Origin of the sequence: Herbaspirillum sp. LeCh32-8 (assembly GCF_017814915.1) — a bacterium.
Taxonomy (GTDB): domain Bacteria; phylum Pseudomonadota; class Gammaproteobacteria; order Burkholderiales; family Burkholderiaceae_D; genus Herbaspirillum.
In genome coordinates this window covers 1-56,739 of the sequence record NZ_JAGIPZ010000006.1, presented here as the reverse complement: position 1 = coordinate 56,739, position 56,739 = coordinate 1, and the positions used below count along the sequence as shown (strand labels likewise).

The window sequence follows — 56,739 nt, the reverse complement described above, 5'->3', positions numbered from 1 at the left end:
CCAGCGAGCGCACCAGGCCTTGCTGGTCTTCCGGAACGATGCGCGTCAGCGCGGCCGAGACCTGGTCGCTGGCGAACTTGTCGATCTTCTTGCGCAGCGCCTGGCCGGCGTCGGTCAGGTGCAGACCCCAGCCGCGCGCGTCGCCCTCCACCGCGGCGCGCCGCAACAGGCCCAGCGCCTCCAGCTTGGCCGCCTGTCGGCTGGTGTTGGACTTGTCCAGGCACAGGATCTCGCCCAGGTCGCGCGCCTGGATGCCCGGCGCCTGGCCGATCTCGATGATGGCGTGCACCGCCGACGGCGCCAGCTCGCTGCCGGCCAGGGTGCTGCGCATGAAACCCAGTTCACGCACCAGCTTGCGAGAGAGTTCGCGCAGCTGGCGGATGGTTTGCTCGCGCGGAGGGGAGGTGAGGTCGGCGTAGTCCATCAGGGTTCCTGGTTGGTTGTGGAGTGCAACTAATCTACCTTGATATGATTGCGATGCGCAACTTGTTTCGCTGATGTGTCTGGTGGAGACATCGTTGCCGGGCCATGGCCCGTCGCACCGGCTCTGCCGGAAACCTTCATGCCGATTGCGGCCTGTCCGGGCAGGCCTGCACTTTGATCTGTCCACGCAGGCAAGAAAAAGCCCGGCGATAAACCGGGCTCTGCATGAGGCGACGGGGTGATTACAGATAGACCACTTCGATCGTGCCGCTGCCGTCCAGCGGCACGTCCGAGGTCAGAACCAGGTTGTTGGGTTTGTCGATGATCGCGGTCACCGCCAGGGTGCCGCTGACGGTTTTCGCGGCCACAGGAGTGGTGGTGCCGGTGGTGCCCCAGCTCAGCCAAGCGCTTGAAGCAAAAACGCTGCGGGTGCCTTTGCTCCATGTCGCACCTTGATTCAATGTAAAGAGCGTGTCGACAGAGGCGCCATCAGCAGTGAATGAGCCTTGCTTCAAGGCTACCGAATAGGCGCCGATCTTCTTGCCGCTGGCTGCGCCCAATCCCATCATGGCGGTTTCGTCGGTGAAGCCCAGAGAAGGGCTAAGGCCGGTCACCTTGGAGGAGGCACGGTTGTCAGTGAACTTCAGTGCAACCTTGGCCGATGCGTCGCAAGAGACCGAAAACGGCACTTCCTTGGTATCAAGCTTGGTCACCGAGGTCTTGTTCAGGGAAGCGACCGCGATAGTGCCGTAATCCACAGTCCCGCCGCCGGCAATGGTCGCGGCGCAGGCGGGCGGCTTGATGACGCCGGTGACTTTCAGTTCGGTGGTGCTGGCGGCGACAGCGGCGCCGGAGATCAGGCTTGCAGCCAGAGCGGTGAAGGCGATGACGTTTTTCATGATGTTCTCTCCCAGAGTGTTGAATGATTCATGTGCATCGCGCCGTGTGCTTGCCTGGTTTGCTTGATGCAGTGACGTCAGTTTGTCTATTTCTCACTGAAGTTCATATGAGATAAATCTCAAAAATAATCGAGTTTCACCGTTGCCACATTGCCTCAACGCGGCCCCCGGCACCGCCCGCAACGCTGGGCCGGCCGGCCCGGCTGGAGTAAAATGGCGGCTTTCGCGCAGCCCGTCGGGTTTTTCCGTCCGCCAGCGCCCCGTCCCTTGTGCAGGCATGCGCAGCAGGAGGGTGGCATGTCCGGGCCGCGCCCGTACCTGCTTACGAAAGTCCCCGCACATGCTGCGCATCAACGAACTTTTCCTTCCGCTGGATCACACGGAAGACGACCTCAACGCCGCCATCCTGGAACGCCTGGGCATCAGCGCCGATGAGCTGATCTCGTTCACCCTGTTCCGCCGCAGCTACGATGCGCGCAAGAAAAGCGGCATCATCCTCACCTACACCATCGACGTCGAGCTGAAAGATGAGGCCCGCGTACTGGAACGCAACAAGAAGAAAACCAACGTCGGCCCCACGCCCGACACCGGCTACCACATGGTCGGCCGCGCGCCGGCCAACCTGAAACAGCGGCCGGTGGTGATCGGGTTCGGCCCCTGCGGCCTGTTTGCCGCGCTGCTGCTGGCGGAGATGGGCTTCAACCCGATCATCCTGGAGCGCGGCAAGACCGTGCGCGAGCGTACCAAGGACACCTGGGGCCTGTGGCGCCAGCGTGAGCTCAAGCCCGAGTCCAACGTGCAGTTCGGCGAAGGCGGCGCCGGCACCTTCTCAGACGGCAAGCTCTACAGCCAGGTGAAGGATCCCAAGCATTACGGCCGCAAGGTGCTGACCGAATTCGTCGCCGCCGACGCCCCTCCGGAAATCATGTACGTCAGCAAGCCGCACATCGGCACCTTCCGCCTGGTCAAGATGATCCAGCTGATGCGCGACAAGATCGAACAGTTGGGCGGCGAGTTCCGCTTCGAGCAGCGCGTCGAGGATGTGCTGATCGAGGACGGCAAGATCCGCGGCCTGACCCTGGCCGGCGGCGAACAGATCGAGGCCGACCACGTGGTGCTGGCCATCGGCCACAGCGCGCGCGATACCTTCGAGATGCTGTACGAGCGCGGCGTCTACATCGAGGCCAAGCCGTTCTCGATCGGCTTTCGCGCCGAACACCCGCAGTCGCTGATCGACAAGTGCCGCTTCGGCCCCAGCGCCGGTCACCCGATCCTGGGCGCGGCCGATTACAAGCTGGTGCATCACGCCTCCAACGGCCGTTCGGTCTACAGCTTCTGCATGTGCCCGGGCGGCACCGTGGTGGCGGCCACTTCCGAGCCCGGCCGCGTGGTCACCAACGGCATGAGCCAGTACTCGCGCAACGAGCGCAATGCCAACAGCGGCATCGTGGTGGGCATCTCGCCGGCCGACTATCCCGGCCATCCGCTGGCCGGCATCGCCTTCCAGCGCGAGTGGGAAAGCCGCGCCTATGAGCTGGGCGGTCACAACTACGACGCCCCGGCGCAGCTGGTGGGCGACTTCATCGCCAACCGTCCGTCGAGCGCGCAGGGCAGCGTGGAGCCGTCCTACAAGCCGGGCGTGAAGTGGGGCGACCTGAACCCGTCGCTGCCCAAGTACGCCATCGACGCCATCCGCGAGGCCCTGCCGGCCTTCGACAAGCAGATCCGCGGCTATTCCATGCACGACGCCGTGCTGACCGGCATCGAGACCCGCACCTCCTCGCCGATCCGCATCAAGCGCGACGACCAGACGCTGCAGAGCCTGAACACCAAAGGCCTGTACCCGGCCGGCGAAGGCGCGGGCTATGCCGGCGGCATCATGTCGGCCGCCATCGACGGCATCCGCGTGGCCGAGGCGCTGGCGCTGGACATCATCGCCGAGGCTGGTCGCGGCTGAGGCAATGCCGACAGCGGCACGCCTCGCCTCGATACTGCATCGATGGCTCCTTCAGCGCCGAGTGAGCGAGTCAGCGAGTCAATGCATCAATGAATCAATGAACAAAGCAAAAGGCCGCCCCGGTTTCCCGGAGCGGCCTTTTTCGTTTGCCTTGCTCTGACTGCGCTGCGAATTACTTCTTGGCGCGGGTCGATGCGGTGGCCTTTTCAGCGGCGGCGGTGAACTGCTTGGTCGCGTTGGCCAGGTTGGCTTCCAGGGTCTCGACGGCTTGCTTGGAGTTCTTCGACAGTTGCTCGTAGGCGGCGTTGGCGTTGGACAGCGTGGCCTTCAGCAGCGACACGGCCTGCTCCGAACCCGGGGGCGCGTTCTTGCTGATTTCGTCGATCAGGGCCGACAGCTTGCGGCTGGTGTCGGCGATCTGGGCTTCAGCGGCCTTGGTGAACTCGGCCTGGGTCGAGGACACGATGCCGGCCAAGTGGCGACCGTAGGCGGTGGCCTTGTCGGCGCCCGGCTGGGCTTGCGCTGCGGCCAGGGCCAGCAGTTCCTGCGGATCCTTGGCGGAGGCCAGCTGCTTGGCGGCCAGGGCGGCTTCTTCCAGCGAGGCCTTGGTGGCCGACAGGTTCAGCTCGACGATCTTTTCCACGCCTTCGAAGGCCTTGGCGGTCAGGTTGTTGATCAGGTCCAGCTGCGCTTGCAGGTTGGATTTGGTGGCGGCGGAAAACTGGTCTTGGTACGAGAACATCGCTATCTCCTAGAGAACATTTCAAGTGTAAAAAGCAGCCGGATCAATCGGCTTTCCAGAGCGGCTTTCCACAAAAATCGACCAATCAACACGATTTGTGCGCCGCAACAATTCCTATTTTATGCCCTTATTTGGTGAGGTCAAGTAAATTTTGTGCGCCGCACAAAATTATTTTCAATGGCGTAGAAAATATACGACGCCGCATCCAGCGCGGCTTTGCGCCCGATCAAGACGAACGTTCGGTCGCTTTGGACGTTTGCGTATAGGTTTCGCCGGTCGGCAGCTCATGCACCACGATGCCCGCGTCCGAATCCTCGAACGGGCAGCCGTGGCTGACCTCGATGCCGCGCAAGCCGTCCTGGTAACCCTGCTCCCAGCGCCACTGCACCGAACCCCGGGCGAAGTTGGCATCCTTGGAGGCCATGTTCCAGTCGCGCCCGGCGTAGGCCAGGCGAACGATGTGGATGGTGGTGTCAGCGCCCAGCTCGGTCATCATCTTGCGGTCGGCGGCGTTCAGCATGGCCGGCGGCAGGCGCTTGTAGAGCGCGTGGGCGGCGCGGCGCAGCTGGTATTGCTTGAGATAGGCGTCGATGTGGCGCTGCGAGCGCGAGGCGAAGGTGACGTCCTTCTCGCGCGTCTGAACCTCCTCCAGCGTGCGCGGCTCGGGGCCGTCGGCGTGCCACAGGTCGACCATCATGCACAGGGTGTTCAGGCGCGGTTCGTCGCCCAGCACTGCCTCCAGCGGCGTGTTGGAGTACAGGCCGCCGTCCCAGTACAGCTCGCCGTCGATGCGCACCGGGGCAAAGCCGGGCGGCAGCGCGCCGCTGGCCATCACGTGCTCGGCGCCGATGGGGCGGGTGTTGGAGTCGAACTTGACCAGCGTGCCGCAGGTGACCTTGACCGCCGACACCGTCATGCGGATGCCGGAGCCGCCGTTGAGGTAGTCGAAGTCGACCAGGCGCCCCAGCGTGGCCTGCAGCTCGGCGGTGCTGTAGAAGCTGGCTTCCTCGGGCGGCACCGGCAGGCCCATGGCGAAGGGATTGAACGGGCGCGGGCGGAAGAAGCCGGGGGCGCCGCGCACGAAGGTATCGAGCGTGGTCATGCGGGTGGCCAGGGGGCGCAGGTTGTCCGGCACCTGGCGCAGGTCGAACAGGTCGGGATGGGCCACCGTGTCCCAGAACTCGCGCAAGCGCGCGATGCGGGTCTCGCGCGGGTTGCCGGCGATCAACGCGGCGTTGATCGCGCCGATCGAGGTGCCGACCACCCAGTCAGGCGTCAGGCCGTTTTCATGCAGCGCCTGGTAGACCCCGGCCTGGTAGGCGCCCAAGGCGCCGCCGCCTTGCAGCACCAGCGCCACCCGCGGCTTGCCGGGCTCGCTGTGGCGGCGGCCGGCGTCCAGGGGGCGGGCGGGTTTGGCCGACCGGCTTGTCTTGGCCGGCTCGGCCGCTGCAGCCGTCTTGCGGCGAGCGGCGGGAGGCGTTTGCTCCGGGTCCTTGCGCATCTTCCTTCCTTTCATGGTGGCCCTGAAGAGATCGGGGCCGGGCCAAAACGTTCAGCAAGAGCTTGTCGCCGGAGCGTCCCGGCTCAGCCGCGGCCGGGCCAAGACTCGACCAGCTGGCGCGCCTGGGTATCCAGATGCTCCAGCGCCAGCTCGTGCCGGCGCTCGTAAATCATCATCGCGTACAGCCCGGCCAGCACGTTCACCTCGGGTGACAGCGAGCACTCCTCGCCGGTGGCCGGGCGCTGCTGGCGCCAGTAATTGATGATTTCTTCGAGTTGCGTGAGGGACAGCATGGGCATGACAGCGAAAGCGAGGCCGGAAGGCCGTAGGATAAAACCGAGAGGATAGCCCGAAAACGCGAAAAAAACCTCCGCACTGCGACACAAGGCCCTTGCGGCATCACATCAGGCGCGCCGGCCGCCCGCTCAAAAACACAGGTAGATCCGGTTCGCCAGATCGACGATGAAGCCCGGCTGCAGGTAGGCCCAGAAGATGCCCGTGAGCATGGCCGCGCCCACCGCCGCCAGCACAGCGCGGCGCCGACGGCCGCGGGCAGGTGAGGGCGCCGTGCGCATGGCCTCAGCGCGCCGCCAGCGGGCGCGCAATGGCTTGCTCGCGCACCGGCAGGTTGATCAGGGTGGCGAAGATGCCCAGTCCCAGCGTGATGGCCCACACCGTGTCGTAGCTGCCCTGGCGGGTGAACAGCCAGCCGCCCAGCCACACGCCCAGGAAGCTGCCCACCTGGTGCGAGAAGAACACGAAGCCCGACAGCATCGACAAGTGCTTCACGCCGAAGATGCCGGCCACGATGCCGTTGGTGAGCGGCACGGTAGACAGCCACAGCAGGCCCATGGCCGCCGCGAACAGGTACACCGACAACGGCGACAGCGGCGCCGCCAGGAACAGCGCGATGGCCACGCTGCGCAGCGAATAGATGCCCGCCAGCAGGTAACGCTTGGGCAACAGGCCGCCCAGCTTGCCGGCGTAATAAGAGCCGAAGATGTTGAACAGGCCGATCAGCGCCAGCGCGATCACCGCGACGTTGGGATCCATGATGCCCTTGTCCTTCAGGTAAGACGGCAAGTGCGCGCCGATGAACACCACCTGGAAGCCGCACACGAAATAGCCCGCCACCAGCAGCTGGAACGGCCGGTAGGCAAAGGCCTCGCGGATCGCCTCGCCGATGCTCTGCCCGTGGGCGGCAGCTTCGCGCGCCGGCTCCTTCAGGCGCAGCGCCATGGGCAGCATCATCACCAGCACCAGCGCCGCCAGCCAGAAGAAGGCCTGTTGCCAGCCGGCTACCGAGATCAGCTGTTGCTCCACCGGCATCATCATGAATTGGCCGAAAGAACCCGCCGCCGAAGAAATGCCGAAGGCCCACGAGCGCTTCTCCGGGGGCGCGCTGCGGCCGACGATGCCGCTTACCGCGCCGAAGGCGGTGCAGGCCAGCGCCGCGCCGATCAGGATGCCCGAGCCCAGCACGAACGCCAGCGGCTGGTGCACCAGCGCCATCCACAACAGGCCGGCCGCGTACAGGAAGGCGCCCAGGAAGATCACGCGCGCCGTGCCGAAGCGGTCGCAAGCCATGCCGGCGAACGGGCCGATGGCGCCCCACATCAGGTTCTGCATGGCAATGGCCAGCGAGAAGGTCTCGCGCGTCCAGCCGTGTGCCTGCGAGATCGGCTGCAGCCAGAAGCCCAGGCCGTGTCGTACGCCCATGGCCAGCGTCAGCACGACGCCGCTGGCGATCAGCACGGTCTTGAAGTCAGGAGTGCGGTCGGTGTGGAACATGTGTCTCTTCCCGGAAAGTCTTGTCGTTATGGAGCGCCGGTCAGCCCAGGCGCTGTCGCTTATGCGTTTTTGTTCTATTGTCCGGCGAGTTTACTGCAAAGCCGGCGCACGTACCGGCGGCCGTGCGGATCGGGCTGCGTCGGGGTGACGGAGAACGGAGCCGCCGGATCGGATCTCCCCACGTACGCTGCCGCTGTCGCGCGGCCACCCTCGGCCGCATAAGCTTGCGCGAAAAACGCAGCATGAGAAATCCAAGCAAGCACATGCGCAATGCTTCGTTCTGAAATGCGCCTCGCTTTGCTCTAATGATCCTCCTCCCCCGGCGTTCGCCCCACCATGGGCGCGGGCGCCGTTCATTTCAGGAAGGATCATCGTTTCATGTCCGCGGTCATCGACGCCCAGCGCACTCCCGTGCGCCGCATTTCTCCACGTTCCGCCCAGCGCATCGCCAGTGACGAACAGGCGCTGCAGGTCGCGCACGCGCTCGCGCAGGAATTTACCCAGGGCGCCGCCGAACGCGACCGTGAGCGTCGCCTGCCGTTCGAGGAGATCGAGCGTTTTTCGCACAGCGGCCTGTGGGCCATCTCGGTGCCGCGCGCCTACGGCGGCATCGGCGCCTCGTGGAATACCGTGGCCGAGGTGTTCAAGATCATCTCGGCCGCCGACCCATCCATCGGCCAGATTCCGCAGAACCATTTTGGCAACCTCAACGTCATCGCCAATGCCGGCAGCGAAGCGCAAAAGCGTTTCTTCTTCGAGGAGGCCCTGAGCGGCGCACGCTTCGGCAACGCCGGTCCCGAGCGCAACAGCAAGAACGTGCTCGACGTGCGCACGCGCGCCTTGCTCGACCGCGAAGCCGGCGACGGCAGCTACCTGCTCACCGGCACGCGTTTCTATTCCACCGGCGCGATCTACGCGCACTGGATCCCCACCCGCGCCGTCGACGATGACGGCCAGCCGCTGTTTATCTACAACCGCCACGACGCCGCGGGTTTGCGCGTCGTCGACGACTGGTCCAGCTTCGGCCAGCGCACCACCGCCAGCGGCAGCGTGGTGTTCGACGGGGTGCACGTGCCGGCGGCCCAGGTGCTGCACGTGAAGGACTTCCTGCGCCAGGCCAACAATATCGGCCCGGTGTCGCAGCTGATCCAGGCCGCCATCGACGCCGGCATCGCCCGCGCCGCCGTGCGCGACACCATCGAGTTCGTCACCACCCGCGCGCGCCCCTATGCCGACAGCGGCCTGGAGCGCGCCAGCGACGACCCCTACATCCTGCGCGACGTCGGCAATCTCAAGCTGCGCCTGCACGCCGCCGACGCCTTGCTGGAGCGCGCCGCCGGCGTGCTCGACGCGCTGCCCGAGAAGATCACGTTCGAGCAGATGGCCGAAGCCTCGGTGGCCGTGGCCGAAGCCAAGGTGCTGTCCACCGAGCTGTCGCTGCTGGCCTCCGAAAAACTGTTCGAGCTCTCCGGTTCGGCCTCCACCTTGGCCGTGCACAACCTCGACCGCCACTGGCGCAACGCACGCGTGCACACGCTGCACGACCCGGTGCGCTGGAAGTACTACGCCGTCGGCAACTACGCGCTGAACGGCACGCCGCCGCCGCGCCATTCGTGGAGCTGAGCGCTTCCCTCATTCATCGCATGTCAGATCGGACACCATGACCCAGACCGCAGCCGCCACAGCATCCCCCGGCGCCACCGCGCTCGACTCCTTGCCGCCTTCCAGCGCATCCGCGCCGCGCATCGTCGCCCGTATCCGCGACGACGCCGAAGCCATCGCCGTGGCGCGCAAGCTGGCCGAAGATTTCGAGAAAGAATCCGCGTTGCGCGACCGCGAGCGCAAGCTCCCCTGGGACGAGCTGGAGCGCTACGTGCGCTCGGGTCTGTGGGGCATCACCGTACCCAGGCAATACGGCGGCGCCGGCGTCTCCTACGGCACGCTGGCCGAGGTGATCGCCACCATCTCGTCGGCCGACGGCTCCATCGGGCAGATTCCGCAAAACCATTTCTACGCGGTCGAGCTGATCCTGGTGAACGGCAACGAATCACAGAAACGCTTTTTCTTCGAGCGCGTGCTGCAGGGCGACCGCTTCGGCAACGCGCTGGCCGAGCTGGGCACCAAGACATCGCACGATCGCAAGACCAGCCTGGCGCGCGACCCCAACGGCCCCGGCTACCGCATCAACGGTCGCAAGTTCTACGCCACCGGCGCGCTCTACGCCGACTGGGTGCCGACCTCGGTGATCGACGAGCACGGTGTGCAGCAGCTGGCTATCGTGCCGCGCCACGCGCCGGGGCTGACCATTATCGACGACTGGTCCGGCTTCGGCCAACGCACCACCGGCAGCGGCAGCGCCGTGTTCGAGAATGTGCACGTGCCGGCGGATGCCGTGATCGGCTTCGCCTCCGCCTTCTCGCGTCCGACCCAGATCGGCCCGATGGCGCAGATCCAGCACGCCGCCATCGACCTGGGCATCGCGCGCGCCGCCTATCGCGACCTGATCGCGTTCGTGAAGACCCGCTCGCGCCCCTGGGTCGACAGCGGCGTCGAACGCGCCGGTGACGATCCCTTGACCATCCGCGAAGTGGGCGACCTGACCATCCAGCTGCACGCCGCCGAAGCGCTGGTGCAGCGCGCCGGTCGCAAGGTCGACGCGGCGGCGGCTGACCTGAATGAAGATAGCGTGGCCGAGGCCTCGATCGCGGTGGCCGAGGCGCGCGTGCTGACCACCGAGGTGTCGCTGGCGGCCGGCAGCAAGCTGTTCGAGCTGGCCGGTTCACAGTCCACGCTGGCCGAGCACAACCTCGACCGCCACTGGCGCAACGCCCGTACCCACACGCTGCACGACCCGGTGCGCTGGAAGTACCACGCCATCGGCAACTTCTACCTGAACGGCAAGAAGCCGCCGCGCCACGGCGCGCTGTAACGCGCTCACATCACTGAGCAATACCCGGCCACCATCGCCTCGGCCACGCTGCGCCTCGCCAAGAGAGGCAGCGTGGAGGCGTGCATCGATCCCAAGGAAAACAAGAAGACATGCCTGCTCATACCGTCCGCATTGCTCATGTCACGCATGCCGCTCGTACCAGGATCCTGCTGGCTGCTTTCACGCTGGTTTCGGGCGCCGCGCAGCTCGCGCATGCCGCGTCCGCAGCACCGGCCGCGCCGAAGTCTGGCGGCACGCTGCTGGCCATCGTCCAGCCCGAACCGGTGACGCTGACCGGCGCGGTCAACACCGCCCAGCCGACCTCGCTGATTTCCACCAATGTCTACGATGGCTTGCTCAGCTATGACAGCGCCCTGAAGCCGCACGGCGAACTGGCCGAGCGCTGGGAGGTGTCCAAGGACGGCCTGGCGATCACCTTCCATTTGCGCCGTGGCGTCAAATGGCATGACGGCAAGCCGTTCACCTCGGCCGACGTCAAGTGGTCGGTGGAGAACGTGTGGAAGACCCTGCACCCGCGCAACAAGGCCATTCTGGTCAACCTGACGCAGGTCGACACGCCGGACGAGCTGACCGCCGTGTTCCGCTTCACCAAGCCTTCGCTGGCGCTGCTGTCCACCGTCAATTCCTGGGGCGCGCCGGTGCTGCCCAAGCACATCTATGAAGGCGCCGACATCCTCAACAATCCGAACAACAACAAGCCGATCGGCACCGGCGCCTTCGTCTTCAAGGAATGGAGCCGCGGCAGCCACATCACGCTGGAACGTAATCCGGAGTATTGGGACAAGGGCAAGCCCTACCTCGACAAGATCATCTTCAAGGTGGTGCCGGACGCCGGGGCCCGCGCCGCGCAGCTGGAGAACGGTGAAGGCCAGTACGCCGTGTTCAGCCCGGTGCCGCCCAAGGAAGCGCAGCGCCTGGCCGCCTCCGGCAAGGCCAAGGTGGAGACCGCCGGTTACCAGTGGTCCTCGCCGGTGATGTACCTGGACTTCAACCTCGACAACAAATACCTGAAGGATGCGCGCGTGCGCCGCGCCATCGCCTACGCCACCAACCTCGACGGCCTGAACAAGGTGGTCTGGTACGGCTACGGCAAGCCGGCGGTGTCCATCGTGCCCAGCACGCTCACGCAGTTCTTCGACGGCGGCGTGCCGCGCTACGGCTATGACACCAGGAAGGCCGAGGCGCTGCTGGACGAGGCCGGCTTCAAGCGTGGCGCCGACGGCGTGCGCTTCACGCTCAGCAATGACTACCTGCCGTACGGCGACGACTACCGCCGCACCGCCGAATACCTGAAGCAATCGTGGAAGCGCATCGGCATCGAGCTCAACATCCGCAGCCAGGACACCGCCGCCTTCACCAAGCGCGTCTACGGCGACCGCGATTTCGATACCTCGATCTCCTACAACGCCTCCTTCCCCGATCCGCAGATCGGTTTGACGCGCATGTACTGGTCCGGCTGGATCGGCAAGAACGTGCCCTGGACCAACGCTTCCGGCTACAACAACAAGGAAGTCGACGAGATCATCGAGCAGGCCCAGGGTGCCGCCACCCAGGCTGAACGCGTGACGCTGTTCAAGCGCTTCCAGCAGATCACCCAGACCGACCTGCCCACGCTGCCGCTGCTGGAGCTGCACTTCTTCACCGTTCATTCGCCGCGCCTGCACGGCATTGACGTGCGCGGCGACCAGTCGCAAGGCTCGCTGAAGAACGCCTGGCTGGAATGAGCAACCACCACAACAAAGGGGAAACCATGTTCAAGCACATCAAGTCGCGCGCGTTGCTGGCCGCCGGCGCCTTCATCCTGAGCGCGGCGGCGACGCTGGCGCACGCCGCCACACCGGGCGGCACGCTGACCGCCATCCTGCAGCCCGAGCCGGTGATCCTCACCTCGGCACTCAACACCGCGTCGCCGACCGGTTTTTTCAGCGCCAACGTGTTCGACGGCCTGGTGGAGTACGACAACGACTTCAAGCTGCGCCCGGCGCTGGCCGAACGCTGGGAAGTCTCCAAGGACAGCAAGACGCTGACCTTCCACCTGCGCCATGGTGTGAAGTGGCACGACGGCAAGCCGTTCACCTCGGCCGACGTGAAGTGGACGCTGGAGAACGTGTGGAAGAAGATTCACCCGCGCAACCAGATCCTGCTCGGCAAGGTGACCTCCACCGACACCCCGGATGATTACACCGTGGTGATCCACTTCAGCGAGCCCTCGCTGGCGGTGCTGAGTTCGCTCAACAGCAACGGTGCGCAAGTGCTGCCCAAGCACCTCTACGAGGGCACCGACATCCTCAACAACCCGTACAACAACAAGCCGGTCGGCACCGGCCCGTTCGTGTTCAAGGAATGGAGTCGCGGCAACTACATCACGCTGGAACGCAATCCGGACTATTGGGACAAGGGCAAGCCTTACCTCGACAAGATCGTCTTCAAGATCATCCCGGACGCAGGCGCCCGCGCTGCCGCGCTGGAAAAGGGAGAAGTGCAGTACGCACCGTTCTCGCCGGTGCCGTTGAAGGACGCAGAGCGCCTGGCCAAGCTGCCCACGCTGAAGCTGGAGACGCGCGGCTACGACTGGATTTCGCCCTGGCTGCTGGTCGACATCAACCTCGACAAGCCGTACTTCAAAGATGTGCGTGTGCGCCAGGCGCTGGCCTACGCGATCGACCGCAATGCCTTCAACAAGGTGGTGTGGTACGGCTTCGGCAAGCCCGCCACCAGCCCGGTGGTGTCGACGCTAAAACAGTTCTACACCGCCGATACGCCGCAATACGGCTTCGATCCGAAGAAGGCTGAAGCGCTGCTGGATGAAGCCGGTCTCAAGCGCGGCGCTGACGGCACGCGCCTGCGCATCAACCTCGACTACCTGCCGTATGGCGACGACTTCAAGCGCAGCGGAGAATTCATCCGCAATTCCTTGAAGCGTGTGGGCATCGAGGTCAGCGTGCGTGCGCAAGACACCCCGACCTTCACCAAGCGAGTGTACGGCGACCGCGACTTCGATCTGTCGGTGATCTGGCTGGCCGGTTTTGCCGATCCGCTGGTGGGGGTGACGCGAGCCTACTGGAGCGACTCGGTCGGCAAGAACATCCCGTGGACCAACGGCGCCGGCTACCGGAATGCCGAGGCCGACAAGCTGATCGAGCAGGCCCAGGGCGCCCCGGTGCAAGCCGATCGCGTTGCGCTGTTCAAGAAATTCCAGCAGCGCGTGCAAACCGATCTGCCGTCGCTGCCGCTGCTGGAGCTGCATTTCTTCACCTTGCATGCCTCCAACCTGAAAGACACCGTGGCCGGCGTTGACCAGATCTATAGCTCCCTGAAGAACGCCTGGTTCGACAACGGCGCCAAGGTAGCTGCCAACAACGGCGCCGCACCGCGCTGAGAGAGGTTAGGTCATGAGCGCGCCCTATCTCGCCCCGGCTGACGCCGCGCTGCCTGCACCTGCTGCACCATCGGCCGGCGTGGCGCTGCTGCGCGCCACGCTGCGCCGCCTGCTGCAGCTGGTGGCGGTGATGCTGGGCGTGGCCGTGATCAACTTCTTCCTGCTGCGCCTGGCACCCGGCGACGCGGCGCAGGTGCTGGCCGGCGAAGCCGGCGCGGCCACGCCGGAATACATGGCCGCGTTGCGCGCGCAGTTCGGGCTGGACCAACCGCTGATCGTGCAGTTCGGCAAGTACCTGCTGCACCTGGCGCAGTTTGACCTCGGCTATTCCTTCCGCCAGGGTATGCCAGTGGCGCAACTGATCGCGCAGCGCGTGCCCGCCACGCTGCTGCTGATGGGCGGGGCCATCGTGTTCGCTGCGGTGGCCGGCGTGGTGCTTGGAACGCTTGCCGCCTACCGCGCCGGCAAGCTGGCCGACGCGCTGATCTCGGCGCTGGCCTTGCTGTTCTTCGCCACGCCGCTGTTCTGGATCGGCCTGATGCTGGTGGTGGTGTTCTCGGTCTGGCTGGACTGGTTGCCGGTGGGCGGCATGTTCACCGTCGAGGCCGGCTACACCGGCCTGGCCTACGTGCTGGATGTGGCGCGCCACCTGGTGCTGCCGGCCGTCACGCTGGGCCTGTTCTACATGGCGGTGTACACGCGCCTGATGCGCGCGGCCATGATCGAGGTGCGACGTCAGGACTTCGTGCGCACCGCCGTGGCCAAGGGCGCGCGCGCGCCGCGCGTACTGTTCGCGCACGTGCTGCGCAACGCTTTGCTGCCGCTGGTGACCATGCTGGGCGTGCAGGCCAGCTCGGTGGTCGGCGGCGCGGTGCTGGTGGAGACCGTGTTCTCCTGGCCCGGCCTCGGGCGGCTGGCCTTCGAGGCCTTGTTCCAGCGCGATTTCAACCTGCTGCTCGGCATCCTGCTGTGCAGCTCGGCGGTGGTGGTCCTGGTCAACTGGATCGTCGACGCTGTCTACGTGCGGCTCGATCCGCGCATCCGGCTGCGATGAGGAGGAGAGCATGAGCACCGTGCTGAACGATATTTCCACCGCCGTCCTGCCCGAACCCGCCAAGGCGCCCGGCTGGTTCGGCCGCCTGCTGCGCTCGCCCTCGGCGCTCACCGGCGGCGTGTTGCTGCTGGTGGTGGCGACAATGGCCGCCTCGGCCGGCTGGCTGTTCCCGGGCGACCCGCTGGACATGGTGGCCGAGCCTTTCCTGCGTCCCTTCGCCGATGCCCAACATCTGCTGGGCAGCGACATGCTGGGGCGCGACATCCTGGCCGGCATCTTCCACGGTGCGCGCGCCTCGCTGCTGATCGCGCTGGTGTCGACCGCGGTGGCCTTGCTATTGGGGGTATCCGGCGGCTTGCTGGCAGGCTACTACGGCGGCCGCGCGGATGCGGCGCTCATGCGCGTGACCGAGTTCTTCCAGACCATTCCGTCCTTCCTGTTCGCGCTGGCCATCGTCGCTGTCGCGCAGCCCTCGCTCACCACCATCGCGCTGGCCATCGGCGTCACCGCCTGGCCCAGCCTGGCGCGACTGGTACGCGCCGAGGTACTCAAGCTGCGTCACGGCGAGATGGTGCAGGCCAGCGTGGCGCTGGGCGCATCCGATGCGCGCATCATCCTGCGCGACATCCTGCCCAACGCCGCCACGCCGATCCTGGTGTCGACCTCGCTGATGGTGGCCACCGCCATCCTGACCGAATCCAGCCTGGCCTTCCTCGGCCTGGGCGACCCCAACGCCGCCAGTTGGGGAAACATGGTCGGCGCCGGCCGCGAAGTGCTGCGCACCGACTGGTTCATCACCACCATTCCCGGCATCGCCATCGTCATCACGGTGCTGGCCCTCAATCTTTTAGGCGACGGGCTGGCTGACGTGCTCGACCCGCGCGACAGAAAATAGGAGAAAACCATGGCACGCGTATCCACGCTCTTGTCCGGGCAACTGCAGCCGGGCCCGGCCCGCGCCATCTTCGAGAAGGTGGAGAACGAATACGGTCACTTCGGCAACATGCTGGGTGTACTGGCGCACAAACCGGCCTCGATCGAGCACATCTACGGCCTGCTGCTGGGCTTCGCCGGCGAAGGCAACATCTCGAAGCTGCACCTGGAGATCGTGCTGGTTACCGCCTCCAGGGCCAATGAATGCAGCTACTGCGTCTCGCACCACGCACCCAAGCTGCGCGCCGAGCACGTGCCGGCCGAGACGGTGGAGCGCATCCTCGACGCCGATGTGCCCGGCCTGGGCCCGGTGGAAAAACTGGTGCGCGACTACGCCCTGGCCGTTACCCGCCAGCGCGTGGGCGACAGCCTGGTGGAGCGCCTGCGTGAACACTTCAACGAATCGCAGATCGTCGAGCTGACCTTGCGCGCCGCGCTGTGCGCCTTTTTCGCGCGCTTCAACGAGGCGCTGGACGTGCAGCTGGAGCCGCAATACACGGCGCAGGCCGCTTAAGCGGAGGACCTCATGAGCAAGAAGCAGATCCGCCTCAACGCGTTCAACATGAACTGCGTCAACCACATCAACCACGGCCTGTGGACGCATCCGCGCGACCGCTCGCAGGACTACACCGACATCGGTTACTGGACGCATCTGGCCAAGCTGCTGGAGCGCGGCAAGTTCGACGGCCTGTTCCTGGCCGACATCGTCGGCGTCTACGATGTCTACCAAGGCTCAAGCGACATCACGCTGCGCGAGTCGATCCAGCTGCCGGTCAACGATCCGCTGCTGCTGATCTCCGCCATGGCGGCCGTCACGGAGCACCTGGGCTTCGGCATCACCGCCAACCTGACCTATGAAGCGCCGTTCCTGTTTGCACGCCGCATGTCGACGCTGGACCATCTCACCAAAGGTCGCGTCGGCTGGAACATCGTCACCGGCTACCTCGACAGCGCCGCGCGCGCCATGGGCCTGACCGAGCAGTTGGAGCACGACCTGCGTTATGACCGTGCGGATGAATTCATGGAAGTCGTCTACAAGTTGTGGGAAGGCAGCTGGGAAGACGGCGCCGTGGTGCGCGACCGCGCCAACCGCGTCTATGCCGATCCGGCCAGGGTGCACAAGATCAGGCACAGCGGCGACTACTACCGCGTGGAAGGCATCCACCTGTCCGAACCCTCGCGCCAGCGCACGCCGGTGCTGTACCAGGCCGGCTCGTCAGGCCGCGGCCAGGCCTTTGGCGCGCGCCATGCCGAGTGCGTGTTCATCTCCAGCCAGACGCGCGAGGCCGCGAAGAAACTGGTGCAGGGCATCCGCGAAGGCGCCGCGCGTGAAGGGCGCAATCCGGAGGACGTCAAGATCTTCATGGGCCTGACCGCCGTCACCGGCCGCACCGAGCAGGAAGCGCGCGAGCGCTACCGTGAATACGCCGGCTATGCCAGTCCGGAAGCCGGCCTGGCGCATTTCTCGGCCGGCACCGGCATCGATTTTTCGCAGTACGAGCTGGACGAGCCGATCCGCGCGGCCAAGACCAACTCCATCGAATCGCTGGTCAAGACCGTCACGAATCCGGAGTTGAACTGGACCAAGCGCAAGCTCTTGCAGCAGCTCGAACTGGGCGGCCGCTACGCTACCGTGGTCGGTTCCGGCGAACAGGTCGCCGCCGAGCTGGAAGCCTGGGTGGAAGACACCGGCATCGACGGCTTCAACCTGACCCGCACGGTGACGCCGGAGAGCTTCGAAGACTTTGTCGACCAGGTGATCCCAGTGCTGCAGGAGCGCGGCGTCTACAAGCGCGATTACGCCCAGGGCACGCTGCGCGAAAAACTGTTCGGTGAAGGCGCGACGCTGCCGCAACGCCACGTCGGTGCCGGCTATCGTGCCGGGCAGCGAGCCGACGTCGCCGCCTGATCCACCGTCACCTGATCCACAGCGCCAACCGGGAGACCGTCATGCAGCCTTTGCTACAGATCCGCAACCTCAGGGTGTCGTTCGCCGGCCACCAGGCCGTACGCGGCCTCGACCTGGACATCGCCCCCGGCCAGACCGTGGCGCTGGTGGGTGAGTCCGGTTGCGGCAAGTCGACCACCGCCTTGTCGCTGCTGCGCCTGCTGGGACCGTCGGCGCAGGTATCGGGCGAGCTATTGTTCGAGGGGCGCGACCTGCTGACCTTGCCCGAGCACGCACTGACGGCGCTGCGCGGCAATGCTATCTCGATGATCTTCCAGGAGCCGATGACCTCGCTCAATCCGGTGCTGTCGATCGGTGACCAGGTGATCGAGGCGATTCGCCTGCACCAGGACTTGCGCGCCGCGGCCGCGCGCACGCGCGCCATCGAGTTGCTGGAGCTGGTACGCATCCCGGAGCCGCAGCGCCGTATCGACGACTATCCGCACCAGCTCTCCGGCGGCCAGCGTCAGCGTGTGATGATCGCCATGGCGGTGGCCAACCGGCCGCGCCTGTTGATCGCCGACGAGCCGACCACTGCGCTGGACGTCACCATCCAGGCGCAGATCCTGGAACTGCTGGATCAACTGCGCCGCGAGCTCGGCATGGCCGTATTGCTGATCACGCACGACCTCGGCGTGGTCGAGCAATGGGCAGACCGGGTGGCGGTGATGTATGGCGGCAGCAAGGTGGAGGAGGCCGGCAACGCCGCGCTGTTCGCCCGGCCGCAGCATGCCTACACGCGTGGCCTGCTGGGCGCGTCGCTGCGCCTGGAGCAGGACCAGCACTACCGCCGGCAGCGCCTGCCCGAGATCCGCAGCGAGCTTGATGCGCAAGGCCGGCAGAGTTTCACCCTCAGCGGTCGTGAACACGTGTTGCCGTTCGCCTCCGCCCCTGCGGCGAGCGAACGCAAGGCGCCTGCGCTGCTGTCGGTGCAAGACCTGCGGGTCGACTACGTCACCCCGCGCGGTGTAGTGCACGCGGTGCGTGGCGTGTCTTTCGACATCGCCGCCGGCGAGACAGTGGGCCTGGTAGGTGAATCCGGCTGCGGCAAGTCCACGCTCTCGCGCAGCATCGTGCGCCTGGAAGACAGCAGCGCCGGCCGCATCGTGCTCAATGGCGTCGATATCGCCCGACTTGAGCGCGCTGCTTTGCGGCCGCATCGGCGTCGTGTGCAGATGGTGTTCCAGGACCCCTATGCTTCGCTCAATGCGCGCCATACCGTGGCCGAGATTCTTGATGCCGCGCTGGTGATCCACGAGGTGAAAGATCGCCGTGAGCGCCGCCGCCGCATCGAGGAAATCGTCGACCTGGTCGGCTTGCCGAAGACGGCGCTGACACGTTATGCGCACCAGTTCTCGGGCGGTCAGCGCCAGCGCATCGGCATTGCACGAGCGCTGGTGCTGAAACCGGCGCTGGTGATCTGCGACGAGCCGGTATCGGCGCTGGATGTGTCGGTACAAGCGCAGATCCTCAACCTGCTGGTGGACTTGAAGCGCGAGTTCGGCCTGTCCTATCTCTTCATTTCGCACGATCTTTCAGTGGTGCGCTATATCGCCGACCGCGTGCTGGTGATGAACGGCGGGCGCATCGTGGAAGAGGGCGACCACCACGCCATCTGGCGCAACCCGCAGCATCCCTATACGCGTGAACTGATCGCGGCGGTACCGGGCGCCCCGGCATCGCACGTGCGCACAGAGCGTGAAGAAGAGCGGCTGATCGCCTGAGCGCAGCGTAATCGCGCAGCACATATCGAAGCGGGAAAAGATTCGTTCCACCTCTGCCGCACGGTCGATACATTGGCCTTTTTGTCTGCAGAGGAACACCAATGAAACAAGCAGTATGGAAGTGGTTGCGCGTGGCCGCATGGGTGGCGACGACCGGGGCATTGCCTGCGCCGGCATCGGCTGCGGCCGATCAGGTGATCAAGGTCGGCGTCACCAGCGGGCCGCATGCGCAGATATTCGAGGCCGCCAAGCGCGTGTTCGAACGCGACAATCCCGGCTACAAGGTCAAGATCATCGAGTTCAACGACTACATCCAGCCCAATGCCGCTCTCGATGCCGGCGAACTGGACGCCAACAGCTATCAGCATCGACCTTTCCTCAATGCGCAGATCAAGGCGCGCGGCTACAAGCTGTATGCCGAGGGCAAGACCATGATCGGCCCGATGGCGATCTATTCCAAAAAATACCGCAAGCTGGAAGACATCCCCGCCGGCGCCAAGATCGGCATCCCCAACGATCCGGCCAACGAGAGCCGCGTGCTGCTGCTGTTGCAAAAGCATGGCCAGCTCAAGCTGCGCACCGGGATCGATCCGCTGACAGGCACCAACGCCACGCCGATCGATATCACCGAGAACCCGAAGAAGTGGAAGTTCATCGAGATCGATGCCGCCCAGCTGCCGCGCACGCTCGATGATCTCGACGCTTCAGCCGTCAACGCCGACTTCGCCGCCAAGGCTGGCCTCAATCCGGCGCGCGACAGCCTGGTGGTGGAGGACGGCGATAGCCCCTACGCCTGCCTGATTGCCGTGCGCGAGAAGGACAAGAGCCAGCCCTGGCTGGGCAAGCTGGTGCAGGCCTACCAGTCCGACGAAGTGAAGAAATTCATCCAGACCGAGTTCAAGGGCGGCATCCTGGCTGCCTGGTAGCCTTCTCTGGTCTTTCTGCGCTTGCGGCCGGCGTCAGCCGCCCATCATCTTCTGTTCCTGCGCGGCGATCCAGCTGCGGTCCAGCGTACCGGCGGCGATCGCACGCAGGGCGTCGGCCTCCTTGTCGCGCTGTCGGGCGGCGCCAGCCAACACTTGCGCCAGCTCGGCCGGTGCGATTGCCAGCAGGCCGTCTTGATCCCCCACCATCAGGTCGCCCGGGTGCACCACCATCCCGCCCACCGTTACCGGGACATTCACCTCGCCCGGCCCGTTCTTGTAGGGACCGCGATGGGTGACGCCGCGCGCATAGACAGGAAAGTCACGCGCGCCGATCTCGGCGACGTCACGAATGGCGCCGTCCACCACCAGCCCGGCGATACCGATGCGCTGCGCGTAACTTGACATGAGATCTCCCAGCAAGGCTTGCGAGAGCTCGCCCCCGCCGTCGATCACCAGCACATCGCCGGGGCGGCAGAAATCGAAGGCGCGATGGATCGCCAGGTTGTCGCCGCCGCGGGTGCGTACCGTGACCGCGGTGCCGGCCATGGCGGCGCCGCCGAGATGGTAAGGCCGCAGGCCGACGGCGCCGCTTAGCCGCGCCATGTTGTCGCTCAGCAGTGAGACCGCCAGGCTACGCGCCTGATCCACCAGCGCGGCATCGATGCTGGGCGAGGAAGGATTGCGCCGCCATCCGGGTGTGTTCATGCGGGGACTCCCAGGGTCGAGGTTTGCTTGTCGTATTGCCGAGTCAGGCGGCTATACACCGTACGTGCGTTGCCTTCGAAAATCATTGCGCGCTCGGCGTCGTCCAGCCAAGGGATGGCGTCGATGTAGCGGCGCGTATCGTCGTAGTGGAAGCCGGTCTGCGGGTCGATGCCGCGCACCGCGCCGATGGTCTCGGAGGCGAACAGGATGTTCTTCGTCGGGATCACCTTGGCCAGTAGCTCGGCGCCCGGCTGGTGGTAGACGCAGGTGTCGAAGAAGACGTTTTGCAGCACGTGTTGCTCCAGCAGCGGACGCTGCATGTCTTGCGCCAGCCCCCGGTAGCGGCCCCAGTGATAAGGCGCCGCGCCGCCGCCGTGCGGGATGATGAACTTCAGCGTGGGGAAGTCGGCGAACAGGTCGCCTTCGATCAGTTGCATGAACACCGTGGTGTCGCCGTTGAGATAATGCGCGCCGGTGGCGTGGAAGTTCGGGTTGCAGGACGAGCTGACGTGAATCATGGCCGGCACGTCCAGCTCCACCAGCGCCTCGTACAAGGGGTACCAGGAGCGGTCGGTCATCGGCGCGCCGCTCCAGTGGCCGCCGGACGGGTCGGGGTTGAGATTGCAGCCGATGAAGCCCAGCTCCTGCACGCATCGACGCAGTTCGGCCACGCAGCCGGCGGGGTCGGCGCCGGGGGCTTGCGGCAGCTGGCACACACCGATGAAATTGCGCGGGAACAAGGTGCAGACGCGATGCACCAGGTCATTGCAGGCGGCCGACCAGATCGCGTTGGCGTTGGCGTCGGCATCGTGATGGGCCATGCTGGCCGCGCGCGGTGAGAAGATGGTGAGATCGGTGCCGCGTTCTCGCTGGATACGCAGCTGGCCGGTTTCGATCGAATCGCGGATCTGGTCGTCGCTGATGCGCGGCAGTGGCGGCACGCCGGTGCCGTCGCGCAGCGCCGCCAGTTGGGCAGTGCGCCAGGCCTGGTGTTGAGCAGGCGAGGTAGTGTAGTGGCCGTGGCAGTCGATGATCATGTCGTAGGCAGGTTGGTTGGAAGGAAGGCGAAGCAGTGATATCGGCCCGCATCAGGGACGTACTTCATACGCTGCGGCGCGCCGGTTCATGGCCGGCCTTCTCGTGCTGGTCGGCATGCGGCGTCACCCGCATGCGCAGCGCGATCACGGTAGCGATCACCAGGAAGCCGGCGATGGTCAGCAGCGCCAGCTTGAAGCTGCCGGTGGAGCTGCGCACCAGGCCGATGCTCCAGGGGCCGACCAGACCGCCGAACTGGGCGATGGTGTTGATCAGCGCGATGGTGGCCGCACCCGCCGCGCCCGTACGAAACGAGGCAGCCAGGCTCCAGAACAGCGGATTGCCGGCATAGATGAACAGGCCCGTCACGCACAGCAGCAGATAGGCCAGCGTGGGCGAGGACGCGAAGGCGCTGCCGGCAATAGCGATGGCGCTCATGCCGTAGACGAAAGCCAGATGCTTCTTGCGATCGCCACTGCGGTCCGAGCTGCGGCTGATGACGAAGGTGCCCAGCACGCCGGCCAGCGGCGGCACGGCAGAGAGGAAGCCGACTTCCATATTGGACAATCCGCCAAAGTTCTTGACGATTTGCGGCAGCCACAGGAACAGGCCGTAGATGCCCACCAGCGCACAGCCGAACAGGCAGGCCAGGCTCCACACGCGGGCGTCGCCGGCCACTTTCAGGAAGGACACGTGGTGCGCATCGCCCAGCGAACGGCGTTCGGCTTCCAGCGTCTGCTCCAGCCAGCGTTTCTCCTTTTCGTCCAGCCAGTCGGCATCCGCCGGGCGCTCGCTCATGGCGCGCCAGGTGTACAGGCCCAACAGGATGGTGGGCACGCCTTCGACGATGAACATCCACTGCCAGCCGGCCAGGCCCAGCAGGCCGTCGGCATAGGTCATCAGTGCGGTGGACGCCGGCGCGCCGATGATGGCGGCGAATGAGCCGGCGATGATGTAGCCGCCCACTGCGCGCGCCCGGTAGCGTTCCGGGAACCATTTGGTCAGGTACACCGCCACGCCGGGCAGGAAGCCGGCCTCCATCACCCCCAGCAGGAAACGCACTGCGTACAGGCTCGTGGCGTTGAAGACGAACGCGTTGAGGGTGGCCATCGCACCCCAGGTGATCAGGATGCGCGCCAGCCAGCGGCGCGCGCCGACCTTGTTCAGCATCAGGTTGCTGGGCACCTCCAGCAGCATGTAGCCGACGAAGAAGATGCTGCCGGCAAAGCCGAATACCGCAGGCGTCAATCCCAGATCGCGGTTCATCTCCAGCGCGGCGAAGCCGACGTTGATGCGATCGAGATAGTTGAAGAACATCATTGCGAAAAGCAGCGGCAGCAGCCGCCTGAATACCTTGCGCATGGTCGATTGCTCGACGGTGTCGGTCATGGTTGTCTCCACGGGTCGTTGTTTGGCGCCGGCGCGATGGCCGGGTCTGGTCGCTTCTTGTGGTTTTTAATTCTATGAAGCGGCGACGTGTGGCGTCCAAGACCGATTGTTTATGCTTTTATAAGCGTTTGCTTATAGTGTGCTGCCATACGGGCCGGTGCAGCGTGGCGCCGGTATGCCTCAGACCGGCGCCAGAAATTGCAGGAAAGCACGCAGATGCGGCGAGTCGTCGTCGCTGCGATACATGGCGCTCAGGGTACTGGTCTGGGTCGAGCCCGGTCCCGACAGCGGCAGGTATCGGATGTCGTTGCGCCCCAGGCGCGCCACCGATTCCCCCACGAACGCTACCCCCAGGCCAGCGGCTACCAGCGCCAGCGCGGTCTGGATTTCGTGGCATTCGTACTCCACATGCGGCGTGACGCCCGCGTCCAGATAAAGCGACAGCACAAAGCGTGGAAACTGCGCTGTGGGATGCTTGGAGTATGCGATCAGAGGCGTCTCGGCCAGGTCGGCGATGCGTACTTTCTTCTTCGCCGCGGCCGGGTGCTCCGGCGCCAGCGCCACCATCATCCGCTCGTGCAGCACGTCCACCTGGGTACAGCCTGTGACCTGCCTGGCCTGGCGACCGATGCCGATATGGATGCTGGCGTCGCGCAGGGCGTCCGCCTGCGGCTCGGTCAACATTTCGTAGAGCTTGAGCTCGACCTTGGGATAGGCCGCGTGGAAAGCCTTGAGCGCCGGCGGCAATACGCTGTACATGGCCGAACGCGTGAAGCCGATGGCCAGCCAGCCGTGTGTGCCCGAGCCGATGGCGCGCGCGCCGACCGAGGCTTGTTCGTAGGCCTTGAGGATCTGACGCGCTTCGATGGAAAAATAATGTCCAGCCTCGGTCAGCCGCAGCGGGCGCGACTTGCGGTCCACCAGCTGGGCGCCCAGGCGTTCTTCCAGCGTACGGATCTGCTGGCTCAGCGCCGGTTGTGCGATATGCAGGCGCGCGGCTGCGCGGCTGAAGTTGAGTTCTTCGCAGAGGACCACGAAGCATTGAAGGGCGCGCAGGTTCATCGGGACGGGGCAGGGACTGCCTGGCTGATGTCGACAGGCGCGACTTTAGCGCAGATCGCGTCGGCGCGGTGCCGGTACGATCGTTGCCGGCTCAGCGCGCCGCGTTGTGCTCCGCGGTTTGCATGCCCGCGCCGGCGTATTCGACGCAGCGTCGCGCCAGCGTATCGGTCGGATCAACCAGCGTGATGGTCTTGCCGCTCGCATGCATCACTTGCGCAAACGGCAGCAGCAACGGCAGCTCGGTGCAGCCCAGGATCACCAGCTCGGCGCCTTGCCGCACCAGGTCGTCCAGTCCGATGCGTATATCGTCCTGGCAGCGGCCTTCGGTGAAGCCCGCTTTGACGCCCTCGCGGCCGTAGATCGCCTCCATCACATGCTCCTGCGCGGCGGGCGAAGGCGCCAGCTGCTGCAGGCCTTGCTCTTCCAGCGCCTTCTGGTAGACGCCGCTGCCCAACGTGCCGGAGGTCGCCAGCAGGCCGACTTGCGTGAGCTGCGGGAAGCGCTCGCGGATGCTGTGCACCGTCACCGTCAGCATATTCACGATCGGGATCGACAGGCTCGGCTGGATGCGCTCGACGTAGGCGTGGGCGGTGTTGCAGGGAATCGCGATCAGGTCGGCGCCGCCGTCTTCGAGCTTGCGGCAGGTGGCGTACAGCGCGATGGTCGGGTCGGGGCCGTGGCCGATCAGGTTCTCGGTACGGTCGGGAATCTGCGGGTTTTGTTCTACGTGCACCTTGATGTGTTCCTGGTCGCGCGCAGCGGGCGTGTTGCGCACAATCTTCTGCATGAAGTCCACCGTCGCCGCCGGCCCCACGCCGCCCACTACGCCCACCTTGAAGGGCTTGGTTCGCGCCTCGCGCCGGCCGGCGGCAACGCTGCGCGCATAGACCTGGTTGCTGTCCACCAGCGGCGCCGGCAGCGCGCCGAGGGCATGCGCCACCAGCGCCACCTCGGTCAGGCCGGGCAGGATCACCTGCGCGCCTTGCGCCGCCAGGTCGTGTGCGGCCTCGGTCAGCAGCTGCAGCGGGCGACCGGTGAGGTTGCCGCGCTTGATGCCGTGTTCGCCGTAGACCGCCTCGGCCACCGGATTGACGCCGTCGGCGGCGTGCGGATACAGCACGTCGAAGGACGGCGCCGGGAAGTAGCGTTCGAACAGGCCGGCCGCGCGCGTGTAGTCCGAGCTCAGCACACCGATGCGGGTGGCTTGCGGATACGCCTGGCGCACGTGCGCCGCCAGCGCCGCCATCATGTCGACGATGGGCAGGGTGGTGTTGGCGCGCAGCTCGTCGAGGAAAGTGTGGCTGAGAAAGCAGGGCAGCACCACCGCGCCGGCGCCGCGCTTTTCGAAGTCGCGGATCATGTCGAACACATACAGCTTGCGCTCGGTGGTGGCGGTGCTGGCCAGGCCGCTGCCGCGGAAAGGATGCTGCTCGAAGATGACGTCGGCCTGCTCGAGGTCGCCGTCGGCCGCCATGGCCTGCATCAGCTTGAAGAAGACATCGGCCGAGGCCAGCGGGCCGAGTCCGCCGATGATGCCGTAGGAGCGGCGGGAGAGGTGTGCGGTGCTGGCCATGGTGGTTCCTTGCGTGGTGCGGACGGGAGGTAGGGATGGCCCCAGTATGCGCCCGCCCGCGTGCGGCGTTGATGCCGGGCATGCATGAAAGAAGGCCGGCGGCGCGTCTTGAGGGCGTCGGCTCATGCAGATAAGACATAAGCCCGCAGGGATGGCCCGGCGGTCGCGGCGACGTCTGCGGTTAAAATTCAGGGCTAGAGCAACCGGCGCCGCCGCGCGCCGCCAACCCGAGCAAAGACAACAACAATGAGCTACACCCCAAGCCGCGCCATGGGCTACGGCTGCCTGATCCTTTCCATGTCCATGGTCGGCGCCTACGTCGCGCTGACCAAGCCGCTGGCGGCGGCGCTGCCGGTGTTCCTGCTGGCGTGGATGCGCTTCGGCATCGGCGCGGTGGCCATGGCGCGCTGGCTGAAGAAGCCGGCAGATGAAAAACCCTTGTCAGCGCAGTCGCGCTGGCTGGTGTTCCTGGAGTCCTTCCTCGGCAACTTCCTGTTCACAATCTGCATGATCACCGGCGTCTCGATGACCAGCGCGGTGTCGGCCGGCGTGATCATGTCCGCCATTCCCGCCGTGGTGGCGCTGATGAGCTGGATCTTCCTGAAGGAAAAGATCACCCTGCGCGTATGGGGCGCGGTGGCCTGCGGCGCGATCGGCATCGGCATGCTGTCGTTGGCAAAGAACACCCACGGCGACGCCGGTGGCGCACACGCCGCCAACGCCTGGCTGGGCAACCTGCTGGTGTTCGGCGCGGTGCTGTGCGAGGGCTCCTACGCGGTGATCGGCAAGAAGCTGACCGCCGTGCTCACGCCCAAGCGCATCAGCGCCGTCATCAACCTGTGGGGCCTGCTGCTGATGACGCCTGTGGGGTTTTACACCGCGTTGCGCTTCGACTTCGGCGCCGTGCCCGCCAACATCTGGCTGCTGCTGGTGTTCTACGCGCTGGCCGCCAGCGTGTGGACCGTGTGGCTGTGGATGACCGGCCTGAAGGTAGTGCCGGCCGGCCGCGCCGGCGTATTCACCGTGATGCTGCCGGTGTCGGCGGCGCTGGTCGGCGTGGTCGCGCTGGGCGAGAGCCTCACGCTGCTGCAGGCCGGCGCCTTCGCCGTGGCCATGGCCGGCATGTTGCTGGCCACCTTGCCGGGCCGCGCCGCCAAGAGCGCGTCAACCGAATTGCCGCTGAACTGAGCGAGAGAAAAGATGAACAAACCGAACCGCCCGCAGGGCAAACCGCAAGCCAACGCCAACCAGAAGCCGGGCCAGAAGCCGGCGGCGAAATCCGCGGCCAAGCCGTCCCCCAAGTCGCAAGGCCCGGCGCGCGACAAGCCCAAGACCCACGTCGCCACCGACGCTTCGCGTCGCCGCCAGCACAATGCCCACGCCGCCACGCAAGTGATGGACGAGGGCGAGGAAGAAATCCTGCAGCTGCTGGCGCTGTCGGCCGCCGTGGCCACGGGCGCGCCCGACGCCGCCGGCCGCCGGGTCGGGCAGGACGAGCTGGAGCGCATGGTGCGCAACTTCCTGCGCCAGCGCGAGGACGAGATCCTGCACGAGGCGCTGGAGCAATTGCGCGACGACGACCGACGCGCGCATGCCCTGCTGCTGGAGATCGTGGAAGAGGCCGCCGACGTGGTGGTCCTGCGCCGCGGCGAGAAGGAAATGGAGATCAACGCCTTCCTCATCCCCTTCCTGGCACGCACCACCGGCGGCCTGCGCGAGGCGCAGGCGCTGGCCGACGGCGAGGCCTTCGACGCCCTGCGCAGCAGCATGCAGGAGGCCGGCCTGGAGAGCGCCAAGGCGCGCGTGGTGCTGGTGCACCATCTCTACCATCCGGACGAGATCGACGCGCTCACCTATGGCGACGTCGAGGCCATGAATCGCGACGCCTTCGCCTCGCTGACCGACAAAAAGGTAATGAGCGTGCCGGCCATCGAGCGCAGCATGCGCGGCTGGCCGCAGAGCGCGTTCGCCGCGGAAGACGAGGCGCTGGAATTGCGTTTCCTGCTGGGCTTTGCGTTGAAGGAGCTGAACGATCCCTTCTACGCCATCCCCAAGGACGAGGCGCAGGCCGACGCCTACTTCGCCCGGCGCGGCGCCGCCTTCCGCGCCTGGACCGAGCGTTACACGCCGCTGATGCAGCAGTGCCTGACCGGCAAGTCCGGTGACGAGGCGCAGTGCGAACTGCACTTCATGTACCAGGACCTGTTCCACGGCGGCAAGCGCACCGGCAACGCCGAGTACCGCACGCTGCAGATGATGTCGGAGCTGGAACAGGGGCTGGCGCAGGCCGATGCCGCCGCCGCTACGGCCGTCTTTGCCGTGACCGATGAGGACGGCGAGAGCGTGCTGCAGGTGTTGCTGCGCCTGGACGCCCGCGTGCTGGCGCAATCGGCGCTGGTCTTCGACGGCGATCCGCAGGAGCGCCTGTTCGACGCCGCCGACGCCGTGGCCTCGCTGGGCGTGACGCAGTTCAGGCTGGCCGACGCCATCGCCGAGGACGGCGCCGCCACGCGCGAGCGCGACTTCCCGCAAGCCTGAGCCTCAGGCTTGTTCGCCGCCTAGTCCAGCAGCGCCTGCAGGCTCACACCTTGCGGCTGGCAGCGGAAATACAGCTCGACCTGCATCGGACGCCAGCCGCGCACCAGCTGGCGCAGGTCGGCTTTCATCTTTTGCTTGTCGCAGAAGTCGTTGGCTTTTTCCTTGGCCGCGGCAGTCAGGGCCGGGATCGACATGGTGTAGCTCACGCCGGTGGCGGAGACCATGAACAGGTCGCGTTCCTCGGATTTGACTTCGCTGAAGTTGGCGCAGCCGGCCAGCGTTGCGGCGCTGATGCAGGCGGCCAGCAGGCCGCCGGTGCGGATGCGGCGGGTGATGTGGTGGTGTTGGCGCATGAGACCCCCTCGTGCTTTGCTCATGAAGCTGCATTTGCGGTTCTTGCGGCGGTGTTGCCGCGGGGAACGAAATGCAGGAGTCACAGCGTAAGCTTCCGTTACGGTGGGGTGGGGGCTTCTTACCTGGATTTACTTGGGGAGTGTGGCTGTAAAAATGGTGGGGGAAGTTGCAAGGATTATTGGTTTGCTGTTTGTCTGTTTGATTGCTTGGTGCCAGCCGCGCTGGCTAACACCTCCGTCATCCCGGCGAAGGCCGGGATCCAGTGTCGTTCGTCGCGCGTCTTCGACGCTGGCATCCATCACTCAAGCAGCATCAAGCGTCGCATTGGTTGCAAAGCAGGCTCGTCAACAAGTGAATCCGTCGTCCCTGCGAAAGCAGGGACCCAGCGTCGTTTGTTGTGCTTCCTCGGTTGTTGTTCAGGTTGGGTAGTCTGGTCTTGCTGCGTGCAGATGCACCGGCTTTGTGTTTTTCTTTCTCCGGTCGGGAGGGAGCGCCGGGGGTGGCCCGGCAGCCGCTCACTTTTCTTGCTCCGCCAAGAAAAGTAAGCAAAAGAAGGCGGCCCCTAAGTGCCAGCCCCTGCGGGGTTCCCGGCGGAGCGCGCTGAAAAATGGGCAAGGCAAAGTCGCTGCGCTCCGGTTGCCTTGCTGATCCATTTTTCACCACGCTCCGCCGGCTGGCCCACAAGGGGAAATACCATCCGCCTCGCCTGCGGCATCGGGATTGGGGCTCGCCTGCGGCGTCGCGTGGCCTGTACCTCGCCTTTGGCCTCGTTGGCTTGCTGCTCGCCTGCGGCTTCGATGTGGCGGCTCGCTAACTGATGTAATCCGTCGTCCCTGCGAAAGCAGGGACCCAGCGTCGTTCGTTGCGCCCCTCAGCCGTTTGCATCCATCACCCAAGCGACATCCATTTTCAGCATCAGCAGCAATGAGAGGCTCGCCATCCATATAACCCGTCATCCCGGCGAAGGCCGGGATCCAGCGTCGTTCGTCGCGCCTCTCAGCCGCTCAATCAAGCTCAAACTTCACCCCCTGCGCCAACGGCAACGCGCCGCTGTAGTTGACGGTGTTGGTGGCGCGTCGCATGTAGTTCTTCCACGCGTCCGATCCGGATTCGCGGCCGCCGCCGGTTTCCTTTTCGCCGCCGAATGCGCCGCCGATTTCTGCGCCGCTGGTGCCGATGTTGACGTTGGCGAGGCCGCAGTCGCTGCCGCGAGCGGACATGAACCACTCGGTTTCACGCACGTCGTTGGAGAACACGGCGGATGAGAGTCCTTGCGGCACCGCGTTGTTCATGGCGATGGCGTCGGCGAAGTCGTCGTATTCGACCACGTACAGGATGGGGGCAAAGGTCTCGTGGTGCATCACGGCGCTTTGCGCGGGCATGCGCACCAGCGCCGGCCTGACGTACCAGCAGTGCGTCTGCGCGTCACCCACGCCGACAGCGACGCGCTCGCCGCCGGTCACGACGCCGCCTTGTTCGCATGCCTGGCGCAGCGCGTCTTGCATCGCCTCGTGACTGCGGCCGTCGATCAGTGGGCCCACCAGTACGCCGTCGCGGCGTGGGTCGCCGATGGTGAGGCTGGCGTAGACCTGTTCCAGGCGCGCCAGCAACGGTGCGGCGATGCTGCGGTGGAGGAACAGCCGGCGCAGCGTGGTGCAGCGCTGGCCGGCGGTGCCCACTGCCGAGAACACGATGGCGCGCAGCGCCAGTTCGAGGTCGGCGCTGGGGGTGACGATCATGGCGTTGTTGCCGCCCAGTTCCAGCAGGCTGCGGCCCAGCCGTTGGGCCACCTGCACCGCGACCTTGCGACCCATGGCGACGCTGCCGGTGGCGCTGACCAAGGGCACCTGCGGCGAGGCGGACAGCGCCTCGCCCAACTCGCCGCCGCCGATCAGCAGGGCGCACAGGCCCGTCGGCAGCGCGTTCGGATGTTTAAGGCTGAAGCGGCGGGCGGCCTCGTCGAACAAGCGCATCACGGCCACTGCAGTCAACGGTGTTTTCTCAGACGGCTTCCACACCACGCTGTTGCCGCAGACCAGCGCCAGCGCCGCGTTCCAGGCCCACACCGCGACCGGGAAGTTGAACGCGGTGATCACGCCGCACACGCCCAGCGGGTGCCAGGTTTCCATCATGCGGTGGCCGGGCCGCTCGGAGGCGATGGTGAGACCGTGCAGCTGGCGCGAGAGGCCGACGGCGAAGTCGCAGATGTCGATCATCTCCTGCACTTCACCCACGCCTTCGGAGTTGATCTTGCCGGCTTCCAGCGTGACCAGCGCGCCCAGGTCGTCGCGTCGCTCGCGCAGCACTTCGCCCAGCAGGCGCACCAGCTCGCCGCGCACCGGCGCCGGCACGTCGCGCCATTGTGCAAACGCTGTATGGGCGCGGGCGATGGCGTCTTGCGCCTGCTGCGGCGTGTGACTGCGCAGGCGCGCCAGCAACGCGCCGTCACAGGGCGAGTGGACTGCCAGGTCGGCGCCGGCGGCATCGAGTTCTTCAGCGGTGAAGCCGCAGTGGCGCAGCAGCTCGGCGTTGGTCATGGCTTGGCTCATCGTGGCTCCTTGGATGTGGATGGACAACCGCACAAGGCCGTAGCGCCGGAGGGCGGACTTACATGCCGCCGGCGCCGGTGCTGTTTGCGGTCATCTTGAAAATGCCCTGCGCGTTGCCGCTGTCGAAGCTGAGGTCGAGGCGTTCCACGCCCTGCTCGTCGACATAGCGGTCGCGCGAAATGAATTCGTAGAACGAACCCGGTACGGTCTTTTCGATCACCACGCCATGCTCGTCGCGCATCGGACGCAGCACGGTGCAGGCGCGGTAGGCGGTCTGGCGCACGCGGCCGTTGCGCGAGACCTCGACCTTGTCCTTCATCGGCCGGCCCAGCGCGCGCTGGCGCTCGGCCAGCGCTTCCACGTCCGGCACGCGGTCGGTGGCGTGGTTGAAGACATTGCCTTCGGTGGCGATCCAGGCCATCTCGGCGGACTCCTCGCGCAGCCGTTCGTACTGGGCAATGGTGGGCAAATCATGTTGCCGGTCGAAGGCCGACAGCAGCACCGGCAACAACTCCCCGGCCGCCGCCAGCGGCAGTTCGCGCTGCGCCTCCAGTTGCGCCAGCAATGCCTTGGCGTCCGCGCCGAGCGGGTCGACCGAGGTGCCGATCACCTGGTCCACCACGTGCTGGAACTCCGGCGAGAAGCGATCGGCATGCAGCTCGCTGACGAAGAACTGGGCGATGTCCTCCGGCGCATCGGCATGGGCGTAGGCGCGGCCGGTCATGCGCAGGCGCTCCAGCGGATACAAGCCGTTCTGCACATAGCCCAGCGGCCGCAGGATGCGCGTGATGGCGGCCTCGCCGGCTGGCAGCAGGCCGGTGTGATTGGCCAGCACGGTGCGCAGCGCGCCGTGGTCGAAGTGCATGCGTTTACCGGCGGTCATGGCGTCGGCGACATAGGCGTCGGCGTAGGGCACGTCCTGCAGCAGTTTTTCGAACAGCAGCATGTTGAGCGCCTGCGCCAGCTCCAGCCGCGACACGGTGGCTGCGCCGGCCGGCCTGAGCGTGCAGGACGGCACGTGCAGCGCGCGCAGCAGGAAGTCGATCTGCCGGGGCGAGCGCTGCGCGCCCAGCAGGGCGATCAGCTGCGAGTCGTGCGCAGAAGTTGGCGCAGAACTGGCCGCAGCGGCGGACATGGCGTCAGGCGGCGAGCCTGCCGGGTGGTGTGCTTGCGCATTCATCTTGGTCTCCTCCTGTGGATGGCATGGCCACAGTGTAGCGCCGCCGGCCGCCGTCTTCAGGGCCGGCATAGGCGCGCCCGAAACGGTTTTCCAACAGATCGGGCAGCGCCACCTGTTCCTGGCGGATGAAGCCGCGCTGCGGCAAGCGGCCGGCGAAGAACAGGTCGACCGCCGCGCACACGCCGGCCGCAGTGGTGATCTGGATCGCGCTCTCTTGCGCGTCGGCGAACACCTTGCGGCTGAACGCGCGCTGCAGGTATTGCCCGCCGCGCCGCCCGCTGACGGTGACGAACACCAGCACCACATCCTGCATGGTGGCCGGCACGGCGTTGCGCAGGATGTCTTTCAGCAGCTCGGGGCGTTCCTTCAGGCGCAGCTCTTCCAGCAGGAAGCGCAGGCGGTCGCGGTGGCCGGGATAGCGCACCGATTTGTAGTCGAGGTTGGCGACACGGCCGGCCAGCGTGACGCACAGCGTGCCCAGGCCGCCGGAGGTGTTGAAGGCCTCGTACTCGACGCCGTCCAGCGAGAAGTGCTCCAGTCCCTCCAGCGCCTGCACCTCCTGCAGCGCGCCGTCGCGGATCGCCTCGCACGGATGGCAGTACTCGTTGACCAGGCCGTCCACGCTCCAGGTCAGGTTGTACTTGATCTCGTTGGTGGGAAACTCCGGCAGCGCGCCGACCCGCATCTTGATCTCGCGGATCTCGTCAAAGCCCTGCGCCAGGTGGTGCGCGGCGATGCCGATGAAGCCCGGCGCCAGTCCGCACTGTGGCATGAAGGCGGTGTCGGCGTCCTGCGCCAGCTGCATGATACGGCGGGTGGCCTGCACGTCCTCGGTCAGGTCGAAGTAATGCACCCGGGCCTCGCGCGCAGCCTCGGCCACCGGGATGGCCATGTGATACGGCAGGGCATTGATGACGGCGTCGCCTTCGGCCAGCAGCGCGCGCAGTTGCGCCGGATCGTTGAAGTCGGCTTCACGCGTGGCGATGCCCATGGCCTGCAGCGGCGGCAGCGCCGCGGCATCGCGATCGGCCGCCAGCAGGCGGTAGTCGCCGGCGGCGTGCAGGCGGCGAGCAATGGCCTGGCCGATATGGCCGGCGCCCAGCAGGATGATGTTGTGCATGGCGATCCCTTTCTCGTGGCGTTCTGGAGTGCTGGGGACGATTCTAGGGACGAGCTGAGACGATAAAAAGATGAAGATTGACGTTGAAATGGTGGTTTTGTCGTCGTTATGTAGTATCAAGCGAGTGATTTTGTTGCTTTGAGGCCTTTGAGGCCGTTTAACGACACTGGGTCCCGGCCTGCGCCGGGACGACGAGCGGGAGGTAAATGAAGCCGTCAGAGGGGCGACGCTGCTACGGAAGCGTCGACCAGCTGCCGGTCGAGTCCGCCACCTCTTTGTCGTCCCGGCGCAGGCCGGGACCCAGTGGCTTTCATCGCGCCGCTCATGTTGCCGGGCAAGGCCGCACACCTTACAGAGTCAATTTCCCGTCTGCTGAGATGGCGCCGGGCATACCGCCACAACAACAAGAAATTTCATCCCCGGGCCTGCCCATTTGCCCGCGCGCCCGACATGCGGCTGGGCTAAAATCGACGCCAATGTCCGGCTGCGCGCCGGACATGCTTTTGAGACCAACGGCAGCGCCGAGGCTGCCGGCACCATCCGCCAAACAGGGAGAACAGAATGACCGATCGCCGCAGTTTCATCGCCAACGTGGCAGGCCTTGCCGCCGCGTCCTATTTGCCCAACGTCTTCGCCCAAGCCGCGGCTCCGTCCGGCTCGACCGAAGCCACCTTCGCCCGCATCCAGCGCACCAAGACCCTGCGCATCGGCGCGGTGCGCGGCGCAGCGCCTTACTACAACAAGGACCTGGCCAGCGGCGAATGGGGCGGCTTCATGATCGACTTCGCCAAGAGCCTGGCGGCCAGCATGAACGTCAAGCTGGAAATTACCGAAACCACCTGGGGCAACTCGGTGCTGGACCTGCAGACGCGCAAGATCGACGTCTTCTTCGGCATGAACCCGACCCCGGCGCGCCGCGAAGTGATCGGTTTCTCCGAGCCGCTGTTCCTGAACGCCTTCACCGTGGTCTCGAAGAAGGAATACAAGACCTGGGCCGACCTGAACAAGCCTGAGGTGAAGATCGCCGTGGACATCGGCTCGTCGCATGACCAGATGATCTCGCGCGTGTGCCCCAACGCCACCATCGTGCGCCTGGAAAAGGCCGACGACGCCACCCTGGCGCTGCAGACCGGCCGCGTCGACGCGCAGGTGCTGGTGTGGCTGCTGTCGCTGAACATCCTCAAGAAGAACCCGTCGCTGGGCAAGATGAGCGTGCCGATGCCGCTGGAAGCCACCTCCACCAACATCGGCGTACCCAAGGAAGACGACAAGACCTGGACCGACACCATCAACAAGTGGATCGTGACCGAGCGCACCGCCGGCAAGATCAAGCCGACCGTGCTGGGCAACCTGCAAAAGTTCTCCGGCGTGAAGCCGGAAGACGTGCCGCCGCAGATTCCGCTGTAAGCCGTAGTCAGCAACGTCCAAAGCAAAAGCCCCGCACGAGTCATCGTGCGGGGCTTTTGCTTTTATGCTCTGGAATCGCTCCTCTGTTCCCGCCTGGAGAATTCTTCGCTCTGAGGCGTTTCTGCTATTGATAAGAAAGCGTCACGGTAGCCGCGCTGTTGGCTTGACCCACAGTGACATTGGAAGCGGTCTGGATATAGCGTGCACTAAGGGGGATGGTAACGAGGTTGTTGCGGGCCGTAATCAGGAAGGCCCTGCTACCGAAAATGTATGTCAATCCATTGCGAAGAATTTGTACACCTACACCTGTTGCGGTGGACTCAGTCGTGAGGGACAACGTTCTGGAGTTGATGGGATTGAGCACACCATTCAATGTGATGTATACGTCGGACTGGCTTGCCGAGCAATCAAGCTCCAGATTGAAAGGTATTGCCGGAGAGGTCGAGCCGACTCCGGTGAAGCTCTTGACTGGCAGGCCTGCGGCCGATGAAAGACTGACAGATATGGATTTTGTGGTGACTGTACAAGACCGCACTGGGGGCTTGGTTACTACAGTGAAGTCCCTGGCAAAGAACTTGCCGAAAAGGAGTCCGTTGTCGCCAACATACCAAGCTGCAAATGCAGAGTTGTTCTGTCCCATATTGACCACGCTGCTGCCTACAGGAACGGTTCCTGGAATACGAATAAGACGAAGTGTAGCAATGTTACTTGGAATGGGATTGCCATCTGATGTGGTGCTAGGAGCAAATCCATCGACGTCCAATGGGTATGACTTCAGGCCTGAAGCGTGGTCTCCACCCTGAGCGATTGAGTATCCGATTCCGGGTACTTCGGTGGGAATGACATTCCTTCCCCCGATATATATTGACGTTTTGTTTAAGGAGGTTCGCAAGCCGCTGGTATTACTCGCACTTTGACAGCTAGCGACTATGCCATGGTCGGCAGTTGCTGTTGGAGAAGTCCACAGAACTGCCCCAGGCTGTTCGTTCCCGGTCAGCGTGATGGTCGGTGGTCCACTGAAGCGGAATGATGATGGAATATTTTGACCTGGGCTATATGAACAATTTCCTGCTTGCGCTGTTTGCAGCGAAAGCAGAGCCCAAATTAAGCCACCCATCCACCACCGAAATTTTCTTAATAGTTTCATTTCCGTCCAATTGAATATGCATTTTCCGATGCAAGGTGTTCTTCAAACATGCAAGCGAAATCTTAGAGATCGAATGATGAGAGAAATATGGGAAATGTCTGAAATTGGCGCCATTGACGTCGGCCCGAGGGTCGATTTTTCAACACCTCTGAGTCAAATCAGGAATGCAGGCCAATCCCGGTCATCAACACAACCAGCGGCACCGACATGCAAAGCCAGGCCGAGGATGGTCAGTTGATGCTGGAAGAATTTGCACATGGCGCATCAGGCAATGGATCTATCCTGAACTTCGCATTGACGCTGGCAGAAGCGTGATCTGACAGCGACAGGGTCTGTTGAAAGCGTCGAGCCAGCCTCGAGTTGTCGGTAACTCGCATGCATGCACACGCCCACCCGAACTGAGTGGGTGTTCTCTTTTACTGATACTGCAGGGTGTAGGTCGCCGCCCCATTCGCGGAGCCTGGCGTGACGGTGTTTGCGGTTTGCACGTAGCGCACCGAGAAGTTGAGCGTCGCCAGCTGAGTGGCGCTTCCGTTGCCGACGAATACCAAATGCTGGTTGGGGGCGCCGGGCGTTTTCGTATCCGGCCCATAGACGTAAATGTCATGGCTGGCCTGCCACACCTCAATGCCGATCCCACGCGCGGTTGACGACGGCGTCAGTGACAATATGTTGCTGGTGTTGCCGGGCGTGGTGGCGTCGGTCAGGCTTACCGTCACTTTCGATGCGATGCCGGCACAGTCGAGATTGATCACAAGATCGCCCTTGCCCCAGTCGGAATGACTGCCGATGCCGGTGAATGCGGAGACGGGGAAGTCGCCGATCACGGCGGTGCCGTTGGGCGCGTTAATGACGCAGGTGGAGGCAGTGAGGACGCCGCTGAGATTGATCTGTGCGTCATAGGCAAAGCTGGTTGCCGGAGCTAGCGCGGCGATAGCGCCCATCGCTAGAAAAATACCGAGTTTATTCATTGCATTTCCTCAATTGATGGAGGCCAAACGCCAGGCGCCCTGGGTCTGATGATGCGCACGTTTTCTACGCAAAGAGCTGACGATGATAAGGGTGAACATGGCGGCAGCAATATCAGAAAGATCTCAAAAAGGTCGCTAGCGATGTTGCGCCGGCCGCGCCGTCCCACCGGCACAATAGGTTTGCCACTGGGCCAGCGCGGCCTGGAAAGCTCTGATTGGCAGGGCACCCTGTAGTTGCCGAGAGTCTCGTCTCTATGCCGTGCCTTTGGGGGAGTCGAAAGTCGGGGTCTGTCGCGTCTGGAGCGGGTCTTGCGCGGGGTATCCTGCGGCTGTTGACAGGCAACGCCGCGGCGACGCTAGTTCGAGCCTTATAGCCGCCATGGCGGCGCTCTGGAGTGTTGAGCGCCTTGAAAGGTGGAGTGGGGCTACCTGCAGACGAGGCGCAACTGTGCGCAACGTGGGCAATGCACAAAAGCCTGTCATCGCGGCAGGCTCCTTCATTTTGAAGCGGCTCAGGAATGCATGCCGCTAAGCGTCATCAACACGACCAGCGCCGCGGAGCTGCCCAGCCAGCAGGCCAGGATGGTGATGTGATTGCCGAAAATCTTGCGCATGATGGTCTCCCTGGTAAGGTGAAAGAGCACGAGTTCATCTTAGAAATATGACCGTTGTTCTTCCATCAGGGAATTCCTGAATGCCGGTGACGCTTCGGCAGTGCATGCCGTTGTTCGTCCTGCATCATGCAGGCAGCGCCGCCGAATGATCAGCCCGGGAAGGGCAGTGGGTGTCGGAAGACTTCGCGCACATTCGCCGTGCGCAGCAGTGGTCGGGTCAGTGCACATGTTAGTGAGCGCTGCGCGCCGGGACAATGAGAATAGTCTGGAAGTGCAGCAAGGATAGGCCGAGGCCGGACGACGAGTGTTCAGCGCCCGATCTTGCGCGACAGCACGATGGAAGCGGTGGCGCGGGTGAGGGACACTCGCTACAGATCGTCAACACGTTCTAAGCCGCAGTCCGCAACATTCAACGGCAAAGCCCCGCACGAGTGATCGTGGCGGGGCTTTTTGAGCGACATGACACCGCTTCAACGTACTCAACCCGGGATGAAATTAATTGTAATTGACAGTGGCGAGCGCCCGGCCAATGACATTCCCCGCGCTGATAGGTTGACCTAAACCTATCAGCGCGGTGGCCAGATTAACCACCGTAATTGGCCCCGTAGTAGCGGTAATATTCTGTGAGACTGTCCTGTTCCAGCAAATAGGCGTGAAACCTGTTGAATCATTCGTCCCCAATTGAATGCCGACTCCTTTTGCGCCCGTGCTGTCCGTTGCAGCATTGCTTAGTGTGCCATTACAGGCAGCGCCCACAGCGCTGCTGCTGCCGCTGATAGAAAACGAGTAACTATAGGAGGTGACGGAACGGGAACAATTCGTCAGTTGTAGCGATACGAATTTCAAGTCAGAACGGCCGCTATTATTAGCGGTTGCCAACTTGGATTGCGGTATTACCCCGAAGTTGACAGACGACGACGGAGAGAAGCTTAGTTGGCAGGTACTCGCCTGCTTGGTAATAACTACCGCTCCTGAGAAATTGTATACGGACTGCTTGTTGTCACCCGCGACCCAACTTCCCATAAACGGCTCCGCCCCGGGTATACGGCTCACGCCTTCTGGAATTGTTCCTGGAATACGAATGATGCGCAATGTAAAGGGACGCCCAATCCCTGTTCCTGTAAGACTAGTGAAGATTTCACCGTTAGCCCCATCAGTATCCAGTGGATAAGACTTTATGCCTGATTCATGCCCCGTAGTGGCAATAGAAAAGCCTATTCCTGGCACATCAGTCGGCAAGACATTCCATCCTCCCACGGAAATTGACGGCTGCCCCGCTACAATGCCGGTTAGCCCACTCGCGACAGGGGTATTTGTGCACCTGAGTCGCTGAGCTGTCGTAGCTGTTTGCGTAGAAATCCCAAGCACCGTTCCCGGCGCCTCGTCTCCAGTCACAGTAATTCGTATCGGTATAAGTGTTGAACTCACCCCATTGGTGATTGGAAGACCAACAGGACCAGAAGGATCAACATTAAGTCTGATAGCTGTGCAATTCCCAGCCAGTGCTATCTGCGCGTACATACATGCCCCCGCCAAGCCCAATACCCACCGCCAGATTTGCTTTGAGGAGGTCACACCATCTTTCTTGACGGCGGCAGAACATGTTTTGCCTGTTTTCAACGACAGGGTGGAAATAAGCAACCCCGCCAGATATCGCCCCGCGCGGGCGCTGCCTGCGGCCAGGCACAACAGAGCAAGGGCGCCGGCCAGCCAGGCCAACCGGTGCAACCGGCCAATTAGATGGAGAAGAGAAGAGAACATGGCGTTCTTCCAATATGTAGATGTGAAGAACTGCATGCTAGAGAGGTGCCCCCCGCCGGACTATAGGAATAGTCTGAAACGCCCGATTTTTTCGAACGCAAGCCCGGCCCGCGATGTCATCCGTGCAATGACGTCGGCCGGGGCGCCGATGGAGCCTTGCTTAAGCTCAGCGCTCGATCTTGCGCGACAGCACGATGGAGGTGGTGGTGCGGGTGACGCCGTCGATCTCGCCGATTTCGTCGAGCAGCTGGTCGAGGCGTTCGGGGGAGGCGGCGCGCAGCCAGGCGACGTAGTCGAACTCGCCGGAGACCGAGCACAGCAGTTCGATCTCGGGCATGCGCTTGAAGCGCTTCAATACCATCGGCGCGGCCTTGGCTTCGACGGTGATGCCGACGTAGGCGCGCAGCGCGTTGTCGGTGACTTCCTGGCCCAGTTTGACGGTGTAGCCGGCGATGATGCCGTTCTTTTCCAGCCGGGCCAGGCGCGCGACCACGGTGGTGCGCGCCACGCCCAGCTTGCGCGCTAGGTTGGCCACGCTTTCGCGCGCCGACACCTGCAACAGCGCGATCAGTTCGCGATCGGTCTGGTCCAGGGTGTCGAGCCGGGTTTTCATATTGGCGTGGCGCTGGCCGGCTTAGCCATTAAAGCGCGCCAGGAACGCCTGGGTCGCGGCTTGCTGCGGGTTGTCGATGACCTGCGACGGCGGGCCGGCTTCCACCACCACGCCGTCGCGCATGAACACCACCTGGTCGGCCACTTCGCGCGCGAAGGCGATCTCGTGCGTCACCAGGATCATGGTCATGCCGTCGGCCGCGAGGCCGCGGATGACGTTCAATACCTCGCCCACCAGCTCGGGATCGAGCGCCGAGGTGGCTTCGTCGAACAGCATCACGTCCGGCTGCATGGCCAGCGCGCGGGCGATGGCGATGCGTTGCTTCTGGCCGCCCGAGAGCTTTTGCGGGTACATGTCGGCGCGCTCGGCCAGGCCCACCTTTTGCAGCAGCGCCATGGCGCGCTGGCGCGCCTCGGCCTTGGGCACGCGCTGCACGGTGACCATACCTTCCATCACGTTCTCGACCGCAGTCATGTGCGGGAACAGGTTGAAGTGCTGGAACACCATGCCGGTACGGGCGCGAAAGCCCGCCAGTTCCTTGTCCTTGGGCAGGCGCGACTTCTTGCCGTCGAACTCGAAGTGACGCTCGCCGATGCGCACCGTGCCGAAGTCGGGCACGGTCAGGAGGTTCAGGCAGCGCAGCAGGGTCGACTTGCCCGAGCCGGACGGCCCGATCATTGCGACCACGCTGCCCTTGTCGATCTGAATGGAAATGTCCTTCAGCACCACGTGCTCGCCGAAGGCCTTCTTGAGATTGCTGATCTGGATCATCGCGTTGTTGCTCATCATCTATTCCGTTCCTTAACCGTGCTGTGCCGTCAGGCGGGCTTCCAGGCGCTTGGCCCAGATGGTGGCCGGCAGCAGGATCACGAAGTAGATGATCGCCACCAGCGTGTAGATCTCCAGCGGACGGTAGGTCTCGTGGGCGATGATCTGGCCCTGGTACAGCAGGTCGGGCACGGCCAGCACCGACAGCAGCGAGGTGTTCTTCAGCTGCATGATGGACTGGTTCACCAGCGGCGGCGTCATGCGCTTGAAGGCCTGCGGCAAAATCACGCGCTTCATCAGCTGGAAGCGCGTCATGCCCAGCGCCCAGCCGGCTTCGGACTGGCCGATGTCGAGCGAGACGATGCCGCCGCGGATGATTTCAGAATAAAAGGCGCCGCCGTACAGGGCCAGCGACAGCATGGCCGCGGTGCCGGCCGACATTTCAATGCCCAGCAGCACCGGCAGCGCGTAGTAGAACCACACCAGTTGCACCAGCACCGGGGTGCAGCGGAACACCTCGACGAAGGCGCGCAGCGGGCCGGAGATGAACGGGTTAGAAGACAGCCGGCCCAGGCCGACCACCAGGCCGACCAGCAAGCCCAGTGCGATACACGCCACGGTATAGGAGAGCGTGTAGACGAAGCCGATTCCGATGATGCTCCTGAATTGCCAGAGCGAGCCGAAGTCCCATTGATACATCTGCGGTTTTCCTTCAATACGATTCAGTGGACCGGGATGCCGGTCCGAACAGGCGGGATGCGGGTTGTGCAAGCATGATCCATGCCGCGCCGCCACGGTCTGCGCCATCGGCGGCGGGCCGCCGGTGCGGACGAATGTCGGAAGTCATGGGGAAGGGCACGGATATTTTTTATAAGGATTGCATGGCTTGCAACCCGCGAACCCGGCAATTGTAATGGAGAACCGCCGCGCGCGGCCACGCCGGATGGCCTCCGGTGTCGCGCCAACGCCCACGCGCAACGGCCTTTGGCTAAAATAGCGGACTTGGCGCCGCGCCTGTACCGGTGCGGGGCGCACGCTTTCCCGAGCCTTGGGAAAGCCTCCATTTCCAGACCAGACCATGAGCCAGGTTTCCTCCTCTTCAGTTGTTCCCGCCGGCGAGCGCCGGCGCGTCATCCTCATTACGGGCGCGGCGCGCGGCATCGGCGCAGCGGTGGCTGCCAGCGCGGCCGCGCCCGGCGTGGCGCTGGTGCTGCATGCGCGCGGCGATTCAGCCGAGCTGCAGGCTGTGGCCCGGCTCTGCCGCGACCAGGGCGCGCAGTGCGTGACCGCGCTGGGCGACATGGCCGATCCTGCCACCGCGGCGACCCTGCGCGACACCGCGCTGCGCGAGTTCGGTCGCCTTGACGCGCTGGTGGCCAATGCCGGCTTCGCCGACAGGAAGCGCATCGGTGAATTGTCCGACGCCGACTGGTCGCGTTCGCTGGAGGCCTTGCTGTCGGGCTTCTTCCGCCTGACCACCGCCTGCAAGGACGCGCTGCAGGCCTCCGGCGACGGCCGTGTGGTGGCGGTCAGCTCCTTCGTGGCGCACGTGTTTCGCTTGGGCGAGTCGGGCTTCCCGGCCTCGGCCGCGGCCAAGGCCGGCATCGAGGCGCTGGTCAAGTCGCTGGCGGTGCAGCTGGCGCCGGCCAACGTCACCGTCAACGCGGTGGCGCCCGGCTACGTGCAGAAGAGCGACCCGGCCAAGTCCGCCATTGACCCCGCCGCCTGGCAGGCCGCGCTGGATCGTATTCCGCTGCGCCGCCTGGGGCAGCCGCAAGACATCGCCAACGTCATTGCCTTCCTGCTCAGTCCCGCCGCGTCCTACGTGACCGGCCAGGTCTGGCATGTCGACGGCGGTCTGACTCTTTAAACCTTCACCAACACCAGAACAACACCATGCGCATCATCGTGCTGGGCGCCGGCATCGTCGGCGTCACCACCGCCTATTTCCTCCGCGAGCGCGGTCATGAAGTCACCGTAGTCGAGCGCCGCGCCGAAGTGGCGGCCGAGACCAGCGTCGGCAACGCCGGCCATGTCTGCCCGTCCTACGCCACCCCGTGGGCGGCGCCGGGCATGCCGGCCAAGTCGCTGAAGTGGTCGGTGCAGAGCTGGCTGGGCGTGGAGGCGGCGCTGCGCTTCACGCCGCGCATGGATGCGCACCAGTGGAAATGGCTGAAGACCTTCCTGGCGCAATGCACGCCCGAGCGCTACGCCGTCAACAAGGCGCGCATGGGCCGCCTGGCGCGGTACAGCCACGGCCAGTTGAAGCAGATCCGCGAGCGCCTCAACATCCGCTACGAGCAGACCACCGGCGGCAACCTGCAACTGTTCCGCACCCAGGAGGGCGTGGACAACGCCAGCCTGTCGACCAAGGTGCTGGCCGAGGCCGGCGTGCCCTTCGAGCTGCTGGACGCCGACGGCTGCGTGGCCTTCGACCCGGGTCTGCATGCCGCACGCGGCGAGTTGAAGGGCGGCCTGCTGCTGCCCATGGACGAGACCGGCAACTGCCCGCTGTTCGCGCGCGCGCTGGCGGCGTGGCTGCAGGCGCATGGGGTGGAGTTCCGCCTGTCGACCAATGTCGAGGGCATCGAAGTGGCCGGCGGCAAGGTGAGCGGCGTGCGCACCAGCGCCGGCACGCTGCATGCCGATGCCTACGTGGTGGCCTGCGCCTCGGCCTCGGTGCCGATGATGAAGCCGCTGGGCCTGAACCTGCCGATCTACCCGGTCAAGGGCTACGCCATCACGGTGCCGGTGGCCGACCCGGCCGGCGCGCCGCGCAGCGGCGTGATGGATGAGTACTACAAGGTGGCGATCACCCGCATGGGCAATCACATCCGCGCCGCCGGCACCGCCGAGATCGGCAGCTGGGACACCCGGGTCACGCCGCGCGATTGCGCCACCGCCGTCAAGTCGCTGAAGAACCTCTATCCGGCCGGCGCCGACATGGCCAAAATCGAATACTGGGCCGGTCTGCGTCCGATGACCCCGGACGGCGCGCCGCTGATCGGCGCCACGCCGTTCTCCAACCTGTGGCTCAACGCCGGCCACGGCTCCAACGGCTGGACCACCGCCTGCGGCGCCAGCCGCATCATCGCCGACAAGATCGCCGGCGTCGCCACCGAAATCGACAGCGCCGACCTGGAGCCGGCGCGCGTGATCTGAGCCCCGGGGCTCAGCGATCAAACAACGCGTCGACGTTGTCGCCGTTGCTGAAGGCGCTGATGCCCCAGCCTGCCGGGGCCTTGTAGAAGATGAACTGCCAGGGGATCGCCTGGCGTTCGGTCTTCTCGATGTAGGTCAGCTTGATCAACGAGTCGCCCACCTTCTCCGAACGGATGAACTCGTAACCCACCGAATTTCCCACTTGCGCTTCGATCGCCATGCGCGAGCTGCGGGCGTTGCTGCGCGCGACCTCCAGCGTGCGGATGTCGATCAGCGAATAGGGCGACATGGCGCCGTAGGCGTCATCGGTGCGGCCGGCGCCGGCCTGGGCCATGACCTTGTCGGCCAGCGTGCGCACTTCGGCTTCGGACTTCAGGGTGTCGGCCTGCGCGTGGAGGCAGACGCCGGCCAGCGCGGCGGCGGCCAGCAGGGAAGAGGGGAACAGGCGTGTCATCGGGGTCTCCGGTTGCAATCGGGCGCATGGATCATGCGTGCCGCTATTGTGCCAGCAGCGCGCGTGTGAAGCGCAGGCACCCATGGTGTAAAGCATTGTGGAGGCTTGCGTAAATCAGGGTAAAACAGGGCTGGCGCCCGAACCCGCGCGGATATGATGGGCAGCCTGGAATCCTGTCTCCATACAGCGCAGACACCGCGGATTCCGCTCGGGGGAGCTACCATGCGCACCATCATCATTGCTACATTGCTGGCGCCGGCGTTGTCGGGTTGTGTCGTGACGTCGACCAGCGCCCTGGTCGATGCCGCCAGTCTGGTCGGCTACGCCGCGTCGGGCGTGAAGTCGATGTCACCCAATCCGCCTGCCAATCCCATCGTCTACAGCAAGGACCCGATCCGCGAGATCTGCATCGAGTGGAATGGCGCCGTGGCGCTCTCCGACTTCGTGCCGGGCCTGCAGGGCGAGCTGTTGAAGCACGGCGTGCAAAGCCGCGTCTACGATGCCGGCACCCAGGCGCTGGCCTGCCCGGTGACGATGTCGTATACCGGCTACGTCAAATGGGACACCAAGGTGTTTTCCGACGCCTACTCTCCCTATCTCACCTACGCCTCGCTGACCTTGCGACGCGACGGCCGCGTGCTGGCCTCGGCGCAATATCGCATCGGCTCCTTCGGCCAGGACAAGTGGGCCACCGTCGGCGAGAAGCTGGCGCCGCTGGTCGATGCGCTGCTGCCGGGCAATTCGTCCATCATCGCCGACAATTCGCCGGACAATAATCGCGGCATGAATGGCGGTTACTGAGGAGCGCCACCGCGCTTGCGGCATATCCCGGGTAGTCCGGGTGATCCATAAAAAACGGCAACCTCGGTTGCCGTTTTTGTTTTGTGCCCGCCGCCGCCGCAACGATCCTGCCGTGCGGCGGCGCTTGCGCCCGATTACCAGATGGTCAGCAGGCGACGGAAGAAGTTGGTGTCGGTGCTGGCGTCGGCGATCGAGCCGCCGCCGACTTGCTCCAGGCGCGCATCGGCCACGTTGGAGGAGGCCACGATGCCGCCGCGGATGTCGCGCGTGCGCACCACGCCGGAGAAGCGCAGAGTATTGATGTTGCCGTTCACGCCGATGCGCTTTTCGCCGGCCACCACCAGGTTGCGGTTGGGCAGCACCTCGACGATGGAGACCATCAGCGTGCCGGTCATGGTGTTGGTGTTGCTGCTGTCGCCGGAGCCCTTGAAGGTGTTGCTGCCGGAGGCCGAATAGTTGGCGTCGTAGAGCTTGGTGAACAGGCCGCCCAGCGGCGCATCCGAGCCCGGGCCCTTTTGCGTGAGCGCGGTGTCGCGGCTGTTGTTGGTGGCCGCCTTGTTGCTGCTGCTGATGGATTCGGAGATGTCGATCTTGATGATGTCGCCGACGTTGTAACTGGTCGGTTCCTCGAACAGCTGCGCGCTGGAGACGCGGAAGATGGCGCCGTTGTTCTCCACGTTGGCCACCGGATAGGACGGTCGCACGCTGGTCGGCCCGTTCACCATCGGTGCGGGGCTGGTGCAGGCGCAGAGCGCGGCGGCCAGCGCGCAGGCGCCGGTCAGACGGTATTGGAACTTCATGGCGGCACCCCCCCGGAATGGACGGCCGGACTGGATGCCCGGCGCGGCGAGCGGCCGCAAAGAATACGCAGGCGTAATACGCGGCGGCTCGTGAGCGGATGATGTTCGACTACCGCGTAAGCGGCGGTTAATCCGATGTAAATGCCGGCAAACAAAGATCAGCGATTGTTAAGTGATGTTGTCCCGGGCCGCGTCCGCAAGGCCGGTACGATGCGCGCTTTCGGGGCATAATGGCGGCAATTCCACCGATACCAGCGGGTCGCGTCGCGCGCCCGCCTTCAACCATGGCAACACAAAAAGACCCGACCGGCGCGCCCAGCGTCCACGAGCAGCTGGTCTCGGCCCGCATCCGCGCGCGCATCAAGGCCGCCGGCGTGCGCTTCCACGCCAACGACAACATCTCCGCCTTCATCGAGGAGGGCGAGCTGGCCGAGCTGCAGGCGGAAGTCCAGAGCAAGCTGGCCATCGTGCTGGAGAGCCTGGTGATCGACGTCGAGAGCGACCATAACACCCAGGACACCGCCAAGCGCGTGGCCAAGATGTACCTGAACGAGGTCTTCCGCGGCCGCTACCAGGCCGAGCCGCCGGTCACTGAATTTCCCAACATCGAGCGCCTGAACGAGCTGATGATCGTCGGTCCCATCACCGTGCGCAGCGCCTGCTCGCACCACCTGTGCCCGATCATGGGCAAGGTATGGGTCGGCGTGATGCCCAACGAGCATTCCAACCTGATCGGCCTGTCCAAGTACGCGCGCCTCTTGGAGTGGGTGATGAGCCGCCCGCAGATCCAGGAAGAGGCGGTCTCGCAGGCGGCCGACCTGCTGATGCAGAAGCTGCAGCCGGACGGCCTGGCCATCGTGATGGAGGCCGATCACTTCTGCATGCACTGGCGCGGCGTGAAGGACATGGAATCGAAGATGATCAACAGCGTCATGCGCGGCTCGTTCCTGCGCGACGCCAACCTGCGCCGTGAATTCCTGGCGCTGATTTCCCACCGTCAACGAGGTTAATCATGCTGGTCCGTCTGATCTATGCAAGCCGTGCGCGCGTGCCCATTTCCAGCGAAGTGATCGACAGCATCCTGGCCAGCGCGCGCAAGAACAATCCCGGCCAGGGCATCACCGGCGTGCTGTGCTACAGCGACAGCATCTTCGTGCAGGTGCTCGAAGGCGGGCGTGATCAGGTCAACCGCATCTACGGCAGCCTGCAGCGCGACGAGCGTCACCACGACCTGGTGCTGCTGGCGTATGAGTCGATCGACGAGCGCCAGTATTCGTCGTGGACCATGGGCAAGATCCGGTTGGACAAGATCAACCGTTCGCTGCTGCTGAAGTATTCGGTTTGCGGCGAACTGAACCCTTACCTGGTTTCTAATTGCGCCACCGTGGCGCTGTTGAACGAACTGGCGTCGACCGCTGCCTTTGCGCAGCGTGACTGACGTGAAAACGGCGCCGTTGCGGCGCCGTTTTTCTTTCAAGTTGTTCCGGCGGACACCCTTGCCGCCGATTCCTTCACAGATCCAGCGACGGCAGGCTGCGGATACCCCATTTGGTGTGGTCGGCATAAGCCACGATCTTGTCGCTGGCGTGCGCCAGATCCACCACCTCGGTCTTGAGCGGCATCTTGCTGGTGGTGGAGTAGAACACTTTCACGCGCGGCGTCAGCAGGTGGTCGGGACGCTGGTCCACCACCACGCCCAGGCGGCCCGACTGCATCAGTACGCAGGAGCCTGTGGGGTAGATGCCGATCGCCTTGACGAAGGCTTCCATGGTCTTGGGGTCGAAGTGGCCGGCGCTGCCGGCCATGTGGCGGATCGAGCGCGCCGGATCCCAGCCGGCCTTGTACGGACGGTTGGAGGTGATGGCGTCGTACACGTCGCACACCGCACCCATCTTGGCCATGATGGAGATCTGGTCGGACTTGAGGTTGAACGGATAACCGCTGCCGTCGACCTTCTCGTGATGATGCAGCGACACATCCAGCGCCGCCTGGCCGATGCCTTCGATCTGCTTGAGGATGCCGTGCCCGGCTACGGTGTGCGAGCGCACCGAGGCGAATTCTTCTTCGGTCAGCTTGGCGGGTTTGTTGAGGATGTCCAGCGGCACCGACATCTTGCCGACGTCGTGCAGCAGCCCGGCCATGCCCGCCTGCTTGGTTTGCTCATGCGACATGCCGAGCTGGTTGGCCAGCGAGATCATCATCGCGCACACAGCTACCGAGTGCATGTAGGTGTAGTCGTCGGTGGTCTTCAGGCGCGCCAGGCTGATCAGTGCGTCGGCATTGCGCGAGACCGATGAGGTGATTTCGGTGACCAGCTCGGCGGCATCCTTGACGTCCACCGCCTTGCCCATGCGCGCTTCGGAGAACATATTGAGCACGGTGGACTTGGAGGAGGAGATGATGCGCGCGGCGTGTTCGCGCTCGACCGCCGTGTCGGTGCGCACGCTCTTGGCGCGCGGCGCCGAGCCGTGTACAGCGGGAGCGGCGGAGGCTGCTTCAGGGGCGCCGTCGCCTGGTTCTTCGGCGTCCTCGCCAACGAGCTCGGGGGCTACATCGCGCCCCTTGGCGGTATCGATCAGGATTTCACGGATGGGACTGGCGCGCAGCGTCTGCAAGTCTTCAAAGCTGTCGAGCTTGAATGACTTGCGCCAGAAGGGATGGTTGATCCAGGCTCCGGGTATGGAGTGGACGTACATGCCCAAGCGTAATTGTTCGGTGGCGATTGATTTCAACATATCGAATTCCAGATCTTTGTCTGGTGGTACTTGAACTCCGAAAACCGGTTCGATTTCCCCGATGAAATAGACGCCGCTTCCTTATTTACACATTCCTGCCACTACGCCGATTTTCCCTGACGGATGTAAGGCAGCGTTTTCATCGTAGCAGAATGTTTTTTAGTTGAGAGAGCCGAAACGTCTCATCGGCGACTATATTTTTCATTCGCGCAGACAAAAATTTATGCATGGAAATTTCAGCCGGATTGTTTGCGCGTAATGAGGATCTTCCGAGCTGTCGTCAGCATTTCGTCAGGGCAAAATACAACGGCGACCATTGAGGTCGCCGTTGCGCTGCTGGAAGGTTTTCGCCTCGCGTCTATTTTTTCAGCGGCGGCGCGTAGGGGTTGCTGGTCAGCAAACGCAGGAAGCTGGCGATGCAGGCCATGCCGGCGAAGGCCGCGCCGCAGCCCAGGGCGAAGCGTGAGCCGTGTGCCTCGGAGAGATTGAAACACAGCGCCACCAGCGATGCGCCGATACTTTGCCCCAGCAGGCGCGCGGTGGCGACGATACCGGAGGCGCCGCCGCTGCGATGGGCCGGGGCGCTGGTCATCAGCGCCTTGAGGTTGGGCGACTGGAAGAAGCCGAAACCCATGCCGCACACCAACATGCGCCAGCTGATCTCCCATACGCTGGGCGCGGCCGGCATGAAGGTCATCGACAGCAGGCCGGTGCACAGCAAGGCCAGACCGACGCCGCCCAGGATGCCGACCGGGTAATGGTCGGACAGGCGACCGGCGATCGGCGCCATGATGGCCACGGCCACCGGCCATGGTGTCATCAAGAGGCCGATTTCGACCTGGCTGCGGCCGAGGTCGTGGTGGAAGAAGAAGGGCAGCGAGACGAAGGCCAGGCCTTGCGCCGCGAAGGAACACACCGCCGTCACCGTCGACAGCGAGAACATCGGATGGCGGAACAGGTCGACCGGCAGCATCGGCGCCGGATGCGCCAGTTCGCGCTTGAGCAGCAGCAGGCCGCACACCACGGCCGCGCCCAGCTCCAGCCCGACTACGCTGGCCTCGGCCTGATGCGCGCCTTCGCCGATGGCTAGGATCAGCAGCCCAAAGGTGGCGGCATTGAGCAGCGCGCTGCGCACGTCGAAGGCATGCTTGGACAATGCAGTATGCGGCAGCGAGGGCAGCGCCAGCACGATGGCGATGATGCCCAGCGGCACGTTGACCGCGAACAGCCACGGCCAGGGCGCGATGGCCAGGATCGCCGAGGCGACGCTGGGGCCGACTGTGAAGGCGATCGCCACGATCAGGGTATTGAGGCCGACGCCGCGGCCCAGCGAGCGGGTGGGGTAGATGAAGCGGATCAGCGCGGTGTTGACGCTCATGATGCCGGCCCCGCCCAGCCCCTGCAGGAAGCGCGCGACCACCAGTGTAGGCAGCGACCAAGCTACCGCGCACAGCAGCGAGGCGGCGGTGAACAGCACCAGGCCCCAGATGTAGATGCGGCGATAGCCGATGATCTCGCCCAGCGCCGCCAGCGGCAGCAACGCCACCATCATCGCCAGCTGGTAGGCGGTAACGATCCATACCGACGCCGCCGGGGTGGTGTTCAGGTCCAGCGCCATGGCCGGCAGCGCAGTGTTGGCGATGGCGGTGTCCAGCGTGGCCAGGCCGACGGCGATCGCCAGCGCCAGGATGGCGCGGCCGCGTTGCTCGGGCGGCAGACCCTCGCCGGCGATGACGATATGGTGGTTCGGCGGGGCGGCGGCGTCGCCGGAGGATGCGGGCAGGGATGACATGGTCTTCAGCGAGGTAGCGCGATCGGTACGCCTGCCGTGCAGCCTGTCGCGGGCAGGATCCGTCGCTTATATATATAGGGCCACCCAGGGGTGGGTGGCCGGCGTTCCATCATAGCGGGGAAACGCCGCCTCTGCTGGCCGCTGTCCGGCCGCCGGTACGGTGCGCTATGATGGCGGTTTGCGTCGGCGCGGCCGGCGCGCCTTGATGACGGAGTCGCAGCATGTCCAAACAGCAGTTGTCGGAGCGCCTGTGCGCATGGATCGATCAGCATTTCGATGAGGAAGTGGGCGTGCTGCAGCAACTGATCCGCATCCCCACCGACACCCCGCCGGGCAACAACGCGCCGCATGCGGACGCAGTGGCCGAGTTGGTCCGGACCTGGGGCTGGCACGCCGAGAAGCATGCGGTGCCGCAACAGCAGGTGACCGACTACGGCATGCAGAGCATCACCAACCTGATCGTGCGCCGCGCCTATGCGGCCGGCGGCCCGACCGTGGCGCTCAATGCGCACGGCGACGTGGTGCCCCCGGGCGAAGGCTGGCGCCATGATCCGTATGGCGGCGAGATTGCCGACGGCCGCATCTATGGCCGCGCGGCGGCGGTCTCCAAGAGCGACTTTGCCAGCTACATCTTTGCGGTGCGCGCGCTGGAAGCGCTGGGCGCCGACCTGCGCGGCGCGCTGGAATTGCATTTCACCTATGACGAGGAATTCGGCGGCCTGCTCGGCCCGGGCTGGCTGCTGGAGCAGAAGCTGACCAAGCCCGACTACGTGCTGGCTGCCGGCTTCAGCTACAACGTGGTGACCGCCCATAACGCCTGCCTGCAGTTCGAGGTGACCGTGCATGGTCGTGCCACCCACGGCTCCATGCCCGAGACCGGGCACGACGCCTTGCAGGCGGCCAACGCGGTGCTCAACGCGATCTACGGCGCGCTGCCGGGCCTCAAGCAGATCAGCTCGGCCATTCCCGGCATCACGCACCCGACCATGATCGTCGGCCGCATCGACGGCGGCACCAATACCAACGTGGTGCCGGGCAAGGTGGTGCTGAAGATGGACCGCCGCATGATTCCGGAAGAGGATCCGGCGCAGGTCGAGGCCGGCGTGCGCAAGCTGATCGAAGACGCGGTGGCCGGCTTGCCGGGCATCCGGGTGGAGATCCGCCGCCTGTTGCTGGCGCGCGCGCTGCGTCCGCTGCCGGGCCATGAAAAGCTGGTCGACAGCCTGCTGCGCAACGCGCAGTCGGTGATGGGCGAGACCTTGAGCACCAACGGCTCCGCGCTCTATACCGACGCCCGCTTGTACGGCGAGCACGGTATCCCGGTGGTGCTGTTCGGCGCCGGTCCGCGTACGCTGATGGAATCCAACGCCAAGCAGGCCGACGAGAACCTGGCGCTGGACGACCTGAAGAAGGCTACCAAGGTGGTGGCGCTGACCCTGCTGGACTTTGTCGGCCCGCAAGCCTGAGGTCGCGGGCGCGCGGCGCCTTTATTGCAGGACGGGCGACGATAACGGTTCTTCGCCAAGCTCATCTTGATTACAATGGGAGCCCGCGCGCACGATGTTTCCCTGTGGTTTCATTTTGCCCGACCGGACCGATCATCAGAACAAGAAGAGGTTTCCCGGCGGCAAGGCGGTGCGCGCACTATATATAAGCATGGGCATGAGGGGGCATGGCCACCCGGATTTTGAAGAGTCAAAGAGTCTTGAGGGACTGACATCAATCGCATGCAGAACGCCATCGAGCACACCCACAATTTGAATGCACCGCCGGCGCTGCCGCAGGCCTATCTCGGCTTGTCGTTCCGGCAACTGCTGCTGGCCGCGTTTCTGCTGATCGCGGCGCTGCTGAGCGGCACCTCCATCCACGCCCTGTTCACCTTGGACCGGATGGCCAAGAACAGCCGCGAGACCGCGCGCCAGGCCGTGCAGCTGACCGAGTCTGCGCAGCGCCTGGCCGAACGCACGGTCGCCATGGAGCGCAGCGCGCGCCAGTACCTGGTGCTGGACGACCCGGCTTTCCATGACCGTTTCATCGAGGCGCGCGACCAGGCCAAGCAGGCCCTGAACGAACTGGGCGATTCGCTGCCGATGGCGCCGCGCGAGATCTTCGGGCAGTGGAGCATCTATGTCGACGAAGCAGCCTCGGTATTGGAGTCCGATTCGCGCAAGGACAAGGCCGAGCAGCTGAAGGCCTTCCAGGACTTTGCCCGCCTGCCGGCGTTGAACGAGCGTGTGGCCCAGGAAAGCCGGCGCGAGGTCGACCGCCGCAACAATGCCCTGTCGGATGCGCTGGAACAGCAGCGCCAGATGCTGACCCTGCAAGTGGTCGGCGCCATCCTGTTGGCGGTGCTGCTGGCGTTTTGCTTCGGCCTGTGGCTGTCGCGTCCGCTGGCGCGTCTGGAGCACGCCATCAGCCGGCTGGGCGACAATCGCTTTGATCAGCACATCGACGTGCGCGGCCCGGCCGACATCCGCCGCGTCGGCCAGCAGCTGGATTGGCTGCGCCAGCGCCTGGCCGACCTGGAGGCGGAGAAGTCGCGCTTCCTGCGCCATGTGTCGCATGAGCTGAAGACGCCGCTGTCGGCCTTGTGCGAAGGCGCGGCGTTGCTGGACGACGGCGTGGCCGGCGAGCTCTCCGAGAACCAGCGCGAGATCGCGCGCATCCTGCGCCAGAACACCGTGTCGCTGCAAAACCAGATCGAGGACCTGCTGCGCTACAACGAGGTGTCCTTCGACGCCCAGCGCATCCACCCGGTGCCGGTCGACCTGCGCGCGCTGCTGCACAAGGTGATCGACGATCAGCGCCTGCAATGGCTGGCGCGCGAACTGAAGGTGGAGATCGAAGGCAGCACCCGTACGGTGGTGATCGACCCTGAGAAGATGGCGATCGTCCTGGCCAATCTGCTGTCCAACGCCGTGCGCTTCAGTCCGCAGGGCGGTTTCATCCGCTTCTTGCTGTCCGATGCCCCGGGGATGGTGCGCATCGAGTGCATCGACCAGGGCCCGGGCGTGGCGCCGACCGACGCCTCCCGCATCTTCGAGCCGTTCTACCAGGGCCTGCACCAGCCGCCGGGCGCCCGGCGCGGCAACGGCATCGGCCTGTCGGTGGTGCGCGAGTATGTGCAGGCGCACAGCGGCAAGGTTTATCTGGTCCCGCGCGAGGGCGGGTCGCATTTCCGTATTGAGTTGCCTGATGAAAAATAAAATCCTGATCCTGGCATCGAGCCTGTTGTTGGCCGCCTGCGCCGCGCCGTCGCCGGATGCGCCGACCACCAGCGTCAAGCTGATCCAGTCGCCCAGCAATATCGATGAGCTGCTGATGTACAACGCCCAGCTGCGCAAGCTGTCGGGGGCGGAGCTTGCGCGCGAACTGCAGCGTATCAACGGCTATCCGGCCAGCCCTTCCAACACCGTGCGGCGCGCCATGGCGCTGTCGCTGACCCGCGATCCCATCGATTTGGCCAAGGCCGAAGCGCAACTGTGGAACGTCATGGGGGACAACAGCGTCGAAGCGGAGAAGCTCAAGCCTTTGGTTCAGGTTCTGGTCGGGCATTACTCCGACCTGCGTCGCGTGGCTGACAGCGCCGAGAAGTCCTCGGTGCAAGCCAAGGAAGCGCAGCGCAAGGTCGACCAGCTGAACGACAAGCTTGAGGCGCTCAAGAATATCGAACGGAGCCTGCCGGCCGGCGGCAAGTAATATCCGCCATCTCCCAGCGGGCCCGTTCCTGAACAGGAAACAGGTGACCCGATGGGAAATACTCCCCCTTTACTGGTGGTCGACGACGACCCCGACATGCTGCGCTTGCTGACGCTGCGCCTGAACGCCAGCGGCTACCGCGTGCTGGCCGTACCCAGCGCGGAGGCGGCGCTGGCCCGCCTGGCGATGTCGCTGCCGGCGCTGGTGATCACCGATGTGCGCCTGCCCGGCATGGACGGCCTGGCGCTGTTCGGCGAGATCCGTGCCCGTTATCCGACGCTGCCGGTGATCCTGCTGACCGCGCATGGCACCATTCCCGATGCGGTCGACGCCACCACCCGCGGCGCCTTCGCCTATCTCACCAAGCCGTTCGACGGCGCGCTGTTGCTGGACAAGGTGGCCCAAGCCCTGAGCCTGAGCGCGCCGGCCGGGGACAGTGATGACCAGGGCTGGCGCGCCGACCTGATCAGCCGCAGCCAGCGGGTGTCCGAGTTGCTGGCCGAGGCGCGCTTGGTGGCGGCTTCCGACGCCAGCATCCTGATCCGCGGCGACAGCGGCACCGGCAAGGAGTTGCTGGCGCGCGCCATCCATCGCGCCAGTCCGCGCGCCGGCAAGCCGTTCATTGCCGTCAATTGCGGCGCCATTCCCGAGCAGTTGCTGGAGTCCGAGCTGTTCGGCCACGTCAAGGGCGCGTTCACCGGTGCGGTGGACAACCGCGAGGGCCTGTTCCAGGCGGCCGACGGCGGCACCTTGTTTTTGGACGAGATCGGCGACATGCCCATGGCGCTGCAGGTGAAACTGCTGCGTGTGTTGCAAGAGAAGACCGTGCGCCAGGTCGGCGCCGATCGGCCGGGCGAGGTGGATGTGCGCATCATCTCGGCCACCCACCGCGATTTGGAGGCGGCGATGACTGAGGGCCAGTTCCGCGAGGATCTCTATTACCGGCTCAACGTCGTCACCCTGAACCTGCCGTCGCTGGAAGAGCGGCGCGAAGACATTTCGCTGTTGGCCAACCATTTCCTCAAGAGCATCTCCGCCAAGTATGCCAAACGCCTGACCGGGTTTGCCCCGGACGCGCTGGAACTGCTGAGCCTGGCGCACTGGCCGGGCAATGTGCGCCAGCTCTATAACGTGGTGGAACAGGTGTGCGCGCTGTCGACCGCGCCGCTGATCCCGGCGTCTCTGGTGCAGCGGGCGTTGCGGGTGCCGACGCTGGATCTGTTGCGCTATGCCGAGGCCAAGCAGAAGTTCGAGCGCGATTACCTCATCAAGCTGCTGAAGTTGACCGACGGCAATGTGTCCGATGCTGCGCGACTGGCCGACCGCAACCGCACGGAGTTCTACCGCCTGCTGCAGAAGAACGGGCTGGATCCGCGCATGTTCCGGGGCGGCGAGGAGCAGGTCGCCGTTGAGCGACAGGCCTAAATCCTTATGAATCAATGACTTGGCCGTTTAGCTCACGTCTGAATGTCGCCTCAAGGCGCCAAAAACGCCCTGTTGGCGACTCGACAGTGGTGTTGGTTGCCGTTGTGGCGGTTGCTAAGTCATTGAAATAATTGGAAAAAACATCGGCTGGCACAGGCTTTGCGAATATGAGGCTGGAGACGTCGTCCACGCGGCGTCATGGATTCTTTGTTCTATCTATAAGGAGATTGCCATGAACAAGTCGAAACTCATCACCAGGCTGCTGGCTGCATCCTTCGTCATCGCCGCCGCGCCGGCCGTGCAGGCCGCAGACAGCGCCGGCGGCAGCAATACGCCGAAGACGACGCAGAAGGCCGGCGCCTATATAGATGACTCGGTGATTACTGCCAAGGTCAAGGCTGCGCTGGTGGAAGATAAGCAGGTTTCCGCCATGAAGATCAAGGTCACCACCAAGGACGGCGTGGTCACGCTCAAGGGCGCAGTGCCGAACGCCGAGGTCGGCCAGCACGCATTGCAGCTGGCGGCCGGTGTTGAGGGCGTAAAGGACGTGAAGAGCGATCTTACCGTGAAGGCCGGTTGAATGCACTGCGCAATGCAGCGAATGGAAGGGCGCGGATTGCTCGTTGAGTCCGCCTGATTGCGCCTGAATATAGAAAGAGCCGTCCCGCCAGGGACGGCTCTTTTGTTTTTGAAGTTGGTTTTTTGTTTTTCTGCTTGAGGCTGCACGCCTTGCCTGTGCTGGGTTTGCAGTCGATTGCCGGGCTGCGCGGCAGTGGAGGTAGTAAATTATTTTGCTTATTTTTCAAAAAGTACTTGCGCGGTGTGTGGGGCGTTGCTATAGTTCGCCCCCTGCTGACG

At 64.7% G+C, this 56,739-nt stretch carries 51 protein-coding genes (1 of these 51 only partly in view); 24 read left to right on the top strand and 27 right to left on the bottom strand.

All coding sequences use genetic code 11. The annotated features are described in order from the left end of the window. Both J8I26_RS12500 and J8I26_RS12495 read right to left on the bottom strand, forming a co-directional pair. Window positions 1-424, bottom strand: partial view of a helix-turn-helix domain-containing GNAT family N-acetyltransferase gene (locus tag J8I26_RS12500; RefSeq protein ID WP_209607440.1) — the beginning only. Its footprint begins 563 nt before the window's first position; only the first 424 of its 987 coding nucleotides appear in the window; it begins with the start codon at window positions 422-424; the stop codon falls past the left edge of the window. Window positions 425-665: 241 nt separating this feature from the next. Beyond that, complete coding sequence (locus J8I26_RS12495; RefSeq protein WP_209607439.1) at window positions 666-1,322, bottom strand: DUF1120 domain-containing protein; 657 nt, start codon at window positions 1,320-1,322, stop codon at window positions 666-668. A 340-nt stretch (window positions 1,323-1,662) separates the two neighbouring features. Between J8I26_RS12495 and J8I26_RS12490 the strand changes: the two genes are divergently transcribed. Further along, window positions 1,663-3,279, top strand: coding sequence for an NAD(P)/FAD-dependent oxidoreductase (locus J8I26_RS12490; RefSeq protein ID WP_209607438.1), 1,617 nt, complete (start codon window positions 1,663-1,665; stop codon window positions 3,277-3,279). Between the two features lie 172 nt (window positions 3,280-3,451). Here J8I26_RS12490 and phaP read toward each other — a convergent pair whose 3' ends face one another. The 5 genes from phaP to J8I26_RS12465 form a co-directional block, all read right to left on the bottom strand. Continuing rightward, window positions 3,452-4,021 carry a TIGR01841 family phasin gene (phaP, locus tag J8I26_RS12485; RefSeq protein ID WP_209607437.1) on the bottom strand — a complete coding sequence of 190 codons (570 nt, stop codon included), beginning with the start codon at window positions 4,019-4,021 and terminating at the stop codon, window positions 3,452-3,454. Window positions 4,022-4,247: 226 nt separating this feature from the next. Continuing rightward, a complete protein-coding gene (locus J8I26_RS12480; protein WP_209607436.1) occupies window positions 4,248-5,522 on the bottom strand; it encodes a patatin-like phospholipase family protein in 1,275 nt (424 codons plus the stop codon). Window positions 5,523-5,605: 83 nt separating this feature from the next. Continuing rightward, complete coding sequence (locus J8I26_RS12475; RefSeq protein WP_209607637.1) at window positions 5,606-5,815, bottom strand: DUF3717 domain-containing protein; 210 nt, start codon at window positions 5,813-5,815, stop codon at window positions 5,606-5,608. Between the two features lie 132 nt (window positions 5,816-5,947). Beyond that, a complete protein-coding gene (locus J8I26_RS12470; RefSeq protein WP_209607653.1) occupies window positions 5,948-6,097 on the bottom strand; it encodes a hypothetical protein in 150 nt (49 codons plus the stop codon). A 4-nt stretch (window positions 6,098-6,101) separates the two neighbouring features. Then, complete coding sequence (locus J8I26_RS12465) at window positions 6,102-7,313, bottom strand: MFS transporter (RefSeq protein WP_209607435.1); 1,212 nt, start codon at window positions 7,311-7,313, stop codon at window positions 6,102-6,104. A gap of 378 nt (window positions 7,314-7,691) precedes the next feature. Between J8I26_RS12465 and J8I26_RS12460 the strand changes: the two genes are divergently transcribed. The 10 genes from J8I26_RS12460 to J8I26_RS12415 all read left to right on the top strand — a co-directional run bounded on the left by J8I26_RS12460 (window position 7,692) and on the right by J8I26_RS12415 (window position 20,227). Then, window positions 7,692-8,936: an SfnB family sulfur acquisition oxidoreductase gene (locus tag J8I26_RS12460; protein ID WP_209607434.1), complete on the top strand. Its 1,245-nt coding sequence runs from the start codon at window positions 7,692-7,694 to the stop codon at window positions 8,934-8,936. 37 nt (window positions 8,937-8,973) lie between these two features. Further along, entirely contained in the window at window positions 8,974-10,242 is a 1,269-nt protein-coding gene (locus tag J8I26_RS12455; protein WP_209607433.1) for an SfnB family sulfur acquisition oxidoreductase, read from the top strand. 110 nt (window positions 10,243-10,352) lie between these two features. Next, a complete protein-coding gene (locus J8I26_RS12450) occupies window positions 10,353-11,987 on the top strand; it encodes an ABC transporter substrate-binding protein (protein ID WP_209607432.1) in 1,635 nt (544 codons plus the stop codon). 26 nt (window positions 11,988-12,013) lie between these two features. Then, window positions 12,014-13,642: an ABC transporter substrate-binding protein gene (locus J8I26_RS12445; RefSeq protein ID WP_209607431.1), complete on the top strand. Its 1,629-nt coding sequence runs from the start codon at window positions 12,014-12,016 to the stop codon at window positions 13,640-13,642. 13 nt (window positions 13,643-13,655) lie between these two features. Then, complete coding sequence (locus J8I26_RS12440) at window positions 13,656-14,696, top strand: ABC transporter permease (RefSeq protein WP_280868803.1); 1,041 nt, start codon at window positions 13,656-13,658, stop codon at window positions 14,694-14,696. A 10-nt stretch (window positions 14,697-14,706) separates the two neighbouring features. Continuing rightward, window positions 14,707-15,591, top strand: coding sequence for an ABC transporter permease (locus J8I26_RS12435; protein WP_209607430.1), 885 nt, complete (start codon window positions 14,707-14,709; stop codon window positions 15,589-15,591). Window positions 15,592-15,600: 9 nt separating this feature from the next. After that, window positions 15,601-16,143 carry a carboxymuconolactone decarboxylase family protein gene (locus J8I26_RS12430; RefSeq protein ID WP_209607429.1) on the top strand — a complete coding sequence of 181 codons (543 nt, stop codon included), beginning with the start codon at window positions 15,601-15,603 and terminating at the stop codon, window positions 16,141-16,143. A 12-nt stretch (window positions 16,144-16,155) separates the two neighbouring features. Then, window positions 16,156-17,538: an LLM class flavin-dependent oxidoreductase gene (locus tag J8I26_RS12425; RefSeq protein WP_209607428.1), complete on the top strand. Its 1,383-nt coding sequence runs from the start codon at window positions 16,156-16,158 to the stop codon at window positions 17,536-17,538. Window positions 17,539-17,579: 41 nt separating this feature from the next. Beyond that, on the top strand, window positions 17,580-19,301 hold the full coding sequence (locus J8I26_RS12420; RefSeq protein WP_209607427.1) for an ABC transporter ATP-binding protein: 1,722 nt from the start codon (window positions 17,580-17,582) through the stop codon (window positions 19,299-19,301). A gap of 101 nt (window positions 19,302-19,402) precedes the next feature. Then, window positions 19,403-20,227: a MetQ/NlpA family ABC transporter substrate-binding protein gene (locus tag J8I26_RS12415; RefSeq protein ID WP_209607426.1), complete on the top strand. Its 825-nt coding sequence runs from the start codon at window positions 19,403-19,405 to the stop codon at window positions 20,225-20,227. Window positions 20,228-20,260: 33 nt separating this feature from the next. On the opposite strand, the gene J8I26_RS12410 is transcribed toward J8I26_RS12415, so the two are convergent. From J8I26_RS12410 to J8I26_RS12390, 5 genes are all read right to left on the bottom strand, one after another. Continuing rightward, complete coding sequence (locus tag J8I26_RS12410) at window positions 20,261-20,932, bottom strand: RraA family protein (protein ID WP_209607425.1); 672 nt, start codon at window positions 20,930-20,932, stop codon at window positions 20,261-20,263. After that, window positions 20,929-21,969, bottom strand: a complete 1,041-nt coding sequence (locus tag J8I26_RS12405) for an amidohydrolase family protein (protein ID WP_209607424.1) — start codon at window positions 21,967-21,969, stop codon at window positions 20,929-20,931. The genes J8I26_RS12410 and J8I26_RS12405 overlap by 4 nt, the downstream gene beginning before the upstream one ends. A 64-nt stretch (window positions 21,970-22,033) precedes the next feature. Continuing rightward, complete coding sequence (locus tag J8I26_RS12400; RefSeq protein WP_245200299.1) at window positions 22,034-23,356, bottom strand: MFS transporter; 1,323 nt, start codon at window positions 23,354-23,356, stop codon at window positions 22,034-22,036. Between the two features lie 180 nt (window positions 23,357-23,536). Beyond that, window positions 23,537-24,418 (bottom strand): LysR family transcriptional regulator, encoded by an 882-nt coding sequence (locus J8I26_RS12395; RefSeq protein ID WP_209607423.1) that lies wholly within the window; start codon window positions 24,416-24,418, stop codon window positions 23,537-23,539. Window positions 24,419-24,509: 91 nt separating this feature from the next. Beyond that, a complete protein-coding gene (locus J8I26_RS12390; RefSeq protein ID WP_209607422.1) occupies window positions 24,510-25,991 on the bottom strand; it encodes an amino acid racemase in 1,482 nt (493 codons plus the stop codon). A gap of 246 nt (window positions 25,992-26,237) precedes the next feature. Here J8I26_RS12390 and J8I26_RS12385 point away from each other — a divergent pair, with 246 nt between their 5' ends. Together J8I26_RS12385 and J8I26_RS12380 are read left to right on the top strand one after the other, a co-directional pair. Continuing rightward, window positions 26,238-27,179 (top strand): DMT family transporter, encoded by a 942-nt coding sequence (locus J8I26_RS12385; RefSeq protein ID WP_209607421.1) that lies wholly within the window; start codon window positions 26,238-26,240, stop codon window positions 27,177-27,179. A 12-nt stretch (window positions 27,180-27,191) separates the two neighbouring features. Beyond that, window positions 27,192-28,529 (top strand): DUF2863 family protein, encoded by a 1,338-nt coding sequence (locus tag J8I26_RS12380; protein WP_209607420.1) that lies wholly within the window; start codon window positions 27,192-27,194, stop codon window positions 28,527-28,529. Window positions 28,530-28,549: 20 nt separating this feature from the next. Here J8I26_RS12380 and J8I26_RS12375 read toward each other — a convergent pair whose 3' ends face one another. The 4 genes from J8I26_RS12375 to J8I26_RS12360 form a co-directional block, all read right to left on the bottom strand. Continuing rightward, window positions 28,550-28,882 (bottom strand): hypothetical protein, encoded by a 333-nt coding sequence (locus tag J8I26_RS12375; RefSeq protein ID WP_209607419.1) that lies wholly within the window; start codon window positions 28,880-28,882, stop codon window positions 28,550-28,552. A 1,005-nt stretch (window positions 28,883-29,887) separates the two neighbouring features. Beyond that, window positions 29,888-31,432: an aldehyde dehydrogenase family protein gene (locus J8I26_RS12370; protein WP_209607418.1), complete on the bottom strand. Its 1,545-nt coding sequence runs from the start codon at window positions 31,430-31,432 to the stop codon at window positions 29,888-29,890. Window positions 31,433-31,490: 58 nt separating this feature from the next. After that, window positions 31,491-32,612 (bottom strand): DUF1338 domain-containing protein, encoded by a 1,122-nt coding sequence (locus J8I26_RS12365; protein ID WP_245200298.1) that lies wholly within the window; start codon window positions 32,610-32,612, stop codon window positions 31,491-31,493. Next, window positions 32,572-33,732 carry a saccharopine dehydrogenase C-terminal domain-containing protein gene (locus J8I26_RS12360; RefSeq protein WP_209607417.1) on the bottom strand — a complete coding sequence of 387 codons (1,161 nt, stop codon included), beginning with the start codon at window positions 33,730-33,732 and terminating at the stop codon, window positions 32,572-32,574. Before J8I26_RS12360 ends, J8I26_RS12365 begins: the two co-directional genes overlap by 41 nt. A 561-nt stretch (window positions 33,733-34,293) precedes the next feature. Between J8I26_RS12360 and J8I26_RS12355 the strand changes: the two genes are divergently transcribed. Next, window positions 34,294-35,139 (top strand): transporter substrate-binding domain-containing protein, encoded by an 846-nt coding sequence (locus J8I26_RS12355; protein WP_209607416.1) that lies wholly within the window; start codon window positions 34,294-34,296, stop codon window positions 35,137-35,139. 124 nt (window positions 35,140-35,263) lie between these two features. On the opposite strand, the gene J8I26_RS12350 is transcribed toward J8I26_RS12355, so the two are convergent. From J8I26_RS12350 to J8I26_RS12325, 6 genes are all read right to left on the bottom strand, one after another. Further along, window positions 35,264-35,902, bottom strand: coding sequence for a fimbrial protein (locus J8I26_RS12350; RefSeq protein WP_209607415.1), 639 nt, complete (start codon window positions 35,900-35,902; stop codon window positions 35,264-35,266). Window positions 35,903-36,702: 800 nt separating this feature from the next. Then, on the bottom strand, window positions 36,703-37,257 hold the full coding sequence (locus J8I26_RS12345) for a fimbrial protein (RefSeq protein ID WP_209607414.1): 555 nt from the start codon (window positions 37,255-37,257) through the stop codon (window positions 36,703-36,705). 1,109 nt (window positions 37,258-38,366) lie between these two features. Continuing rightward, the gene (locus J8I26_RS12340; protein WP_209607413.1) at window positions 38,367-39,632 is read right to left on the bottom strand and encodes a fimbrial protein; all 1,266 of its coding nucleotides are present in this window, start codon (window positions 39,630-39,632) and stop codon (window positions 38,367-38,369) included. 166 nt (window positions 39,633-39,798) lie between these two features. After that, window positions 39,799-40,245, bottom strand: a complete 447-nt coding sequence (locus tag J8I26_RS12335) for an Lrp/AsnC family transcriptional regulator (protein WP_209607412.1) — start codon at window positions 40,243-40,245, stop codon at window positions 39,799-39,801. Window positions 40,246-40,266: 21 nt separating this feature from the next. Then, the gene (locus J8I26_RS12330; protein WP_280868804.1) at window positions 40,267-41,031 is read right to left on the bottom strand and encodes an amino acid ABC transporter ATP-binding protein; all 765 of its coding nucleotides are present in this window, start codon (window positions 41,029-41,031) and stop codon (window positions 40,267-40,269) included. A gap of 15 nt (window positions 41,032-41,046) precedes the next feature. Further along, a complete protein-coding gene (locus tag J8I26_RS12325) occupies window positions 41,047-41,712 on the bottom strand; it encodes an amino acid ABC transporter permease (protein ID WP_209607411.1) in 666 nt (221 codons plus the stop codon). Between the two features lie 379 nt (window positions 41,713-42,091). On the opposite strand from J8I26_RS12325, the gene J8I26_RS12320 reads away from it, so the two are divergent. Together J8I26_RS12320 and J8I26_RS12315 are read left to right on the top strand one after the other, a co-directional pair. Continuing rightward, window positions 42,092-42,883: an SDR family oxidoreductase gene (locus J8I26_RS12320; RefSeq protein ID WP_209607410.1), complete on the top strand. Its 792-nt coding sequence runs from the start codon at window positions 42,092-42,094 to the stop codon at window positions 42,881-42,883. A 26-nt stretch (window positions 42,884-42,909) separates the two neighbouring features. Further along, window positions 42,910-44,175, top strand: a complete 1,266-nt coding sequence (locus J8I26_RS12315) for a D-amino acid dehydrogenase (protein WP_209607409.1) — start codon at window positions 42,910-42,912, stop codon at window positions 44,173-44,175. 10 nt (window positions 44,176-44,185) lie between these two features. Here J8I26_RS12315 and J8I26_RS12310 read toward each other — a convergent pair whose 3' ends face one another. Next, on the bottom strand, window positions 44,186-44,629 hold the full coding sequence (locus J8I26_RS12310) for a hypothetical protein (RefSeq protein WP_209607408.1): 444 nt from the start codon (window positions 44,627-44,629) through the stop codon (window positions 44,186-44,188). A gap of 222 nt (window positions 44,630-44,851) precedes the next feature. Between J8I26_RS12310 and J8I26_RS12305 the strand changes: the two genes are divergently transcribed. Then, window positions 44,852-45,430: a cell division protein FtsI gene (locus J8I26_RS12305; RefSeq protein WP_209607407.1), complete on the top strand. Its 579-nt coding sequence runs from the start codon at window positions 44,852-44,854 to the stop codon at window positions 45,428-45,430. Between the two features lie 134 nt (window positions 45,431-45,564). Here the strand turns inward: J8I26_RS12305 and J8I26_RS12300 are convergent, their stop codons facing one another. Beyond that, window positions 45,565-46,230 carry a flagellar basal body L-ring protein FlgH gene (locus J8I26_RS12300; RefSeq protein ID WP_209607406.1) on the bottom strand — a complete coding sequence of 222 codons (666 nt, stop codon included), beginning with the start codon at window positions 46,228-46,230 and terminating at the stop codon, window positions 45,565-45,567. 284 nt (window positions 46,231-46,514) lie between these two features. On the opposite strand from J8I26_RS12300, the gene folE reads away from it, so the two are divergent. Continuing rightward, on the top strand, window positions 46,515-47,240 hold the full coding sequence (folE, locus tag J8I26_RS12295) for a GTP cyclohydrolase I (RefSeq protein ID WP_209607405.1): 726 nt from the start codon (window positions 46,515-46,517) through the stop codon (window positions 47,238-47,240). A gap of 2 nt (window positions 47,241-47,242) precedes the next feature. Further along, window positions 47,243-47,668, top strand: a complete 426-nt coding sequence (locus tag J8I26_RS12290) for a BLUF domain-containing protein (protein WP_209607404.1) — start codon at window positions 47,243-47,245, stop codon at window positions 47,666-47,668. Window positions 47,669-47,741: 73 nt separating this feature from the next. Here the strand turns inward: J8I26_RS12290 and J8I26_RS12285 are convergent, their stop codons facing one another. Further along, on the bottom strand, window positions 47,742-48,965 hold the full coding sequence (locus J8I26_RS12285) for an HD-GYP domain-containing protein (protein WP_209607403.1): 1,224 nt from the start codon (window positions 48,963-48,965) through the stop codon (window positions 47,742-47,744). A 358-nt stretch (window positions 48,966-49,323) separates the two neighbouring features. After that, the gene (locus J8I26_RS12280) at window positions 49,324-50,757 is read right to left on the bottom strand and encodes an MFS transporter (protein ID WP_209607402.1); all 1,434 of its coding nucleotides are present in this window, start codon (window positions 50,755-50,757) and stop codon (window positions 49,324-49,326) included. A 221-nt stretch (window positions 50,758-50,978) separates the two neighbouring features. On the opposite strand from J8I26_RS12280, the gene J8I26_RS12275 reads away from it, so the two are divergent. The 5 genes from J8I26_RS12275 (at window position 50,979) to J8I26_RS12255 (ending at window position 56,461) form a co-directional block, all read left to right on the top strand. Further along, on the top strand, window positions 50,979-52,223 hold the full coding sequence (locus J8I26_RS12275) for an ArgE/DapE family deacylase (protein WP_209607401.1): 1,245 nt from the start codon (window positions 50,979-50,981) through the stop codon (window positions 52,221-52,223). Between the two features lie 261 nt (window positions 52,224-52,484). Then, on the top strand, window positions 52,485-53,963 hold the full coding sequence (locus tag J8I26_RS12270) for a HAMP domain-containing sensor histidine kinase (protein WP_209607400.1): 1,479 nt from the start codon (window positions 52,485-52,487) through the stop codon (window positions 53,961-53,963). Next, window positions 53,953-54,456, top strand: a complete 504-nt coding sequence (locus J8I26_RS12265; RefSeq protein WP_209607399.1) for a hypothetical protein — start codon at window positions 53,953-53,955, stop codon at window positions 54,454-54,456. The genes J8I26_RS12270 and J8I26_RS12265 overlap by 11 nt, the downstream gene beginning before the upstream one ends. Before the next feature lie 51 nt (window positions 54,457-54,507). Next, window positions 54,508-55,881, top strand: coding sequence for a sigma 54-interacting transcriptional regulator (locus tag J8I26_RS12260; RefSeq protein ID WP_209607398.1), 1,374 nt, complete (start codon window positions 54,508-54,510; stop codon window positions 55,879-55,881). A gap of 232 nt (window positions 55,882-56,113) precedes the next feature. After that, complete coding sequence (locus J8I26_RS12255; protein ID WP_209607397.1) at window positions 56,114-56,461, top strand: BON domain-containing protein; 348 nt, start codon at window positions 56,114-56,116, stop codon at window positions 56,459-56,461. Here J8I26_RS12255 and J8I26_RS12250 read toward each other — a convergent pair. Continuing rightward, a partial coding sequence (locus J8I26_RS12250; protein WP_209607396.1) for a hypothetical protein occupies window positions 56,442-56,739 on the bottom strand: 298 nt, incomplete at its 5' end. The genes J8I26_RS12255 and J8I26_RS12250 overlap by 20 nt on opposite strands.

Coding starts and splice junctions, on each gene's coding strand:
- J8I26_RS12425 (WP_209607428.1), top strand. CDS start 16,156: ATGAGCAAGAAGCAGATCCGCCTCAACGCGTTCAACATGAACTGCGTC.
- J8I26_RS12410 (WP_209607425.1), bottom strand. CDS start 20,932: ATGAACACACCCGGATGGCGGCGCAATCCTTCCTCGCCCAGCATCGAT.
- J8I26_RS12340 (WP_209607413.1), bottom strand. CDS start 39,632: ATGTTCTCTTCTCTTCTCCATCTAATTGGCCGGTTGCACCGGTTGGCC.
- J8I26_RS12490 (WP_209607438.1), top strand. CDS start 1,663: ATGCTGCGCATCAACGAACTTTTCCTTCCGCTGGATCACACGGAAGAC.
- J8I26_RS12305 (WP_209607407.1), top strand. CDS start 44,852: ATGCGCACCATCATCATTGCTACATTGCTGGCGCCGGCGTTGTCGGGT.
- J8I26_RS12260 (WP_209607398.1), top strand. CDS start 54,508: ATGGGAAATACTCCCCCTTTACTGGTGGTCGACGACGACCCCGACATG.
- J8I26_RS12435 (WP_209607430.1), top strand. CDS start 14,707: ATGAGCACCGTGCTGAACGATATTTCCACCGCCGTCCTGCCCGAACCC.
- J8I26_RS12280 (WP_209607402.1), bottom strand. CDS start 50,757: ATGTCATCCCTGCCCGCATCCTCCGGCGACGCCGCCGCCCCGCCGAAC.
- J8I26_RS12445 (WP_209607431.1), top strand. CDS start 12,014: ATGTTCAAGCACATCAAGTCGCGCGCGTTGCTGGCCGCCGGCGCCTTC.
- phaP (WP_209607437.1), bottom strand. CDS start 4,021: ATGTTCTCGTACCAAGACCAGTTTTCCGCCGCCACCAAATCCAACCTG.
- J8I26_RS12375 (WP_209607419.1), bottom strand. CDS start 28,882: ATGCGCCAACACCACCACATCACCCGCCGCATCCGCACCGGCGGCCTG.
- J8I26_RS12405 (WP_209607424.1), bottom strand. CDS start 21,969: ATGATCATCGACTGCCACGGCCACTACACTACCTCGCCTGCTCAACAC.
- J8I26_RS12440 (WP_280868803.1), top strand. CDS start 13,656: ATGAGCGCGCCCTATCTCGCCCCGGCTGACGCCGCGCTGCCTGCACCT.
- J8I26_RS12335 (WP_209607412.1), bottom strand. CDS start 40,245: ATGAAAACCCGGCTCGACACCCTGGACCAGACCGATCGCGAACTGATC.
- J8I26_RS12455 (WP_209607433.1), top strand. CDS start 8,974: ATGACCCAGACCGCAGCCGCCACAGCATCCCCCGGCGCCACCGCGCTC.
- J8I26_RS12385 (WP_209607421.1), top strand. CDS start 26,238: ATGAGCTACACCCCAAGCCGCGCCATGGGCTACGGCTGCCTGATCCTT.
- J8I26_RS12465 (WP_209607435.1), bottom strand. CDS start 7,313: ATGTTCCACACCGACCGCACTCCTGACTTCAAGACCGTGCTGATCGCC.
- J8I26_RS12475 (WP_209607637.1), bottom strand. CDS start 5,815: ATGCTGTCCCTCACGCAACTCGAAGAAATCATCAATTACTGGCGCCAG.
- J8I26_RS12300 (WP_209607406.1), bottom strand. CDS start 46,230: ATGAAGTTCCAATACCGTCTGACCGGCGCCTGCGCGCTGGCCGCCGCG.
- J8I26_RS12270 (WP_209607400.1), top strand. CDS start 52,485: ATGCAGAACGCCATCGAGCACACCCACAATTTGAATGCACCGCCGGCG.
- J8I26_RS12430 (WP_209607429.1), top strand. CDS start 15,601: ATGGCACGCGTATCCACGCTCTTGTCCGGGCAACTGCAGCCGGGCCCG.
- J8I26_RS12460 (WP_209607434.1), top strand. CDS start 7,692: ATGTCCGCGGTCATCGACGCCCAGCGCACTCCCGTGCGCCGCATTTCT.
- J8I26_RS12420 (WP_209607427.1), top strand. CDS start 17,580: ATGCAGCCTTTGCTACAGATCCGCAACCTCAGGGTGTCGTTCGCCGGC.
- J8I26_RS12360 (WP_209607417.1), bottom strand. CDS start 33,732: ATGCACAACATCATCCTGCTGGGCGCCGGCCATATCGGCCAGGCCATT.
- J8I26_RS12325 (WP_209607411.1), bottom strand. CDS start 41,712: ATGTATCAATGGGACTTCGGCTCGCTCTGGCAATTCAGGAGCATCATC.
- J8I26_RS12310 (WP_209607408.1), bottom strand. CDS start 44,629: ATGACACGCCTGTTCCCCTCTTCCCTGCTGGCCGCCGCCGCGCTGGCC.
- J8I26_RS12315 (WP_209607409.1), top strand. CDS start 42,910: ATGCGCATCATCGTGCTGGGCGCCGGCATCGTCGGCGTCACCACCGCC.
- folE (WP_209607405.1), top strand. CDS start 46,515: ATGGCAACACAAAAAGACCCGACCGGCGCGCCCAGCGTCCACGAGCAG.
- J8I26_RS12355 (WP_209607416.1), top strand. CDS start 34,294: ATGACCGATCGCCGCAGTTTCATCGCCAACGTGGCAGGCCTTGCCGCC.
- J8I26_RS12390 (WP_209607422.1), bottom strand. CDS start 25,991: ATGGCCAGCACCGCACACCTCTCCCGCCGCTCCTACGGCATCATCGGC.
- J8I26_RS12345 (WP_209607414.1), bottom strand. CDS start 37,257: ATGAATAAACTCGGTATTTTTCTAGCGATGGGCGCTATCGCCGCGCTA.
- J8I26_RS12255 (WP_209607397.1), top strand. CDS start 56,114: ATGAACAAGTCGAAACTCATCACCAGGCTGCTGGCTGCATCCTTCGTC.
- J8I26_RS12265 (WP_209607399.1), top strand. CDS start 53,953: ATGAAAAATAAAATCCTGATCCTGGCATCGAGCCTGTTGTTGGCCGCC.
- J8I26_RS12415 (WP_209607426.1), top strand. CDS start 19,403: ATGAAACAAGCAGTATGGAAGTGGTTGCGCGTGGCCGCATGGGTGGCG.
- J8I26_RS12470 (WP_209607653.1), bottom strand. CDS start 6,097: ATGCGCACGGCGCCCTCACCTGCCCGCGGCCGTCGGCGCCGCGCTGTG.
- J8I26_RS12285 (WP_209607403.1), bottom strand. CDS start 48,965: ATGTTGAAATCAATCGCCACCGAACAATTACGCTTGGGCATGTACGTC.
- J8I26_RS12330 (WP_280868804.1), bottom strand. CDS start 41,031: ATGAGCAACAACGCGATGATCCAGATCAGCAATCTCAAGAAGGCCTTC.
- J8I26_RS12365 (WP_245200298.1), bottom strand. CDS start 32,612: ATGAATGCGCAAGCACACCACCCGGCAGGCTCGCCGCCTGACGCCATG.
- J8I26_RS12400 (WP_245200299.1), bottom strand. CDS start 23,356: ATGACCGACACCGTCGAGCAATCGACCATGCGCAAGGTATTCAGGCGG.
- J8I26_RS12320 (WP_209607410.1), top strand. CDS start 42,092: ATGAGCCAGGTTTCCTCCTCTTCAGTTGTTCCCGCCGGCGAGCGCCGG.
- J8I26_RS12495 (WP_209607439.1), bottom strand. CDS start 1,322: ATGAAAAACGTCATCGCCTTCACCGCTCTGGCTGCAAGCCTGATCTCC.
- J8I26_RS12395 (WP_209607423.1), bottom strand. CDS start 24,418: ATGAACCTGCGCGCCCTTCAATGCTTCGTGGTCCTCTGCGAAGAACTC.
- J8I26_RS12275 (WP_209607401.1), top strand. CDS start 50,979: ATGTCCAAACAGCAGTTGTCGGAGCGCCTGTGCGCATGGATCGATCAG.
- J8I26_RS12370 (WP_209607418.1), bottom strand. CDS start 31,432: ATGAGCCAAGCCATGACCAACGCCGAGCTGCTGCGCCACTGCGGCTTC.
- J8I26_RS12380 (WP_209607420.1), top strand. CDS start 27,192: ATGAACAAACCGAACCGCCCGCAGGGCAAACCGCAAGCCAACGCCAAC.
- J8I26_RS12450 (WP_209607432.1), top strand. CDS start 10,353: ATGCCTGCTCATACCGTCCGCATTGCTCATGTCACGCATGCCGCTCGT.
- J8I26_RS12480 (WP_209607436.1), bottom strand. CDS start 5,522: ATGCGCAAGGACCCGGAGCAAACGCCTCCCGCCGCTCGCCGCAAGACG.
- J8I26_RS12290 (WP_209607404.1), top strand. CDS start 47,243: ATGCTGGTCCGTCTGATCTATGCAAGCCGTGCGCGCGTGCCCATTTCC.